This is a genomic window from Pseudomonas sp. RIT-562, from assembly GCF_026241895.1.
Taxonomy (GTDB): domain Bacteria; phylum Pseudomonadota; class Gammaproteobacteria; order Pseudomonadales; family Pseudomonadaceae; genus Aquipseudomonas; species Aquipseudomonas mandelii_F.
Genome location: NZ_JAPJIV010000004.1, coordinates 169,683 through 226,252 on the forward strand (window position 1 = coordinate 169,683; position 56,570 = coordinate 226,252).

Genomic DNA, 56,570 nt, shown 5'->3' on the forward strand with positions numbered 1-56,570 from the left:
AGCACGGCGATCTGACCGCCGTCGCTGAGCGGCAGATAACTCACCAGCAAGGCGTTTTTCGGCTTGAACTGGCGGCTGATGAAATTGGCCGGCGGGAGCGGCAGTTGCAGGCGCTCGGCGTGCTTGATCTGGTAGCGGCTCAGGGTCGCGAGTTGGCGGCCGACGCTGCCGAAGATATGCGCATCGGGCACAAACTCGGCTTTCCAGTCGAAGGCGTGGGCGCTGCAGGGGTACAAATCGGCAAGCCGTTCCTGAAGGAGTTTGAGCTGGTTCTGGTAATCGCTGGCTTTGGCGCCGTCATCCAGCTCTTGCAACAACACGACATCCGGCAGCTCGTCGCGGATCACCCGTGCCACCTCATCGAGGCTGAACGCCATGTCTTCCGGGGTCGGACTCTCGTCTTCACCCTGGGCCAGGTCGTCCCAGAACACATAGCGTTTGCCCGCCAGGTACTGAACGTTCCAGGTCATCACCTTCAGCGCCTGCCCCGGCACCAGCGTGGGGGCCTGGGTGTTGCAGCTGACCGGCAACACTTCCTTGGCATCGGGGCGCCAGGTCAGGTTGTAGATCAGGGCGACCAGGCCGATCAACAGCAGCAGGCCCAGCAGGGTGTAGCGCAGTAGACGGGTCATGGCTCGACTGTTATCGCGTTACAAGAGATGCACCCGAGCATAACCGAGCGCAGGACGTAATCCCAAGGCTGTCCTTCAATTACTGTCGCCCCGCCCAATGTAGGAGGCGGGGTGTCAAGCAGAGGGCCCGTCGATTTTTTCCGGCACATCGGCGATCAACATGAACAACCGGAACAGCACCACGCTGGTGAACAGTTGCAGAAAACTGTGGGCGCTGTCGATCAGCAATGAAATCACCGGGTTTTGCGGCTCGGGATAGACCGCCAGGGTCGCGCCCTTGAGAATCCACAAGGGCCCCATCACACACAGGATGCACACCAGAATGCGCAGGAAATGGCCGCGGGTCAGGCGCAGGCTTTCCTTCATGGCGGCCAGCGGTGCCAGGCCGCGCAGCACCAACAGGTACTCGCCGAACGCCAGGGTCACCATCAGCCAGATACCCGGCAGGAAATACAGCGACAGGCCAAGCAGGATCAACAAGGTGTTTAGTGCAGTCAGCAGCGCAAAACGCGGCCACAAGGTTGCGGCCATTGCCAGCAGGTCGCGGGTGCGCGGTGATTCACCGCGACTGCGTGCGTCGAGAAACAGGATCAGGGCGGCGGTGTACAGCGGGTAGATCAACAGGCCGACGATTACGCTGATGCCAGGGAAACTGTCCGGCTCGGTGGAGTGGTCGACCACTTGCTGCAGCAGCGCCTCGAAAATCACCAACGGCAGGCACAGCTGCACGATCTGGCCCAGATTACGCTTGAAGAAATACAGAGAGTCACGCAGCACATCGAAGGAATTCATCAGTCGGTATCGCAGGTCGAAAGCAGTCGCCCACTTTAACCGATGATGCCCTGGGCGGCGCAAACGTAAACGTTCGGTAAAGGGCATTGAAACATCCTGCATCAGCCTCCATTACGGTCAGGACCCCATCCGCTGCGGATGAGGACGATGAAATCCCCGGCAATCTACGAGGTCGCCATGAACAGCGAAGAACAAACCCTGATCGATGGCCTGTTTTCCCGGCTGCAACAGGCCGAAGCGCAATCGGCCCCGCGTGACGCCCAGGCTGAGGCGCGGATCAAGGAACACCTGGTGCGCCAGCCTGCGGCGGGCTATTACATGACCCAGTCGATTCTGGTCCAGGAGGCAGCGATCAAGAGCCTCGACCAGCAGAACAAGGACCTGGCCCAGCAGGTGCAGCAATTGCAGGCTGAACTGCAGTCGGCCAAGGCACAGACTTCGGCGCCGGCCAGCGGTGGCTTTTTGTCGAGCATCTTTGGCGGCGCTCCCCGTGATCCGCAGCCGACCCAATCGGCACCTGCCACCAGTGGTGGCGGTTGGCGCGAACCGGCCAGGCCGTCCTTCAATGCGCAACCGTCGCGGCAGAACTTTGGTGCGGCACCGCCCCAACAGAATTTTGGCGCACAGCAACCTGCTGGCAACAGTTTCCTCGGTGGAGCCCTGAAAACAGCGGCGGGTGTGGCCGGCGGCGTGATGCTGGCGCAGGGTATCAGCAGCCTGTTCAACCACAACCAGCAGCCTGAAGTGGTGGAAGTGATCAAGGAAGAACCGGCTCAGGTCAACGACCAGGGCGATAGTGGCAATGGCTGGGGTGAAGACCAGCGCGTGGCAGACAATAACGACCAGGGCGGCTTCTCTGACGCCGACTACAGTGACGACAGCTCGTCGTTCTTCGGCGACGACGACTCTTTCGTCTGACCTCGGTGGCAAGGGAGCTGGCTCGCGCGGGATTGCGAGCCTGCTCCCGCCACATGGCCGATTATTCGCGGATTACGCCTGCAGGCTGGCATACTGGGCCACTTTTCGGGCCTGCTGCCCGATCCAGCCCGCGCCTTTGTGCGCGAACGAGGATGCCCGGTGAAAAAAATCGCAGTGTTCGCCGATGTCCAGAACCTCTACTACACCGTGCGTCAGGCCTATGGTTGCCACTTCAACTACGCCGCGTTGTGGGCTGATATCAGCAAGCAGGGCGAGATCGTCGAAGCCTATGCCTACGCCATCGATCGTGGCGACAGCAAGCAGCAGCAGTTTCAGCAGATTCTGCGCAACCTGGGCTTCACGGTGAAGCTCAAGCCTTACATCCAGCGCAGCGACGGCTCGGCCAAGGGTGACTGGGACGTGGGCATCACGCTGGACATCATGGACGCTGCCGATCACGTCGATGAAGTGGTGCTGGCGTCCGGTGACGGTGACTTCGATATGTTGCTGGAGCGCATCATCAGCAAGCATGGCGTGCAAGCGGTGGCTTATGGCGTACCGGGGCTGACCGCCAATTCGCTGATCCGCGCCGCCAGCCGCTACGTGCCGATTGAAGGCGCGTTGCTGCTCAAGAATTGATCTTTACGGAGTTGAACCAGGTTTGGAACGCATAGCAGTCATCGACTTTGAAACCACCGGGATCTCCCCAAGCAGCAGCTGCCGGGCCACGGAAATCGCCGTGGTGATCCTTGAGCAGGGGCGCATCGTCGAGCGTTACCAGAGCCTGATGAACGCCGGTGTGCGAGTGCCGCCCTTCATCGAACAACTGACTGGCATCAGCAACGCCATGTTGCGCACGGCGCCGCCAGCGGAAAAGGTCATGAACGAGGTCAACGAGTTCGTCGGCATCACCCCCTTGCTGGCGCACAACGCCGCGTTCGACCAGAAGTTCTGGGACTTCGAACTGGGACGCATCAAGCGCACCCGTCTGCAGAACTTCGCCTGCTCGCTGTTGCTGGCTCGGCGCCTGATGCCTGCGGCGCCCAATCATAAACTCGGTACGCTCACCACTTTCGCCCAACTTCCGCACACCGGCCAGGCTCACCGCGCCATGGCCGACGCCGAGATGGCCGCCAACCTGACAGCGCACCTGGCCCAGGAACTGCGGCAAAAGCATGGTTTGCGGGAGTTGTCCCATGATTTGCTGGTGAGCTTGCAGAAAGTGCCGGCGGCGAAGATCAACGAGCACCTCAAGCGTCATCGCGGGTTCTAAAAACACTGCGGATTTCCCTGTGCATTTCGAAAGTGTACCGGCGGTAAAATCCGCTTTTGTAACTTATTTTTACCTGTTCGCCTTTCTAGAATGGCTGTTCTTCTGTCCTGCCCGCGAGCTTCCCATGCCTGGCCCACGTCGCTTTCCTCTGCCGTTAATCGCCGCCTTTTTCGCGCTGTACGTGATCTGGGGCTCGACTTACCTGGTGATTCGCATCGGCGTGGAATACTGGCCGCCGCTTCTGCTGGCGGGGATTCGCTTTGTCATTGCCGGCACGCTGATGTACGCGTTCCTGCGCTGGCGCGGGGCGCCGGCCCCGACCTGGGCGCAATGGAAAGCCGCGGGGATCATCGGGATTTTGCTACTGACCTGCGGTAATGGCGCAGTCAGTGTCGCCGAGCACACCGGAGTCGCCTCCGGCGTGGCGGCCCTGGCGGTGGCGACGGTGCCGTTGTTTACCTTGCTGTGTGGGTATTTCTGGGGCGCGCGCAACACTCGTCTCGAGTGGGCCGGGATCGTGCTCGGGCTGATCGGCATCGCCATGTTGAATCTGGGCTCCAACCTGCAATCGAGCCCGCTGGGCGCTGCCTTGCTGATCTTCGCGGCGGCGGCCTGGGCCTTTGGCTCGGTGTGGAGCAAGCATCTGCCATTGCCTCAGGGGGCGATGGCCAGCGCCGTGGAAATGCTCGTCGGCGGAGTGGCGCTATTGATCGGCAGTGCAATCAGCGGTGAACACCTCGACAGCATGCCGCCAATCGAAGGCTGGGCGGCATTGGCCTACCTGACCTTCTTTGGCTCGATCATCGCTTTCAACGCCTACATGTATCTGTTGAAAAATGTCCGTCCGGCCGCCGCCACCAGTTACGCCTACGTCAACCCGGCAGTCGCGGTGCTGCTGGGGATCGTGTTTGTTGGCGAGACCATCGGAATTGAAGAGGCGCTGGCGATGGCTGTCATTATCAGTGCGGTGGTCTTGATTGGCTTGCCGCAGTGGCGGCGCGCGCCGGTTAAAGCCTCTGTAGCGGCGCCGAAAGAATCCCGAGTGAATTAGGGTAAACTGCGCGGCATTGCACACTCGTTTTGCACAACCGCGCTGAATTTTCCTACGGTAATCCCATGACTTTCGCCACCCTTGGCCTGATCGAACCCTTGCTGCGCTCTCTTGAGACGCTCGGCTACCAGACCCCGACGCCGGTTCAGGCGCAAGCCATTCCGGCGGTGCTGGCTGGTCGCGACCTGATGGCTGCAGCCCAGACCGGCACTGGTAAAACTGCCGGTTTCGCCTTGCCGCTCCTGCAACTGCTCGCCATGGAAGGGCCGAAAGTCACCGCCAACTCGGTACGCGCGCTGATCCTGGTGCCGACCCGCGAGCTGGCGGAGCAGGTTCACGAGGCCGTGCGCCAGTACGCCGAAAACCTGCCGTTGAGCACTTATGCCGTGTACGGCGGCGTCAGCATCAACCCGCAGATGATGAAGCTGCGCAAAGGCGTGGACCTGCTGGTCGCGACTCCAGGTCGTTTGCTTGACCTGTTCCGCCAGAACGCGCTCAAGTTCAACCAGCTGCAAACCCTGGTGCTGGACGAGGCGGATCGCATGCTCGACCTCGGATTCTCCGAGGAGCTGGGCAATATCTATAAAGCGTTACCCAAGAAGCGCCAGACTCTGCTGTTCTCCGCGACTTTTTCGGACGCGATCCGCACCCTGGCCGGGCAAATGCTCAACGACCCGCTGAGCATCGAAGTCAGCCCGCGCAACGTGGCCGCCAACACGGTCAAGCAGTGGGTGGTGACGGTCGACAAAAAGCGCAAAGCCGAGCTGTTCATTCATTTGCTGCGCAAGGGCAAGTGGAAACAGGTGCTGGTGTTTGCCAAGACCCGTAATGGCGTGGACGCGCTGGTGGAAAAACTCCAGGGCCTGGGCGTCAATGCCGATGGTATCCACGGCGACAAACCGCAAGCGACTCGCCAGCGTGCGCTGGACCGGTTCAAGGCCAGCGAAGTGCAGATCCTGGTCGCCACCGACGTGGCGGCCCGTGGCCTGGACATCGAAGACCTGCCGCTGGTAGTCAACTTCGACCTGCCAATCGTGGCTGAGGACTACATTCACCGCATCGGGCGTACTGGCCGTGCGGGTGCGACGGGGCAGGCAATTTCCCTGGTGTGCGCCGATGAAGTGAATTTGCTCTCGGCCATCGAGACGTTGACGCGCCAGACGCTGCCTCGGCAGATCGAACATGATTTCGAGCCTGAGCATCGGGTACCGGACACCGACGCCAGCGGCCAGGTGGTGAAGAAGCCGAAAAAACCGAAGAAGCCAAAGACTTCCGGCGGCGGCAAACGCAATCTGGGCAAGTGGGTCGAGAGCGGCGAAGCATCGGCGCCGGAGCCTTCGATCAAGCCTGTGCGCAAGGTGCCGGTGTTTAACACCGGGCCGCGCAAGAAGAAGCCATAACGAGTGCGGCGTTAATCAAGCCGCCATCGCGAGCAGGCTCACTCCTACATTGACCGCGTTTTTTCTGAAAGAACTCGGTCGAATGTGGGAGTGAGCCTGCTCGCGATGGGCGCACCTCGGTATTCAATCCTCGCGCTGCAGCCACTCCACCATCCCCAACCCCGCCGCGCGGCCGCTGGCGAAACACGCGGTCAGCAGATAGCCGCCCGTCGGCGCCTCCCAGTCCAGCATCTCACCCGCGCAAAATACCCCGGGCAGTTGCTTGAGCATCAGCCGCTCATCCATCGCTTCAAACCGCACGCCACCCGCGCTGCTGATGGCCTCGTCCAGCGGGCGGGTTTTAACCAGGGTCAACGGCAATGCCTTGATCGCCTGGGCCAGTCGCGCAGTGTCGGCGAAACCCGCTGCGTCAACCAACTCTCGCAGCAGCGCCGCTTTCACTCCATCGATCCCCAGCTGACAGTGCAGATGCTTGGACATGGAGCGCGAGCCGCGGGGTTTATCCAGTGCCGCGCGGACTTTATCCACAGGTCGCCCCGGCAGCAGGTCGATATGCACAGTGGCCGTTCCGTGCTGATTGATGGCCTGGCGAATGCTCGCTGAGAGGGCATAGATCAGGCTGCCTTCAATTCCGGTCGCGGTGATCACGCATTCGCCCAGGCGCGGCACGTCGTCGTTCAGGCCGATGGCGATGTTTTTCAGCGGTGCACCGGCGAACTTACTCACCATCAGATCGCTCCAGGCCTGCACCTCGAACCCGCAATTGCTCGGTTGCAACGGCGCCAGTTGTACTCCGCACTGCTCAAGGGGCAACATCCAGGCGCCATCTGAGCCGAGCCGCGACCAACTGCCACCGCCCAGGGCCAGCAGTGTGGCGTCAGGCCTGATGGTTGTTTCGCCGTCGGGACTGGCAATGCGCAATGCGCCATCAGCAGTCCAGCCAAGCCAGCGGTGGCGGGTGTGGATAACTACGCCAGCCTCGCGCAGGCGCTTGAGCCAGGCACGCAGCAGCGGGGCGGCTTTCATGTCGGTGGGGAACACGCGGCCGGAACTGCCGACAAAGGTTTCGATGCCCAGGTCATGAATCCACTGGCACAGCGCGTCGGCGCCAAAAGCGCGCAGCAGTGGCGCGATCTGCGGGGCGCGTTCTGCGTAGCGCGCAAGGAAGGCCGGATAGGCTTCGGAATGGGTGATGTTCATGCCCCCAACCCCCGCCAGCAGGAATTTGCGCCCCACTGATGGCATGCCGTCGTACAGGTCGACCTTGATCCCGGCCCGGCCCAACACTTCAGCGGCCATCAGGCCGGCGGGGCCGCCACCGATGACGGTGACTTGTGGGGGGAGGGCGGTGGCGGACTGGGTCATGGATTGCGCTGCGGCTGGCGGATTGAAGCCGGGCATTCTACCAGCCTGCATCCCCTGTAGGAGTGAGCCTGCTCGCGATTGCAATTCTCCAGTCAAATTCAAGGTGACAGTTAGACGGCTATCGCGAGCAGGCTCACTCCTACAGGGGGGGCTGGCTGGGCTTGAAAGCTGATCAAAAAACAACCAGTGCTTTGCAGGCTACAGCCTGTATGGGCTGCAGGGCCTTTCACTCAGGTTATCCACAGGCAGTTCCACAGGCATTGTGGGTAAAGGCTCACAACTCAGTGACACCCTGATGACTGCCAGACCCGCTGGGCGCTGTGATGCAAGATCCCATGGCGCCGCGCCAGGGCCTTGCGGTCTTTGCTGTAGCCACCACCAATCACCCCGACCACAGGAATGTCCCGGCCCAGGCAGTGGCGCATTACGCTCTCGTCTCGGGCGGCGACGCCTTCATCGGTCAGCTTGAGATAGCCGAGGGCGTCGTCCTTGTGCACATCGACCCCGGCGTCATACAGCACCAGGTCCGGCTGGTAGAGCGGCAACAGGTAGTTGAGCGCATCGTCCACGACCTTCAGGTATGCGGAGTCGCCCATGCCCATTGGCAATGGAATGTCCCAGTCACTTTCGGCTTTGCGTGCAGGAAAATTCTTTTCGCAGTGCAGGGAAACAGTCACGGCGTCCGGGGTGTTGTGCAGGATTCGAGCAGTACCGTCGCCTTGGTGCACGTCGCAGTCGAAGATCAGTATTCGATTCACCCGACCGCTTTCCAGCAGATAACGACTGATGACCGCCAGGTCGTTGAAAATGCAGAACCCGGCTGGATAATCGTAATGCGCATGGTGGGTGCCGCCTGCCAGGTGGCAGGCAAGGCCGTGTTCCAGTGCCTGCTCCGCCGCCAGCAACGAACCGCCGACCGCCCGCACGGTGCGTCGAGCCAGGGCTTCGCTCCAGGGCAGGCCGAGGCGGCGCTGGTCTTCGCGGGACAACTCGCCGCCCATGTAGCGCTCGATATACCCAGGGTCATGTGCCAGGGCGAGAATCTCCGCCGGGCACAGTTGCGGGCGCAACAGGTCGGCGTCTCGCGTCAGACCGCTATCCACCAAGTGATCGCGCAGCAGGCGGAACTTGTCCATGGGGAAGCGGTGCTCCGCCGGGAAGTCGGGACTGTAGTCGTCGTGGTAGATCAGCGGCAGCGGCATGGCAGTTTTATCTGGAAGGAACGCAGGAAAGAATCAGGGATCCTACCAGCGATCTAGACTTGCGACATGGAAAGGGGGAGCACGATGGAGCCGATACTGGAACTCGAGAGCGCGCGACTGTTGTTGCGACAATGGAGCGACGCGGATTTGCCTGAGTTTGCCGCCATGTGCGCCGATCCGCAGGTCATGCGGTATTTTCCAGCGCCGTTGAGCCGCCTGGAAAGCGCTTCGCTGATCGGGCGCATTCGCGGCCACTTCGCCGAGCACGGGTTTGGCCTGTGGGCGCTGGAGCGCAAGGATACCGGAGCGTTTATCGGTTTTACCGGGCTGAGCGTGGTGAGTTTCGACGCGCCTTTTACCCCGGCGGTGGAAATCGGCTGGCGCCTGGCCCGTGAACATTGGGGGCTGGGTTATGCCAGTGAAGCGGCCTGGACCGCTCTGCGCTGCGGCTTTGATCGCCTTGGGCTGAACGAAGTAGTGGCGTTTACCGCGCAAGCCAATCTGCCGTCGGAGAAAGTCATGCAGGCCATCGGAATGCACCATGATTCAGCCGATGACTTCGATCACCCCAAGCTCGCCGCCGGGGATCCGCTGCGGCACCAAGTGTTATATCGAATCAGCCGTGAACAATGGCTGCAAACCCTGCATGGCTAAGCCGGCGCGGACGTTTACAATGGCTCCCATGATGGCGCTGGCCAGAAACTGAATTGCTCGTTGCAGCCAAGACTGCGCGGCATTGTGTTGTGTGAGGAGAGTCTGAATGAGCCAAGTGTTGGATGATCTGGTCGACCTGTTGACCCTGGAATCGATTGAAGAAAACCTGTTTCGCGGCCGTAGCCAGGATTTGGGTTTTCGCCAGCTGTTCGGCGGTCAGGTGATCGGCCAGTCCCTTTCGGCGGCGAGTCAGACCGTAGAAGAGGCGCGGCATGTGCACTCGATGCACGGTTATTTCCTGCGCCCGGGCGACTCCGCGTTGCCGGTGGTCTATCAGGTCGATCGAGTACGCGACGGCGGCAGCTTCAGCACTCGTCGGGTCACGGCGATCCAGAAGGGCAACCCGATCTTCACCTGCAGTGCGTCATTCCAGTACGACGAAAAGGGCTTCGAGCACCAGGCACAAATGCCGGTCGTGGTCGGCCCGGAAAACCTGCCATCGGAGCTCGAACTCACTCAGCAGCGCGCTCATCTGATTCCCGAGCACATGCGGGAAAAACTGCTGTGCGCAAAGCCGATCGAATTCCGCCCGGTCACTGAGCTCGATCCCTACAACCCGCAGGCTTCCGATCCAGTCAAATACGTCTGGTTTCGCGCTGATGGTGCCTTGGCCGACACGCCGGCGCTGCATAAATATCTGCTCGCCTACGCGTCGGATTTTGGTTTGTTGACCACTTCGATGCAGCCTCATGGCAAGTCGGTGTGGCATCAGGACATGCAGGTCGCCAGTCTTGATCACGCGCTGTGGTTCCACGCCGACCTGCGTGCCGACGACTGGCTGCTGTACGCGATGGACAGCCCGTGGGCGGGTAACTCCCGGGGGTTCACTCGTGGCAGCGTGTTCAATCGCGCCGGGCAACTGGTGGCTTCGGTTACCCAGGAAGGCTTGATCCGCCATCGCAAGGACTGGGCATGAGCCTGGCGGCGGTGCGGCACTGGGTGTTCGATATGGACGGCACCCTGACAGTGGCCGTGCATGACTTCGCGGCTATTCGCGTGGCGTTGGCGATCCCCGCCGAGGACGACATCCTGACTCATCTCGCGGCACTGCCGGCACCGGAAGCCGCCGCCAAGCATGCGTGGTTGCTGGAGCACGAACGCGACCTGGCGCTGGGCTCAAAGCCGGCACCGGGGGCGGTTGAACTGGTGCGCGAACTCGCCGGGCGCGGTTATCGCCTGGGCATCCTGACGCGCAATGCCCGTGAACTGGCGCATGTGACACTGGAGGCGATCGGCCTGGCGGACTGCTTTGCGGTCGAGGATGTGCTGGGACGCGACGAAGCACCGCCCAAACCTCATCCAGGTGGCTTGCTGAAGCTGGCAGACGCCTGGCAAGTGCCGACGAGCGAGATGGTGATGGTCGGGGATTACCGATTTGACCTGGATTGCGGGAGAGCCGCCGGGACGCAAACAGTGTTGGTAAATTTGCCGGATAACCCGTGGCCGGAGCTGACCGATTGGCATGCGGCGGATTGTGTGGCGTTGCGCCAAATGCTTTCGGCTTGAAGGCCCCATAGCGGGCAAGCCTTGCTCCCACGGATTGGCCTATTGACCAAAGAGCGCCCTGCGTCCCTCAGGTGCGTTAAACATCCCGTCCCCATCATGCCCAACCCCAGGCACCTCGATCAGTTGCTGATTCAGACCCTGGGGATGGTCGCGCTTGAGATACTCGAAATAATTGCGCCCGCGGGCCAACCGATTTGCACCTTGGGCTCTCGCTTCGCAGCTTTTATCCAGGGCGGGATGGTTCGGATCGGTATCCTGCTGGCCCAGCAGGTAAACCACCTCCCGTTTGACGTAGCCGGCCTCCAGCGCCGTAGCTGTCTGACCGTCTGCATACGCCGGTAAATCCGCCAATCCATATTTCCAGCGATTGAAGTCCGCACAGGCTGCGTGGTTGAACGCCACCGGCCGGCGCTCATCGAAATAGGCGTAGGAAGAGGGGTTGGCAATCACAAAGCGCACCCGCACGCCGGCGGCTTCGAGTTCAGGCTGATCGTGACTGAGCAGCGCATAACGCTGCACCACCTGTGCGCCGCCAGAGTGTCCGGCGATCACCACTTCCTTCAGCGCGGGAAACTGCTGACGGTCAGCAAAGCGGCCGATGATCTGGTCCAGTGCGCCATACGAACTCAGGGCAAAAGGCGCAGTGGATAATCCCCCGGCCATCCATTCATTGCCCTGCCAGCGCAGCACCGAGTCGGGCAATGGATGCTGTGCGAGGTCTGTTTCATTCAGAAACTGCGGGGCGATCACCAGCGTGGTCGATGCCTGTCCTGCCAGCTCGGCCGCGCGTTCGGCGGTTTCGCGGTAGGTTTCGGCGTTGCGCAAGCGACCGTGGATGATGATCAGCACCCGTTCGATTGTCGCCGGGGCCGAGCCGATACCGACGGCCATCTCGCCTTCCTTCAACAACAGGCGACCGGGGCTGATTACCTCGACACCATGATCGGCAGCCTGGGTGCTGGCGCAGATCAGCAGCAGGACCAGCCACCACTTGCTCATCTACAGACTTTTCGCGGCGAAGGTGTCGCACTGGCTGATCTGGCCCTGGGCGAACCCGGTCTTGAACCAGCGTACCCGCTGCGCCGATGTGCCATGGGTAAACGAGTCCGGGACCACGCGGCCCTGGCCGCGCTGTTGCAGGCGATCATCGCCAATGGCGTTGGCAGCATTCAGGGCTTCTTCGATATCACCGGGTTCGAGCCAGTTCAGGCGTTGCTGTGCGTTATGGGCCCAGACACCGGCCAGGCAGTCGGCCTGCAGTTCCTGCCGGACCAGCAAGCCGCCATCACCTTCCATCTGCCGACCTTGTTGGCGCGCCGCCTGGATTTTTGCCGATACGCCGAGCAGGGTCTGCACATGATGACCCACTTCGTGAGCGATCACGTAGGCCTGGGCAAAGTCACCGGCTGCGGAAAACCGTTGCGACATTTCCTGGAAGAAGCTGGTGTCCAGGTAGACCTTCTGGTCGGCCGGGCAATAGAACGGCCCGGTGGCCGAGGTGGCCATCCCGCAGGCGGAGTTGACCCTGCCGCTGAACATGACCAGGGTCGGATCCTTATACTGCCGGCCGGCCTGCTGGAAGATCTGGCCCCAGGTGTCTTCGGTATCACCGAGGATCGAGCGCACGAACTCGGCGCCTTCATCATTGGCCGGTGGCGCCTTGCGGCTCTGGTTGGTGGCGGGCGCCGACTGCTCGCTCATCTGACCGGTCAATTGCCCGAGGATCTGCATCGGGTCCTGGCCGGTGATCCAGCCAATGCCGACAATCAGGATGATCGCCGTCAGGCTCAGCCCCTTGCCACCACCGAAGCGCATCCCACCGCCACCGCCGACGTCATCTCCACGGGCATCGACCACGTTGTCGCTGCGCCGGCCTTTTTTCCATAGCATGGGTGAGCCCTCTTTCCTTAACCTGATGAAGATGCGTGGTGATGAGTGTTGCTGGTGTGCAGGAGCCGCGCCAGTCCGGTCGTCTGACAGCCTTATGGCGCGGCGGTTCTGCGGGGGAGGGAAGATCAGTGAATCCGTGGGTAAAAGTGCATCACGGAACGGCGATGCCGAAGGTATCGCAGGTGTCGACCTTGCCCTCAGTGAAGCCACGAGTGAACCAGTGTTTACGCTGCTGCGCCGTGCCGTGGCTGAAGGTCTCGGGGGTGATTGCGCCTTTTTGCGCCTGTTGCAGATAGTCGTCGCCAAATGCGCCGGCAGCGTTCAGCGCCTCGTCTACATCACCGGTTTCCAGCCACTTGAGGCGTTGCTGCGCATGATGTGCCCAGACCCCCGCGAGGCAGTCGGCCTGCAGCTCGCCCCGCACTTCCAGGCCATTATCACCGGTGATTGTTTGCCGAGTGGCCAAGGCGTCTTCCAAAGGCTGCGAGAGCCCCAACTCGATCTGTACGTGATGGCCGATCTCGTGGGCAATGATGTAGGCCTGGGCAAAATCACCCACCACCGAATAGCGTTCGGCCATGGTCTGGAAAAAACCTGGATCAAGATAGATCTGCTTGTTCGCCGGGCAATAGAACGGTCCCCCGCCTGAGCCGACATAACCGCAGCCTGAGCTCACTCCGTTGCCGAACAGGGTCAGCGTGGGTTCGGGATAAAGTTGGCCGGTTTCGGCGAAGAGTTGTTTCCAGGTATCTTCAGTGTCGCCCAGGATGGCCTTTACAAACAGCAGCGGGGTGTCCACTGCGGGTGTCGTCATTTCAACACCGGGTTGCAGTTCCGGGCTGTCGCTCGACGGGCTCAGAACCGAGTACAACCCTGCGCCTGCCAGCGATATCGCCAGGCCGGCACCCAGTATTACCCCTGTGGATTGACGGGCGTCCTTGCCCTGCCTTAGGTCGTTGACGTTCTCGCTGGGTCTTGCCTTGTTCCATAACATGATGAGGCTCCAATGAACTGATGAAGGCGGGTCTCGCCTCTGCCATGAATAACGCTACTGGCAGATTCGTGTGGGGCGAATGTGTGAGCAGAGGTAAGGTGAGCTGTGGTGGGTGGTTCCAGATTTCGCATTCGCGGGATTGTCTTTTAGAATCGCTGAAACCCTTTGCGTGGAACGTCTCATGGCCGGCAGTCAGATCGAACGAGTTTTCAGCGTGCTGGAAAGCCTCACCGGCGAACCGCAGGGTGTCCCGATGCAGGCATTGGCCGAACAGCTGGGGATTCCCAAAAGTGCGACACACCGGCTGCTCGCCGAACTGATTCGCCTGGGTTATGTGCGGCAGAATCCGGACAATCTGCGCTATCACCTGTCGACCAGGCTGGTGGCCATGGGCTTTCGCTATTTGTCTCGCAGCGGCGGCGATATCGTCCAGCCGGTGCTCGATCGTCTGGCCGAGGAGACCGGCGAACTGGTGCGCCTGGGGGTTATCTCGGGAGAGCGACTGACCTGGATCGCCAAATCCCAGGGCGCCCGTTCCGGTTTGCGTTACGACCCTGACATGGGCCGTGATGCGCCACTGTTCTATACCGCCTCGGGGCATGCGTGGCTCGCCAGCCTGTCCGATGCCGAAGCGTTGGCGCTGGTCGAGCGTCAGGCCGGCGACATATTGCCAGCACCAGGACCCAATGCGCCGCGCTCCAACATCGAACTGCTGGAGCGCCTTCGCCAGGGACGTGAACAGGGTTATGCCTGGGTTGAGGAGAGCTCGGCGGTGGGTACCTCGGCCATTGCCGCCGTGGTGCGCCATCCATTGAATGAGCGGGTGATAGGCGTGCTGAGCATTGCCGGCCCCAGTGCTCGACTACCCGGTGCGCGATTGCATGAACTGGCGCCACTGCTGCTGCAGTTTACCGAGGAGTTATCGGCTGCCAGCCAAGCCTCGGAATTCTTCAACGGTTGATTGACTGGCACGGGTGCAATGGCCCAGCCGGAAAAACTGTACGCTGTTCGCACGCTTTCGTGGCCTACTTGTTTGAAAAAATGGAACTAGGTTCTAGAATATTCATCAATTGGCTTGTTATTCCTTTCAGAGAGCATCGCCTTGACGTCTCGCATCAGCACTCCGCTCTCCGGTGTCAATCAACCCTTCAAGGGCATTTTGCTGATCGTTGTCGCGACCTTTCTGTTTTCCAGTCACGACGCCTTGTCAAAATACCTTTCGGGCTTCTATCCGATCGTCATGGTGGTATGGGCTCGTTACGTAGTCCACACCCTGTTGATGGCGGGGATTTTCCTGCCGAAGTCGGGTTTGCGCGTATTGCGCACCAAACGACCGCTGCTCCAGCTGATCAGGGCGTTGTGCCTGCTCGGCACCAGCCTGTTTTTCACCACCGGCCTGCAATACATCCCCCTGGCTGAAGCCACCGCAGTCAACTTCCTGGCCCCGGTGCTGGTCACGGCACTGTCAGTACCGCTGTTGCGCGAGCACGTGACTCGCGGCCAGTGGATCGCGGTGATCTGCGGTTTCATCGGAGTGTTGATCATTGTTCACCCCGGCGGTGAGCTGTTCACGCCTGCGGTGCTGCTGCCGTTGTGTTCGGCCCTGTTCTTCTGTTTTTACCAGTTGCTGACCCGCAAACTCAGCGATATCGACAGCCCGACTACCAGCAACTTCTTCGCCGGGTTGTGCAACACCCTGGTGATGAGCGCGCTGGTACCGTTTTTCTGGCAGGTACCGACCCTGGAGCATGCCTTGCTGATGGTCGCGCTAGGGGCGTGCGGGATGACCGCGCACTTGTTCCTGACCCAGGCGTTCCGCTACGCAGCGCCGGCGCTGCTGGCGCCTTTCGGGTATTGCCAGATCGTCTTCGCCGGTTTGCTGGGCTGGCTGCTGTTTTCCCACACCCCGACCCTGACCACGATTGTCGGTATTGCGGTAATTTGCTGCAGCGGCCTGGCCGCGGTTTGGCAGCAGAGTCGCAAGTAAAGGGGCAAGTAAAGGGGAGAGCGCAGGCCTGGAATCAGGCCTGCTGCGCGAAGGCGTATCAGTCGGTGACAGTGGGGATCTTGCGCGGAGCCATGAAGTACATCCAGATCAGCGCGATGAAGTACATCGCCGGAATCATGGTGAACAGCACGGTGTAGTTGTTGTTGGTGATGGTCAGGATATGGCCGACCAACTGGGTCATGAACATCCCGCCAATTGCGGCGCACATGCCGCCAAAACCGAACACGGTACTCATCATGTTCTTGGGCGTGTAGTCCATCACCAGGCTCCAGATATTCGCGGTCCATGCCTGGTGCGCGCCGATCGCCAGGGAGATGGCCGCTACCGCAATCCACAGACTGCTCGAACCCGCCGCCATGACCACGCCGATAATGCAGCAGGCAAACAGGAACATGGACATCAGTCGCGCCTTGATCGGGTTGACCCCGCGGCCAATCAGGAACGAAGACAGAATCCCGCCACCGACGCTGCCGAAGTCAGCCGTGACATAGATGATGATCAACGGGATGCCCATCTGGGTCACGTTGATTCCCAGGTTGTATTGCTGGTTGAGGAACGGTGGCAGCCAGTACAGGTAGAACCAGAACACGGGTGCGGTCATCGAATAGGCGAGGGCGAATGCCCAGGTGCCGCGCATGCGCAGGATTTTCGCGAACGGCACGCGGGATTGTTCCGGCTCGACTTCCTTCTGGATGTAGTCCAGTTCCGATTGTTTGACGCTTGGATGATCTTCCGGGTTGAAGTACTTCAAGCCCCAGAACAGCAACCAGATGCCGCCCAGTGCCGACATGCACAGGAAAGCGGCCTGCCAGCCCCATACGTGGAGTATCAGTGGCAGCAGCATGGGGGTGAACATCGCGCCAACGTTGGTGCCGGCATTGAAGATGCCGGTGGCTACCGCACGTTCGCCAGCCGGGAACCACAGCCGGGTAGTCTTGACGCAGGCCGGATAGTTGGCGGCTTCGGTCAGCCCGAGAATGAACCGGCAGACCATGAAGCCGACGGCTGAAGTCGCCAGGCCGTGTGCGCCGGTCGCCAGGCTCCACAGCAGGACAGCGCAGAAGAACACGCGCTTCACGCCCACCCGATCAATCAACCGACCCTGCAGGACAAATCCGATGGCGTAGCCGACCTGGAACCAGAAGTTGATGTTGGCGTAATCCATCGCCGTCCAGCTCATTTCCTTGGCCAGGATCGGCTGCATGACGCCGAGTGCGGCGCGGTCGATGTAGTTCAGGGTGGTGGCGAAAAACACCAGAGCCAGCATGCCCCAACGGGTCTTGCCGACGGCCATGGCACCACGGATCTTGTCGCCAACACCGCTGGAGGCAGGAATCATGGAGGAACGCTCCACGGAAGAACTTTGAGAAGGAGTCATGTAAACCACCGATTATTTTTATGTGGTGTTCTGGGTCTTTGGCCACCGAGACCAGGGTCTGTGACCGGACTCAATGTGGAGTCGATGGTGGGCAGTGAACAAAAAATCGTCAATTCGCCAAGTGGCATTGTGTTCGATAATCGCACATAAAACTAACTGGATAGTACACTTTGAATTGCTGTGAGAGAGTGTGAAGCGAATAATTATCTCACGAAAAAAATGTGTTCCCTGTAGGAGCTGTCGAGTGCAACGAGGCTGCGATCTTTTGATCTTGCTTTAAAAATCCAAGTCCAAAGATCGCAGCCTCGTTGCACTCTGCAGCTCCTACGAAAGGAAATGTGCGAAATCGATAACAAGATTGTCTCCACCACCGGGAGTCGAAATATGCAGCGTTCCATTGCCACCGTTTCCTTGAGCGGTACCCTGCCGGAAAAACTCGAAGCCATTGCCGCCGCCGGCTTTGACGGGGTGGAGATCTTCGAGAATGATCTTCTCTACTACGACGGCAGTCCGCGGGAAATCAAACAGATGTGTGCCGATCTCGGCATCGCGATCACCCTGTTCCAGCCGTTTCGCGACTTCGAGGGCTGCCGCCGCGATCGCCTGTCGCGCAACCTGGAGCGGGCCGAGCGCAAGTTTGACCTGATGCAGGAACTGGGTACCGATCTGGTGCTGGTGTGCAGTAACGCCTCGGCCGACTCCCTGGGTGATGAACGGATCCTGGTTGATGACTTGCGCATACTAGCCGAGCGCGCCGGAGCCCGCGGCCTGCGCATCGGTTACGAGGCGCTCGCCTGGGGGCGGCACGTCAACACCTGGCAGCAGGTCTGGAATATTGTTCGCCAGGCCGATCATCCAAGCCTCGGCGTGCTGCTCGACAGCTTCCACACCTTGTCGCTCAAGGGCGATCCTGCGGCTATCGCCGACATTCCCGGGGACAAGATCTTCTTCGTGCAGATGGCCGACGCGCCGATCCTGGCCATGGACGTACTGGAGTGGAGCCGACATTTCCGTTGCTTCCCCGGCCAGGGTGAATTCGACCTTCCCGGCTTTCTCGCACCGATCATCAAGAGTGGCTACACCGGACCGCTGTCGCTGGAAATCTTCAACGACGGCTTCCGCGCCGCACCGCCTCGGGCCAACGCCGCCGACGGCTTGCGCTCGCTGTTGTACCTCGAGGAAAAGACCCGCGAGCGCCTGGCACAGGAAGCCCAGCCGGTGGCCAACCCGGAAATACTGTTCCAGACGCCCAAAGCCAGCGAGTACAACGGCATCGAATTCCTCGAATTTGCCGTGGACGAAAGCCTTGGCGCCAAGCTCTCCCATTGGCTGGAACGGCTGGGCTTCGTCAAGGCCGGGCAGCATCGTTCCAAGAGCGTGAGCCTGCTGCGTCAAGGCGACATCAACCTGATCCTCAACTCCGAGCCGTACTCATTCGCCCACAGTTTTTTTGAAGCTCACGGTCCTTCACTGTGCGCCACCGCGGTACGGGTGAAAGACAGCGCCAGTGCCCTGGCCCGGGCGGTTGCCTACAAGGGCCAGCCCTATCGCGGACTGGTGGGGCCCAACGAACTGGAACTGGCCGCAGTGCGCGCGCCGGATGGCAGCCTGATCTATCTGGTCGACCAGGATGCCGACGTCTATGGCACCGATTTTCACTTGCAACCGGCCGCCGTGGCCAGTGGCGGTCTCAAGCGTATCGACCATATGGCCATGGCGCTGCCCGCCGACAGCCTCGACAGCTGGGTGCTGTTCTACAAGAGCCTGCTGGACTTTGAAGCGGACGACGAAGTGGTGCTGCCCGACCCTTATGGCCTGGTGAAAAGCCGGGCATTGCGCAGCCGCGACAGCTCGATCCGCTTGCCGCTGAATATCTCCGAGAACCGCAACACGGCCATCTCGCACGCCTTGTCGAGTTATCGCGGCTCGGGTGTGCATCACATCGCGTTTGACTGCGATGACATCTTTGCCGAAGTCAGCCGTGCGAAAGAGGCCGGCGTGCCGTTGCTGGATATTCCGCTCAACTATTACGACGACCTGGCCGCGCGCTTCGATTTCGACGACGAATTCCTCAGCGAACTGGCTTACTTCAACGTGCTGTACGACCGTGATGCCCAGGGCGGGGAGCTGTTCCACGTGTACACCGAACCGTTTGAAGGGCGATTTTTCTTCGAAATCATCCAGCGCAAGAACGGCTACGCGGGTTATGGAGCGGCCAACGTCGCCGTGCGTCTGGCTGCCATGGCCAAATCCCGCAGTGGCGCCGTCCGTCAGGCAAAGTTGTAGGAAATTGGTAACCGCGCATTCAAACCTGTGCCGCGCGGCTTCCTTCGTCGTGCGGCGCGGCCCATAATCGCCGCCTGTGCAGTGATGGCCGTGAGCCCGCGATGACAATAACTTCAGAACTTTCCGCAGCGCCCGACAAACCCCTTGCCGAGCCGCGCAAGAGCCGCAAGAACAATCCGGAAAAGACCCGCGAGAACATTCTTCAAGAAGCCATTGTCGAGTTTGTGCAGCAGGGGCTATCGGGGGCGCGGGTCGACGCGATCGCCGAGCGCATCCACACCTCCAAGCGCATGATCTATTACTACTTCGGCAGTAAGGAACAGCTCTACGTTGAGGTGTTGGAGAAGTTGTACGGCGATATCCGCACCACGGAAAACCGCCTGCACCTGACCGAGCTGCCGCCGGTGGAAGCGATCCGGCGGTTGGTGGAATTCACGTTCGACCACCATGACCGCAACGTCGATTTCGTGCGCATCGTGTGTATCGAGAACATTCACAACGCCGAATATGTGAAGCGCTCCGATGCGATCAAGACGATGAACACCACCGTGCTCGATTCACTGGGCGTGATTCTGCGTCGGGGTGCCGACGAGGGCGTGTTCCGCGCCGGTCTCGACCCGCTGGACGTGCACCTGCTGATGAGTTCGTTCTGCTTCTACCGAGTGTCGAACCGCCACACCTTCGGCGAGATTTTCCAGATCGACCTGCCAGATGAAAAAATCAAGCAACGCCATCGGGAAATGATCTGCGAGTCGGTTCTACGCTACCTGAAGGCCTGATACAAAGATCGCAGTACGGCCGACGCAGAAGTTGCCGGAGGCTCGGGTCGCGATCTTTTGATCTGTTGTTTACCGATTCATCCCCTGAAAGTCCGCCAACATCCGCGCCGAATCCGGCACTACTCCACTGAACAGCTCAAACGCCTTCACCGCCTGAAACACCGCCATGTTGCCGCCGTCCAGTGTCCGGCAGCCCAGGGCGCGGGCGTTGCGCAGCAGTTCAGTCTCCAGCGGAAAGTAAACGATCTCCGCTACCCACAGTTCGCTGCGCAGTAATCCGACCGGCACCGGCATGCCCGGCAGCTTTTTCATGCCCATGGGGGTGGTGTTCACCAGGCCGTTCGCCAATGCCAGTACCCCTGGCAGATCCTGCCCTGCGACCGCGCGGCCAGCGCCGAAATGCTGGTTGAGATTATCCGCAAGGACTTGGGCGCGGCTGCTTTCCACGTCAAAAATACTCAGCAGCTGTACGCCTTCGCTCAGCAACGCGTGGGCCACCGCCGCTCCGGCACCGCCAGCACCCATCTGCACCACGCGCTCGACACTGGCGCCCGGCAGGCCACGGCGAAATCCTTCGGCAAAGCCCAGGCAGTCGGTGTTATGCCCGATGCGTTTGCCATCCTTCAGCACTACCGTGTTTACCGCGCCGATTCCCCGGGCTTCCGGCGACAGGTCGTCGAGCAGCGGGATGATGGCCTGTTTACAGGGAAAGGTGATGTTCAGCCCGGTGAAGTTCATACGCTCTGCGGCCACCAGCAAATCGGGCAGGGCGCAGCTGTCGAGTTGCAACTGGTCGAGATCGATCAGGCGATAGAGGTAACGCAAGCCCTGGGCATCCCCCTCATGCTCGTGCAGCGCCGGAGTGCGCGACGCCTGAATGCCCGCGCCGATCAGGCCGGCCAGTACCACTTGTTCCCGGTCCATGCTGCTCACCCTTGTAAATGCTGACTGAAATGTTGCAGTGCCAGGCGATAACCGTTGCTGCCGAAACCGGCCATCACGGCCATGGCGACGGCGGAGACGAACGAGTGGTGACGGAAAGGTTCGCGGGCGTGCACGTTGGAAAGATGAACTTCGATCACCGGTAATTCGCTGGCGACCAGGGCATCACGGATCGCGACCGAGGTATGCGTCCAGGCTGCCGGATTGATCACGATGCCTGCGCAACGGCCGCGGGCGGCGTGAATCCAGTCCAGCAGTTCACCTTCATGATTGGTCTGGCGAAACTCCACCCGCAGGCCGAATTCTTCGCCGGCACGACCGCATAGCGCGGAAATGTCCGCGAGGGTTTCATGGCCGTAGGTGGCCGGTTCACGGGTGCCAAGCAGGTTCAGGTTGGGGCCGTTAAGCACCAGAACGATGGGGGCCATGGGGGTATCTCCACTTATTATTTTTGGCATTGGCTGAAATTCTCAGCCTGTGGAGATAAAATGTACTAGATGGTTAATTTGGTCAATTGGCGAGGCTGTGCTGCGGGCATTTGTGTGCGGTGATCGGACGGTCTCAGCGCGGCAACTGTTCAACCAGAAAGTCGATAAACGCCCTTAAACGCAGTGGAACATGGCGACTCTGAGGGTAGAGCAGGGTGAATGGCCGTGAGCGTCCACCGTATGGCTTGAGTACCTCCACCAGCGTCCCGTCGGCGAGCTCCTTTTCCACGATAAACCTATAGGTCTGAAACAATCCCGCTGCGTGTTTCGCCAGGGTCACCCCGCCCAGCACATCGTCGGAGCAACTGAGGTTGCCCTGCGCCAGGATCTCGACAGGCGAGCCATGATCGTTGAACAGCCAGGCAATGCGCCGGCCGCTGCTGGGCAATTCGTACTGAATGCACTCGTGGCGCGTCAGCTCATCCAGAGTCTGTGGCTCGCCCGCGCGCTTGAGGTAATCGGGGCTCGCGATCATCACCAGATCGGCGTTTTCAAGTTGACGGGCGATCAGGCCGGAGTCCGGGATGGCCCGGACGCGGATGGCCATGTCATAACCTTCGCCAACGAAATCGATGTTGCGGTTACTGATGTGCGCTTCGACCTTTACCTCGGGAAAGCGCGCCCTGAAGGCCGGCAGCAACGGCAGGATGCGGTGATGGGCATAAGTGGTGGGGATGCTGATGCGCAACGTGCCTGACGGTTGCTGCTGCTGGCCCATGACCTCGCGCTGCGCCTCCACCAGTTGCGCCAGCGCCTGGCGACATTCTTCGTAGTAGCGCCGGCCGCTGTCGGTCAGCTTGACGCTGCGGGTAGTGCGCGCAAACAGCCGCACCCCCAGGCGCTCTTCCATGCGCGACACCGAACGACTCACCGCCGCCGGCGTCACCCCCGCCACCAGCGCTGCCGCAGTAAAACTGCCAGCCTCGGCAGCCAGGCAAAACAGCTCGATGCTGCCCAGCTGAAGATCGTCGAAGAGTCGCTGCATGGTTGATTACACCGTGGATAAAGTGAAGGTGATTCTGTACCGATCAGGTTGTGGGGTGAAAGGATTGCTTACTTATTCGTGCGCCTTTGCGCCGGCTTGGGACGGGTTCAGGCGCTAGGCTGAAGCGCGGGATGTCGACTCGGCGAAAAACGCCAGTCGTCGAATACTTAAAGGACAGGATCAGATTTTGGTTCTATAACCTAACGGATGGGTTAGCATGAATGTATGTCGCTACAAGGGACTCTCGTTGGTGATCATGCTGCGCGATGAACACTGCCCCCCGCATGCGCATGTAAATGCAGGGCTGTGGAGCGCTCGATTCAGATTCAGCTTTTGGCACAACAGTGTCGACCTGTGGGACGTTGTTCCTCTTTCGCGACGCCCGCCCGTGCCGGTTTTAGAGGGATTGCGCCAGGCGCTGAGGCAGCCTGCCCACCTGCGACGCGCCCGCAGCATATGGTGGAACAAACTGCAGACGGCCTGTCTCGACCATCAGTTATGGGATTGGCACGCCAGCGAAGTAGTGATGATGAGAGGCATCGCCAGGTCGACCTACCTGATTGGGTCGGCTCGGTATGAGCCCGAAAATGACAAGACCCTACTGTCCCTGATGGGAGCACCGGAGGGCGTGGAGATCGAACTGTGAAGACAATTAAGGCAAAAATACTGGTGGATCAACCAGTGACCGAGGCACTGCTGGATGAAGCGATCGAGCGTGGGCAGTTGCGGCAAAAGAACTGCCTGCAGGCCACTGCGGTGACCCATCAGGCTTCATGTCTTACGGTGAGTTTTGCAGACGGCAGCGGCGTATTGCTGCCGGTGAAGTATTACCCGGAATTCGCTGATTTCAGCGCTGAGGACTTCGCAGATTTGACTGTCGGATTTTCCGGGACAGCCCTGTGCCATGAGGGCAGGGATTTGCAGGTGTCGATTGCCGGTATGATTTCTGCCAGCGAACCACTGATGGCCATGGCCTCTTCCGTGGTCGCTTCGCGCAATGGTCGGCAAAGCAGCGCCGCCAAGTCTGCCGCAGCTCGGGCCAATGGCAAGAAGGGCGGGCGTCCGCGCAAAGTCGACGCGACGCTCTAGGCATACACAAAAAAGCCGTCAAAACGACGGCTTGTTTGTTTCTGGCTGTTGGGCTTAGCGCCGAGTCAGCATGACTCCGGACTCCATGTGATGGGTCCACGGAAACTGGTCGAACATTGCACAGCGGGTGATGCGGTGCGTGTCGTGCAACTGGGCGATGTTGGCTGCCAGGGTTTCCGGGTTACAGGAAATGTAGAGGATGTTGTCGAAGCGGCGGGTCAGCTCGCAGGTGTCCGGGTCCATGCCGGCGCGGGGCGGGTCGACGAATACGCTGCCAAATTCGTAGCTCTTCAGGTCGATGCCCTGCAGACGACGGAAAGGGCGGACTTCGTTCAATGCTTCAGTCAGCTCTTCGGCGGATAAACGCACCAGGGTGACGTTATCCACAGCGTTTTCGCTCAGGTTGCTCAGCGCCGCGTTGACCGAACTCTTGCTGATTTCGGTGGCCAGCGCTTTGCGCGCGCGGGTAGCGAGGGGCAGGGTGAAGTTGCCGTTGCCGCAATACAGCTCGAGCAAATCGTCCGAGCGATCACCCAATGCGTTGTAAGCCCAATTCAGCATTTTCTGATTCACGGTGCCGTTGGGTTGAGTGAACGCGCCTTCCGGCTGGCGGTAGCTGAAAGTGCGCCCGCCGACTTCAAATTGCTCGACCACGTAATCGAGGCCGATGACTTCGCGCTTGCCTTTGGAGCGACCGATGATGCTGACGTTCAAGTCTGCCGCCAGCTTCGAGGCGGCGGCGTGCCAATGTTCGTCCAGCGGGCGGTGATAACACAGGGTGATCATCGCGTCGCCAGCCAGGGTGGTCAGAAATTCCACCTGGAACAGCTTGTGGCTCAGGGCGGCGCTTGCCTGCCAGGCGGCTTTGAGTTGCGGCATCAGTTGATTGATGCGCAAGCTGGCGATCGGAAACTCTTCGATCAGGACCGGCGTGCGTTTGTCTTCCAGGGAAAACATTGCGTAATGCCGGTCGCCCCCTTCGCGCCACAAGCGAAATTCGGCGCGCAGGCGGAAATTCTGCAGCGGCGAGTCGAACACAGCCGGTTCGGGGGCATCAAACGGCGCCAGCAAGTCACGCAGACGCGTGACTTTTTCTTCGAGCTGAGTGGCGTAGGCCTGGGAATCAAAAGTCATGCGTTGAACCAACCCAACTTGATCACGAACAGAATCGACAGAATCACCAGCGCCGGGTTGAGCTCACGGGCGCGCCCGGACAGCAACTTGATCACGGTCCAGGAGATGAAACCGAAGGCGATGCCGTTGGCGATGGAATAAGTGAATGGCATGGCCAGGGCAGTGACCACGACCGGTGCCGCAACGGTGATGTCGTCCCAGTCTATTTCGGCCAGCCCGGAAGTCATCAGCACCGCGACGAACAGCAGCGCAGGGGCCGTGGCGAACGCCGGAACGCTGGCGGCCAGTGGCGAGAAGAACAGCGCCAGCAGGAACAGGATTGCTACCACCACCGCCGTCAGGCCAGTACGGCCACCAGCGCTGACGCCGGCTGCGGACTCGATGTAGCTGGTGGTCGTCGATGTGCCCAGCAACGAACCGGCCATGGCGGCAGTACTGTCGGCGATGAGCGCACGGCCCATCTTCGGCATGTGGCCGTCCTTGCCCATCAGGCCCGCGCGCTTGGCAACGCCGATCAGGGTGCCGGAGTTGTCGAACAGATCGACGAACAGGAAGGCGAAAATCACGCTGACCAGGCCGATGTCCAGCGCGCCTTTGATGTCCAGTTGCAGGAAGGTCGGCGCCAGGGACGGCGGCATCGACATCACGCCACCGAAGGGGGTGAAGCCCAGGGCGATGGAGGCAATGGTGACGACCAGAATGCCGATCAACACTGCACCCCGGATTTTGAGGGCTTCGAGGGCCACGATCAGAGCAAAACCCAGGGTCGCGAGAATCGGTGCCGGTTGCTTCAAGTCACCAAGACCGACCATGGTCGCCGGGTTGCTGACGACGATCCCGGCGTTATGCAGGGCAATCAACGCCAGGAACAGGCCGATGCCAGCGGCAATGGCCGAACGCAGCGGCAGCGGGATGCTGTTGATGATCCATTCGCGGATGCGAAAGATCGACAGCAGGAAGAACAGCACTGCCGAGATGAACACCGCGCCCAGCGCCACTTGCCAGGTATGGCCCATGTGCAGCACGACGGTGTAGGTGAAGAAGGCGTTCAGACCCATGCCCGGTGCCAGCGCGATCGGGTAGTTGGCGATCAGGCCCATCACGGTGGAACCGATGGCCGCGGCCAGGCAGGTCGCGACGAACACCGCGCCCTTGTCCATGCCGGTCTCGCCGAGAATGCTCGGGTTGACGAACAGGATATAGGCCATGGCCAGGAAGGTCGTGATGCCCGCAAGAATCTCGGTCCGCACGTTGGTGTTGTGTGCCTTGAGTTGAAACAGCCTTTCCAGCATGTCTGCTCCCCGTGGCGCGCCCGGCGCCGTGAATGTATCGACCTCAACAGCAAAGCACAGACCGCGAAACGGGCCCGGTAATTTTCTGTGGGTCGGAAAAAGCCGCGCATCATACCAGCAGCGTGGGGCTGTGGCTGCTTATGGCTGCGATCGTCGTCGATGTTTTGCGTTCAAGCCAAGTGCGCCATACTGCGGGCTGGCATTTGGGGCGACATGGGACTTGCATGAACAAGCGTCTGGCTGGGGTATTGGCGGTGATGATTGGCTGTTTGGCGCAGGGGCAGGGCGTGTGGGCTGCGGCGGCGCCGGCGCTGAGTCAAGTCAAGGTGCTGAAGGTTGAGTCCCCGGCCTGCGGTTTCGAGGACATTGCAGCCGGCCAGGAACAGACCCACTGTAATCACAGCGGGCCGAACATCAAGGTGTATGTGCTGGAAGTCGGCTACGGTCGTGCGGCGCGGGTCGGCCTGGACGGATTTGACCTCAACGGTACCCGGACTCCGGTCTGTGCCTTTGATAACGGTAATCTGACCGAGTGCACCGTCGGCAGGAAAACCGTCGGCTACCTCTACGTCTTCGATCTGGCGGGCAAGCAGGAAGGCACGTTCACCTTCAGCAATACTTCAATCAATGCGCCGGGCAATACGCTGTCGACGCAGCTTTACATCAAGTAACGCCCGCTCGGACAGGAGCCGCGAAAGCTGACTACGCTTTAAAGATCATTCAGTGGATGTCGCCCATGACCTTTAGAGCTCTGATTACCCTCGCCGAGGGCATCGATGATCTGCAAGCAGTGACCTTGGTCGACGTGCTGCGCCGCGCCAAGGTGGAAGTGGTGGTAGCCAGTATCGAAGGCCGGCGCATGCTGACCTGCGCCCGTGGTACCCGCGTGACCGCCGATGCCATGCTGGTGGATTTACTGGCGCAACCTTTCGACCTGATCGCGCTGCCCGGCGGGGCCGTGGGCGCGCAGCACCTGGCAGCCCATCAACCTCTGCAGCAACTGATCAAGGATCAGGCGGCTGCCGGTCGACTGTTCGCCGCGATTGCCGAGTCTCCGGCGCTGGCGCTGCAACCCGCTGGCGTGTTGCGCCAGCGACGGATGACCTGCCTGCCCTCGGCCAGCCATCAATTGTCGGGCTGCACTTTTGTCGATCAGCCGGTGGTGGTCGACGGCAACTGCATCACCGCCCAGGGTTCAGGCGCCGCCCTGTCATTTACCCTGGCTCTGGTCGAGCAGCTTTGTGGCAAGGCAGTACGCACGGCGGTGGCGGCAGAAATGCTGGTCTGACGCCGCAGATCAATCCCCTTGAACGCTGTGCACCCTGCGAAGTCGTACCCCTTGTGACGGCGGTTTGCCAAAACGCCGCAAACAGACGACCAATCGTGAGGTGTACATGAGCGCGACCATCGACGACGCCAAGCCAGCGTCATTTGCCCGCCACCCACTGGGCCTGACGCTCAATGGCCAGGCGCGTCAGCTTGAAGTCCTGCCCTGGACCACCTTGCTGGACCTGCTGCGGGAACAACTGGACCTGATCGGCAGCAAAAAAGGCTGTGACCACGGCCAATGTGGAGCCTGCACGGTGCTGCTCAACGGCAAGCGGGTGAATGCCTGCCTGACGTTGGCCGTGATGTGTAACGGTGCCGAGTTGACCACCATCGAAGGCCTGGCCGAGGGTGAGCAGCTGCATCCAATGCAACAGGCCTTCATCAAGCACGATGCCTTCCAGTGCGGGTATTGCACACCCGGGCAGATCTGCTCGGCCGTCGGCCTGGCCAACGAAGGACGGGCCAACACCCCAGCAGACATCAAGGAGCTGATGAGCGGCAACCTGTGCCGCTGTGGCGCCTACAGCAATATTCGCGATGCCATCGAAGAAGCGCTTCCTGCCTGCCGCGCCAATGCTGGGCAAGGGGGTGGCCAATGAATCCGTTTCATTACAGCAAGCCCGAATCGGTACAGGACGCGGTGCATCTCGCGGGCCCCGCATCGCGCTTCATCGCCGGCGGTACCAACCTGCTGGATCTGATGAAAGAAAATGTCACTCGTCCCGAGCACCTGATCGACATCACTGGCCTGCCCCTGCGCGAAGTGCGTGAAACAGCCGGCGGCGGGCTGATGATCGGGGCTTTGGTGAGCAATGCCGACCTGGCCTGGCACCCATTGATCGAACAGCGTTATCCACTGTTGTCACAGGCGATTCTGTCGGGCGCATCCCCGCAGTTGCGCAACATGGCCAGTACTGGTGGCAACCTGCTGCAACGCACGCGGTGTTATTACTTTTACGATTCCAGCGTGCCGTGCAACAAGCGCGAACCAGGCAGCGGCTGTCCGGCGCGGGACGGTTTGAACCGGATTCATGCGATTTTCGGCGCCAGCGCCCAGTGCGTGGCCACCCACCCATCGGACATGTGCGTGGCATTGGCCGCACTGGAAGCCGTGGTGCATGTGCAAGGGCGTGGCGGCCAGCGAACCATCGAGTTTGCTGACTTCCATCGCCTGCCGGGCGATGCGCCGGAGCGCGACAACCAACTGGCCGACGATGAATTGATCACCAGCGTTGAATTGCCTGCCGCCGGTTTCGCCGAATACAGCCATTACCTGAAGATCCGCGATCGCGCCTCCTATGCTTTTGCCCTGGTGTCGGTAGCGGCGGCGCTTGACCTCGACGGCCCCGTCATTCGTGGTGCTCGTCTGGCACTGGGCGGCGTGGCTCACAAACCGTGGCGCGACAAGTCAGTGGAAAATGCGTTGGTGGGCCAGACCGTCAGCCGCGAAACCTTCGCTGCTGCCGCCGATGCGCTGCTGCGCAACGCCGAGCCACTTGAGCACAACGCGTTCAAAGTCAAACTGGCGCGCCGGGCGATTGTCCGGGCGCTGAGCGATGCCGCGCTGGGAGGGCAAGCCTGATGAATACCTTTACCCAACCCATGGGCCAGCCATTGGATCGTGTCGATGGTCATCTCAAGGTCACCGGCCAGGCGCGGTATGCCGGCGAGTTTCCCGAGCAGGGCTTGCTGCATGGCAGTGTGGTCTCCAGCAACATCCCTTGCGGACGCGTCCTGAGCATCGATGCATCGGCAGCCCTGGCATTGCCCGGCGTCGTTGCCGTGATCGATCACACCAGCCGACCGCATATAGCCAGCTACGACAAGGATTACGAGGACGCGGACTCCGCCGAAGGCTCGCCGTTTCGTCCGCTCTACAACGACCGCGTCCTGTACAGCGGCCAGCCACTGGCACTGGTCGTAGCCGATAATCTGGAGCTGGCACGGCATGCCGGATCGCTGGTGCGCATCGAATATGAAAGCGATACCCATCAGACCGACCTTGTGCCCATGCAGGGTGAGGCTCATCCGGCACCCGCCGAGTTACCCAAGCCCAGGGGCAATTTCCAGGCCGAGTTCGCCGGCGCGGCACTGAGTCTCGATTTGCACTACAGCACTCCGATCGAACATCACAACCCGATGGAGCCGCATGCCAGTACCGTGCTTTATCAGCCCGATGGCACGTTGCACATCCATGACAAAACCCAAGGGCCGCAGAACTGCCAGGCCTATGTGCAAAAAGTCTTCGGCCTTGAGAAAGAGCAGGTACGGATATTCGCCGCCTTTGTAGGCGGCGCCTTTGGCTCTGGTTTGCGTCCGCAGTACCAATTGCCACTCGCGGTGATGGCCGCGCTCAAACTCAAGCGCTCGGTGCGGGTGACCCTGACCCGTCAGCAAATGTTTACCTTTGGCTACCGACCGCGCACTTTGCAGCGCCTGCAATTGGGCGCTGCGGCTAACGGCCGGTTGCTGGCGGTTGGGCACACTGCCATCGGCCAGACTTCGCGATTTGAAGACTTCACCGAGCACGTGGTGGAGTGGAGCGGCATGCTTTACCACTGCGACAACGTGCAGCTGACTTACAAGCTGGTGCCGCTGGATGTGTTCACGCCGCTGGACATGCGCGCCCCGGGGGCCGCGCTCGGCCTGATCGGCCTGGAATGCGCCATGGACGAGCTGGCCTGTGCGCTGGCGATCGACCCGGTGCAACTGCGGCTGATCAACTATGCAGAACGCAATCAGAACGAAGACAAACCTTACTCGAGCAAGGAACTGCGTGCCTGCTACGAGCAAGGGGCCGAGCGTTTTGGCTGGAGTCAGCGCAACCCCGAACCTCGCAGCATGCGTCATGATCGGCAGTTGGTCGGCTGGGGCATGGCGGGTGGTGTCTGGGAAGCCATGCAACAGAAAGCCAGTGCCAAAGCCAGCCTCGACCGCGACGGCAAACTGACCGTCAGCAGTGCAACGACTGACATTGGCACCGGCACCTACACCGTGATGACGCAGATCGCCGCCCAGGCCTCGGGCGTTGCGGTCCAGGATGTCACTTTTGTGCTGGGCGACTCCTCGCTACCCACCGCGCCATTGCAGGGCGGCTCATTCACCGTTTCTTCGGTCGGCACCGCAGTCCAGCAGGCGTGCGCCGCGTTACAGGAAAAACTCCTGGCGGTTGCCCGGCAAACCCATCCGGCATTCGCTGCTGTCACCGCCGAACAGGCGGTGTTCGAGGCAGGGCAGTTGAGTTCGGGTGAGTCGCGAGTGTCCCTGGCGGAGCTGGTGCGCAACAGCGGCGAAGTGACCGTTGAGGTTCAAGTGGATGCCGAGCCCGACAAGAAACGCGAAGCGTACGCCACCGCAACGCACTCGGCGGTGTTCGTCGAGGTGCTGGTCGATGAGGACTTGGGCACCGTGAAGGTCAATCGTGTGGTCAGTGCCATCGCCGCCGGCCGCGTGGTGAACCCGAAGATGGCCCGCAGCCAGATTCTCGGCGGCGTGGTTTGGGGAGTGGGCATGGCGCTGCACGAGGAAACCCAGACCGATCATGCGCTCGGCCGACACATGAACCACAGCCTCGCCGAATATCACATCCCGGTGAACGCTGACATTGGCGATATCGAAGTGCTGTTCGTCGAAGAGCACGACGAGATCGTCAATGCGCTGGGCTCCAAGGGCGTGGGTGAGATCGGCATCGTGGGTGTGGCGGCAGCGGTGGCCAACGCGATCTATCACGCCACGGGGAAAAGGGTGCGGGATTTTCCCATCACCCTCGACAAGCTGCTTTAGGCCTTGGCCTCTTGCGCTGGTATATGCATGCGGTCGCGGTTGGCCAGAGTCGGGAACAGCTTGATCCAGACCCCGGTCACCACCAGCGTGCCGATGCCGCCCATCACCACCGCCGGGACGGTCCCGAACCAGTGAGCGGTGAGGCCGGATTCGAACTCGCCCAACTGGTTCGAGGCGCCGATGAACAAACCGTTCACGGCGCTGACCCGTCCGCGCATTTCGTCCGGGGTTTCCAGCTGTACGAAGGAAGCCCTGATGACCATGCTGATCATGTCCGCGGCGCCTAGCACCACCAGTACCGCGAGGGAGAACCAGAATGACGTCGACAGGCCGAACGCAATGGTCGCGACGCCGAATACGCCCACCGCAGTGAACATCACCCGACCCACCTTGCGATCCACGGAAAACCGCGCCAGCCACAGCGACATCAGCAGCGCACCCACCGCTGGCGCCGAACGCAACAGGCCAAGGCCCCAAGGTCCGGTCAGCAAGATGTCCTTGGCAAACACCGGCAGCAGGGCGGTCGCGCCTCCGAGCAAGACGGCAAACAGGTCCAGGGAAATGGCCCCGAGGATGTCCGGTCGACTGCGAATGAAACGGATACCCGCCAACAGCGAGTCCAGGGTGGCCTTGCCTTTGTTCAGTGGTGTCTGCCGGGCCGGCAGGTTGAGCATCAGGCAACAGGCGATGATGTACAAAATGACCGTAGGCCCGTAAACCCAGACGCTGCCAAAAGCGTACAACAAGCCGCCGAGCGCGGGAGCAACGATGGTTGCCGATTGCTGCGCCGACTGGGCTGCGGCTACTGCACGAGGAAACAGCGCACTGGGCACGATGCTCGGCAGCAATGCCTGGGTCGTGGGCATCTCGAACGAGCGCGCGGCGCCCAACAGGAATGCGAGGATGAAGATCATCTCCCGGGTGACATGATCCGTCGCGCTGCCGATGGCCAGCGCCAGGGCAATCAACGCCTGCAACGACTGACAGATCGCCGCCACCTTACGCCGGTCGTAGCGATCGGCAACATGTCCGGTGTGCAACATAAACAGCACCCGCGGGGCGAATTCCACCAGGCCCACCAGGCCCAGGTCCAGCACGTTACCGGTGAGCTGGTAGAGATTCCAGCCGATGGCCACGGTCAGCATCTGGAAGCCACTGGCGGTGAAGATCCGGGCCAGCCAAAACGCAATGAATGGGCGATGGTGACGTAACAGCAAAGGGGCTTGGCTGGGCATCGGCAGGCAGGTCTGGAACAGGGGAGGTCCGAGATTATCACCAACCTGTAACCAGAAGTTGCTGTAACAAAAAAATTAGTTAGCTAGACACCAATCAGCAAAACACTGCAGTTCGTGTAGGAGTGAGCCTGCTCGCGATGGCTATGTGTCAGTCGACAGCCCTGCAGTCTGGCAAACCGCCATCGCGAGCATGCTCACTCCCACAGGGAATGTGTTACGACTGATTGCCATGCCTGTGAGGCAACCTGTCACGCGGCAATCGACCACACCGGCCACCTGCGAAAATGGGACTACTCTTTCAACCATGCTTGATCCAGATCAAAACCCTTCGCGGAAATGATCCGGCGGCCAATTGGCCAGACTCCCTACGTGTGATGCTGGTAAAAAAAGAACGAATTTGAATTCGCCGCACTCCATATCCGTGGGGGCAGTGGGTGCAGGCCGCAGGCCTTCAGCCGGAATTACCTGACAGAGGAAGACTTATGTTCGGTTTGGAGGCGCTTGATCTCGCCCGAATTCAGTTCGCGTTCACCATCTCATTCCACATCCTGTTTCCGGCCATCACCATCGGCCTGGCGAGTTACCTGGCGGTGCTCGAAGGTTTGTGGCTGAAAACCAAAAACGACACTTACCGCGATCTGTACCACTTCTGGTCGAAGATCTTCGCCGTCAACTTCGGCATGGGCGTGGTCTCCGGGCTGGTCATGGCGTATCAGTTCGGCACCAACTGGAGCCGTTTCTCCGACTTCGCCGGTGCCGTGACCGGGCCTTTGCTGACGTACGAGGTGCTCACCGCCTTTTTCCTCGAAGCCGGCTTCCTCGGTGTGATGCTGTTTGGCTGGAACAAGGTCGGACGCAATCTGCACTTCTTCTCGACCGTGATGGTAGCCATCGGCACCTTGATCTCGACTTTCTGGATTCTCGCCTCCAATAGCTGGATGCAGACGCCGCAGGGCTTCGAGATCATCAACGGCCAGGTCATTCCTACCGACTGGTTTGCGGTCATCTTCAACCCGTCATTCCCATACCGCCTGATGCACATGGCGACGGCTGCGTTCGTGGCCACGGCGTTTTTCGTCGGCTCCTCGGCAGCCTGGCACTTGCTGCGCGGCAAGGACAACCCGGCCATCCGGACCATGTTGTCGATGGCCATGTGGATGGCGTTGATCGTTGCGCCAATCCAGGCGGTGATCGGCGACTTTCATGGTCTTAACACTCTCAAGCACCAACCGGCAAAAATCGCCGCAATCGAAGGTCACTGGGAAAACCATGGCGATGAGCCTACCCCACTGATCCTGTTCGGCTGGCCGGACATGAAGGCCGAAAAAACCAAGTATGCGGTGGAGATTCCGTACCTGGGCAGCCTGATCCTCACGCACTCGCTGGACAAACAGGTCCCGGCGCTCAAAGACTTTCCGCCCGAGGACCGGCCTAATTCGACCATCGTCTTCTGGTCGTTCCGGATCATGGTCGGCCTGGGCATGCTGATGATCTTCACCGGTTTGTGGAGCCTGTGGCTACGCAAGCGCGACAAGCTGTACACCTCGCGTCCGTTCCTGTACCTGGCGCTGTGGATGGGCCCGTCTGGCCTGATCGCGATCCTCGCAGGTTGGTTCACTACCGAAATCGGCCGCCAGCCGTGGGTGGTCTACGGCTTGATGCGCACGGCAGATGCCTCCTCCAACCACAGCTTCATGCAGATGAGCATTACCCTGATCATGTTCGTCGTGGTGTATTTCGCCCTGTTCGGCGCGGGCCTTGGCTACATGATGCGCCTGGTGCGCAAAGGACCGAAGATCGACGAAGGCAAGGAAACCAATGACGGTGGTCCTGGCAAGAAACGCACCCCAGCGCGTCCGCTGTCGGCGGCTGATGATAGCGCCGACTCCGACCACAGCCTGACCAAGGAGATTTGAGTCATGGGTATTGATCTTCCGCTGATCTGGGCCGTGATCATCATCTTCGGCATCATGATGTACGTGGTCATGGACGGCTTTGACCTGGGTATCGGCATCCTCTTCCCGTTCATCCCGGGCAAGACCGACCGCGACGTGATGATGAACACTGTCGCGCCGGTTTGGGACGGCAACGAAACCTGGCTGGTACTGGGCGGCGCTGCATTGTTTGGTGCGTTCCCCCTGGCTTACTCGGTAGTGTTGTCGGCGTTGTACCTGCCGCTGATCTTCATGCTGATCGGCTTGATCTTCCGCGGGGTGGCGTTCGAATTCCGTTTCAAGGCCAAGGACGACAAACGTCACCTTTGGGATAAGGCGTTTATCGGCGGCTCGGTAGCGGCCACATTCTTCCAGGGGGTGGCGCTCGGTGCGTTCATCGATGGGTTACCGGTGGTCAATCGGCAGTTCGCGGGTGGTTCGCTGGACTGGCTGACTCCGTTCACCCTGTTCTGCGGCGCGGCACTGGTAGTGGCTTATGCGTTGCTCGGTTGCACCTGGCTGATCATGAAGACCGAAGGCAAGTTGCAGGAGCAGATGCATAACCTGGCGCGTCCCCTGGCATTCGTGTTGCTGGCAGTGATCGGTATCGTCAGCATCTGGACTCCGCTGGCGCATCCCGAGATTGCTTCGCGCTGGTTCACTTTGCCGAACCTGTTCTGGTTCCTGCCGGTGCCGATCCTGGTTCTGGTGACGATGTACGGACTGATTCGTGCCGTGGCGCGCAATGCCAATTACATGCCGTTCCTGCTGACGCTGGTGCTGATTTTCCTTGGCTACAGCGGTCTCGGCATCAGCCTGTGGCCGAACATCGTGCCACCGTCGATCTCGATCTGGGACGCCGCCGCACCGCCGCAGAGCCAGGGCTTCATGCTGGTGGGTACGCTGTTCATCATCCCGTTCATCCTGGGCTACACCTTCTGGAGCTACTACGTGTTCCGCGGCAAGGTCACCCATGAAGATGGCTACCACTAGAACTTGCAGGAGCAAAACTTGCTTTCGATGGCGTCGATACTGGCGCCATCAACCTTGGATAGGAGGGTAGAAAGTCATGGCCGGTAAACACTCATTGCAAGAAATCGAAGCCGCCGAAAAGAAGCCCTTATGGCAACGCCTTGGCTGGCTGGCAATGATCTGGGTCGGTAGCGTTGGCGCTTTGTTCATCGTCGCAAGCCTGATGCGCATGTTCATGAACGCAGCGGGCCTGAGTACGCACTGAAATCTCGGATAAAAAAAACCTCCTGATGTGGAGGTTTTTTTTGCCCGTAGTTATTTGCGCGCTTTGAGAATCACGAACTTGGGTGTCGCCGCCACTTGCTCGACCCCGCGGAACAGCCGCGCCAGTTTGCTGTGATAACCCAGGTGTCGATTGCCCACAATGTACAGCGCGCCACCCACCACCAGCGCTTCGCGGGCCTGCTGGAACATGCGCCAGGCGAGAAAGTCGCCGACGACCTGTTGCTGGTGGAAAGGAGGGTTGCACAGCACCACATCCAGCGACTGTGGAGCCTGTTCGGCCAGGCCGTCCCCGGCGCGTACCAGCACTTCACGATCGCCCAGCGCCGCGCGCCAGTTTTCGCTGGCCGATTGCACTGCCATGAAAGACTCGTCAACCAGGGTGTAATGCGAGTCAGGGTTTTGCAGTGCGCTGGCGATGGCCAGCACGCCGTTGCCGCAGCCCAGATCAGCAACCCGCGCTGTCCCAAGGTTTTTTGGCAGGTGTGGAAGAAAGGCCCGGGTGCCGATGTCGAGGCCTTCTCGGCAGAACACATTGGCGTGGTTGAGCAGCTCGATTGCCGGGGCATCAAGCTGGTAACGGGTCGGGTAGGGCGACACCGCCGGTGCCTTGGGTTCGGCGGTCGCGATCAGCAGCCGAGCCTTCTTGACCGCCAACGACGCCTGGACCGGGCCAATGTAATGTTCGAGCAGGTCACCCGCAGCGCGGGGCAGGTGTTTGATCATGGCGGCGGCTACCACCTGCGCGCCGGGCGCCAACTGCCCCTGCAGGCGGATCAACTGTTCTTCGAGCAGAGCCAGGGTCTTCGGCACCCGGATCAATACCTGATCAAACGGGCCGGCGAAGGGCAGATGCGCAGGTACTTTTGGCACCGAATCAAAGGCATGACCATTGCGCAGGAGGTTTTTTTCCAGGCCCTGGAACGCCAGGAACGAGTCGCCGCTGCTGGTTACCTGAACTTTGCCGACCAGGCTCGCGGCCAGCGCCCCAAAGCTGTCGTTGAGCACCAGAACCCGCGTCTGAGCAGCCGGTTGCCGTTCCGCCAGGTGATTGAGCAGGTATTCGTCTGCGGCATCGAATGCCTGCAGGGGTTCGTTCGACTGTTCGGGCTGGCGGATCAGGTCGAGGCTGGCGAAGGGGGTTTCGAGCAAAGGCATGGGGTGTGGCTCTTGGTGATCAACGGGTGTCCCGCCGCCAAGGGCATTTTTGCGGGCTGATCCGGCCGAGTGCACTGCGTCGCGAAGGTCTACACGTCAGCACTCAGGAAGGACCGCAAATGGTACGTTTTTTTTTATCTGATTACTCGCGACAATTTCATCGCACCGCCGAGCTGGAGAGAAAACCCTCTCGAGTAGCGGCAATCACTGCGGAAATCTTGTTGCAGACCCCCAGCTTCGACATCGCACTTTGTACATGAAAGTTAATGGTTCGAGCGGTCACGTTGAGGATCCGCGCGCTTTCTCCTGCGGTCTTTCCCGCTGCTGCCAGTTTCAGCACATCGATTTCGCGATCTGACAAATGCGGCATTGACGGCTTGGGCGGCTTTGGGAGGTTTTGGGTGACCAGCGTGTGCAAGTGACGCCCGATGAACATCGAGAAGCCAACTTTCTCGTACAGTTCGAAGGCGGTGATGGCGCAATGGCTGCGGGCCAGGCTCAACGTGCTGCACAGGTCGTTTTCTTCATCGATGAACGCTTGTGACCAGCCGTGCTTCAGTCCGTTTTGCTCCAAGGCTTCCCACACCCAGGGGCTCCGCGAAAACAGCTCTTCATTCCAGACAACCGGCATCATTGAATGATTGCATTGTGCTACTACTGGGTCGCTGCTTGTTAATGCCTGCTTTTTGCAACTGAAGTTCCAGGCAGTTGGATAGTTGTTGATGTCAGCCAGTTGTGTTGCCTCCTTATTGATGATGTAACTTGTTGAAAAAGAACAATATTTGAAGCCCATATTTTTATGAATTGCAAGGATGATTGGAAGGCTGAGTTAAGTTCGGTTGTAAGAGACAGCTGGACGAGTTGGGATTCTTTCCACTGTTCCATAGTGAAGCTCCGGTGACAGCTAACTTGGGGGGTGCTAAATGGATCCGAAATCCAGCACGTTCGAGAGTGTAGGATTATTCCTTCAGGCGTGTCGATATTATTTCGACACAATTGGACTCGTGCACGTATCGAATAGTTCTAATACATTTTGGAGTGGGATATTTATTATTAGATGTCGGATCTAATACGATGAATACTAACCAACGAGTTAAAGTCATTACAAATCGTCGGTGTTTAATCGCGCCGCTTTGCGGGACACTGAAAGCCCTCTGTTAAATGGAGCGCCCCATGACCGCCAGTGCCGAAAAATTTACCCGTCAGACATTGCTCGACGTTAAACCCATAACCTCGAGCCTGTTTACTCTGCGCACGACCAGAGACCCCGGGTTCCGATTCCGCGCCGGGCAGTTCGCTCGCCTCGGGGTAACCAGGGCTGACGGCAGTACGGTATGGCGTGCGTACTCAATGGTTTCCTCGCCGTATGACGAGTTTCTCGAGTTTTTTTCCATCGTAGTACCCGATGGCGAATTCACTAGCGAGCTGAGCCGGCTTAAACAAGGTGATTCATTGCTGGTCGAGCGCCAGGCATTCGGCTATCTCACCCTTGATCGCTTTGTCGACGGGCGTGACCTTTGGTTACTGGCCACCGGTACTGGCGTGGCGCCCTTTCTTTCTATCCTGCAGGACTTTGAAGTGTGGGAGAAATTCGAGCGAATCATCCTGGTCTACAGTGTGCGCGAAGCGGCAGAGCTGGCGTATCAGGAGCTGATCGCCGGTCTCGCACAACGGGATTATCTCGTGGACTACGCACACAAGCTTCAGTTCATCCCCATCGTCACGCGCGAGCTGCACCCGGGTGCGCTGAACGGGCGAATTACCACCCTGATCGAGAGCGGTGAGCTGGAGCGTTTTGCGGGGCTGACTTTGACGCCAGAGCATTCGCGGGTAATGCTCTGCGGCAATCCGCAAATGATCGATGAAACTCGCAAATTACTAAAGCACAAGGACATGCACCTGAGCCTCAGCCGGCGTCCGGGGCAAGTGGCAGTGGAAACCTACTGGTAAGAAACCGGCGCCTCAAGGGCGCCGTTCTCGTGTTCAATCCAGGGTCCGGGGCCGTTCGTTCTGCACTTTCAGCAGGTCGCGGATCTCCCCCAGCAATACTTCTTCCTTGGTCGGAACAGGCGGCAGGGAAGGGGCAACGGCTTCTTCGCGCTTCAGGCGGTTGATGGCTTTTACGCCCATGAAGATCGCGAATGCGACAATGATGAAGTCGATCACGCTCTGGATGAACTTGCCGTACGCCAGCATTACTGCGGGAGTGGTCCCCTCTCCAGCCTTCAGGGTGACGGCCAGGTCACTGAAGTCAACGCCCCCGATCAACAGGCCGAGCGGCGGCATGATCACATCTCCGACAAACGAAGAAACGATCTTGCCGAAGGCCGCACCGATGATGATGCCGACCGCCATGTCGACCACATTTCCCTTGACCGCGAAGGCCTTGAACTCACTGATCACGCCCATTGGTTGATTCCTTGTACAGATTGGTTGGTAGCCGCAGTGTAATTCAGCAATACGGATTTTGCTCGAAACGGCTGCTTTAGAGCTTGCCAGTAGTCGACCGGGTCGCTCGCGAAAAGTTTACAAAAATCCACTGATTGCTGGTCGGCAGCCTATGGTAAGTAAGAATCCTTTCCAGTGAGTTACTTGTGCAGCACATACTGAGTTAATAGATGGCAGTGTGCCTTGTTGAAAGTTTTCTGTTGTTTTCAAGGTTGAGTTGTACGCGAACTTTATTCTTAGATAGGATTTGTACAAGTTAATAAGATGACACTTAAGTGACATTAAACGGTTGTTTAATGGGAACTTCGATTGTGAACTGTTGAGTGTTGCTGCGCGCTTATCCGTTCCAGCTGCGCTATCATCCCGGTTTTTGCCGGGAGTCAAGATGGCCAAGGCCAAACGCATGTACGGCTGCACCGAGTGCGGCTCAACTTTCCCCAAGTGGGCCGGACAGTGTGGCGAGTGCGGCGCCTGGAACACCCTGACTGAAACCATGGTCGAGAGCGGTGGCGCCGCACCTCCCAGCGGTCGCACCGGGTGGACAGGGCAGCAGGCGCAAATAAAAACGCTGGCAGAAGTCAGTGTCGAAGAAATTCCGCGTTTCTCTACTGCTTCCAGCGAACTCGATCGAGTCCTGGGCGGTGGCCTGGTCGATGGCTCCGTGGTGCTGATCGGCGGTGACCCAGGTATCGGCAAGTCGACCATTCTCCTGCAGACCCTGTGTAATCTCGCCAAGACCATGCCGGCGCTCTATGTCACCGGCGAGGAATCGCAGCAGCAGGTGGCCATGCGCGCCCGACGCCTGGGCTTGCCTCAGGATCAGCTGCGAGTGATGACCGAGACCTGCATCGAAACCATCATTGCCACGGCGCGGGTGGAAAAGCCCAAGGTGATGGTGATCGACTCGATCCAGACGATTTTCACCGAACAGTTGCAGTCGGCCCCCGGTGGTGTGTCCCAGGTGCGGGAGAGCGCGGCGTTGCTGGTACGTTATGCCAAGCAGAGCGGGACGGCGATTTTCCTGGTTGGTCACGTCACCAAGGAAGGCGCGCTGGCCGGTCCACGCGTGCTGGAGCACATGGTCGACACCGTGCTGTATTTCGAGGGCGAGTCTGACGGGCGCCTGCGTCTGCTGCGAGCGGTGAAGAACCGCTTCGGCGCGGTCAACGAATTGGGCGTCTTCGGCATGACTGACAAGGGCCTCAAGGAAGTTTCCAACCCTTCGGCGATTTTTCTGACGCGCGCCCAGGAAGAAGTGCCGGGCAGTGTGGTCATGGCGACGTGGGAAGGCACCCGACCGATGCTGGTGGAAGTCCAGGCGCTGGTGGATGACAGCCATCTGGCCAACCCGCGTCGGGTGACCCTGGGCCTGGACCAGAACCGGCTCGCGATGTTGCTCGCGGTGCTGCACCGCCATGGCGGTATTCCAACCCACGATCAGGATGTATTCCTTAACGTGGTGGGCGGCGTGAAGGTGCTGGAAACCGCGTCCGACCTGGCACTGATGGCGGCGGTGATGTCCAGTTTGCGCAATCGGCCGTTGCCCCATGACCTGCTGGTATTCGGTGAAGTGGGGCTATCCGGTGAAGTGCGCCCCGTGCCCAGCGGTCAGGAGCGCCTGAAAGAAGCGGCCAAGCACGGCTTCAAGCGCGCGATTGTGCCCAAGGGCAATGCGCCCAAGGAAGCACCGGCGGGGTTGCAGATTATTGCGGTGACGCGGCTGGAGCAGGCGTTGGATGCGTTGTTTGAGTGATTCTCTGGAATCGGAGAATGGCCTGTGGGAGCGCGCCGCCATCGCGAGCAAGCCCGCTCCCACAGAGGATGGGGGATGCGATCAGACTTCGATCAACGCGCCCAGCTCCCGCTCCAACTCCAACGGATCGCCCAGGTTGAACTCGATCAAGCGCCGCAGGCGTTCGATGGATTCCAGGCTGATGTGACGGCAGACAAAACCCAGTTGGCCGTGATCTTCGTGGGTGAGATGCACATCCATCTTGATCTCGACCTCATCGGTCAGGTGTATTGCAACAAAGAAGTCCTGTTGCCGATCACCCAGCCACGGCTCCGGACGCTCGATCAACAGCCCCTTGAGTGACAGATCGATCAGCTTTACCGGCCAGATGGACTGCCCTTGGCCCAGCTCGGTTCTGGCATCGAACGCAATACGTTTGAAGCGGCGGCGTTCGGCGGGTTGCTGGCTCATGGCGCGATCCTCGAAATGTTCGCTGACTATAGACCCGCATAGTGCGCTGCCGCCAGCGAGTACATGCCTCTAGACCAATGTCGGGGTATGGCCTTTGCCGTCAGGACAGCTAAACTCGGGGTGGCTGTCTTTCTTGTCCACCCTGGCTGGAATCATAAAATGAAAAATAATAATAGCCTGCTACGCCACATACCCTGGCTGCTGCTGGCGATCGTAGGAGCGTGCGCCCTGGGCGTAGTGGCATTGCGCCGAGGCGAGGCGATCAACGCCTTGTGGATTGTGGTCGCGGCAGTGGCCATTTATCTGGTTGCGTACCGCTACTACAGCCTGTTCATCGCTAACAATGTGATGCAGCTTGACCCGCGACGGGCCACCCCCGCCGTACTCAACAATGACGGTCTGGACTACGTTCCTACCAACAAACATATCCTGTTCGGTCACCACTTTGCGGCCATCGCTGGCGCGGGGCCGCTGGTCGGTCCGGTACTGGCGGCACAGATGGGCTACCTGCCCGGTACCCTGTGGCTGATCGCCGGTGTGGTGCTGGCCGGTGCGGTACAGGATTTCATGATCCTGTTCCTGTCCACCCGCCGCAATGGCCGCTCCCTGGGCGATATGGTCCGTGAAGAAATGGGCCGTATTCCCGGGACCATCGCGCTGTTTGGCTGCTTCCTGATCATGATCATCATCCTTGCGGTGTTGGCGCTGATCGTGGTGAAAGCCCTGGCCGAGAGCCCGTGGGGCATTTTCACGGTGATGGCGACTATCCCGATTGCGATGTTCATGGGCATCTACATGCGCTACATCCGCCCGGGACGCATCGGTGAGATTTCCATCATCGGCGTGCTGTTGTTGCTGGGTTCGATCTGGCTGGGCGGGCAGATTGCTGCCGATCCGGTCTGGGCCAAGGCCTTCACCTTCACCGGCATCCAGATCACCTGGATGCTGATCGGTTATGGCTTTGTCGCTGCCGTGTTGCCGGTGTGGCTGATCCTCGCGCCCCGTGACTATCTGTCGACCTTCCTGAAAATCGGCACCATCATTGCCCTGGCGATCGGCATCTTGATCACCATGCCAGACCTGAAAATGCCGGCACTGACCCAGTTCATCGATGGCACGGGCCCGGTGTGGAAGGGCGGTCTGTTCCCGTTCCTGTTCATCACCATCGCCTGTGGCGCGGTCTCCGGTTTCCATGCGCTGATTTCTTCCGGCACCACGCCGAAGCTGTTGGCCAATGAAAGCCACGCCCGTTACATCGGTTATGGCGGCATGCTGATGGAGTCCTTTGTCGCAATCATGGCGATGGTGGCCGCTTCGGTGATCGAGCCGGGTGTGTATTTCGCCATGAACAGCCCGGCGGCGATCGTCGGCGGTGATGTGGTGACCGTTGCGCAAACCGTCAGCAGCTGGGGTTTTGCGATCACCCCGGAAGCCTTGCAGGCGGTGGCCAAGGACATCGGTGAAACGACTATCCTGGCACGTGCCGGTGGTGCGCCGACCCTCGCGGTCGGTATCGCGCAAATCCTGCACAGCGTGCTGCCTGGTGAAAACACCATGGCGTTCTGGTATCACTTCGCGATCCTGTTTGAAGCGCTGTTCATCCTGACTGCAGTGGACGCGGGCACTCGCGCCGGGCGCTTCATGCTCCAGGATTTGCTGGGCTCCTTTGTGCCGGCGCTGAAACGCACCGAGTCCTGGACCGCTAACCTGATTGCTACCGCTGGCTGCGTGGCGATGTGGGGTTATCTGCTGTACCAGGGCGTCATCGATCCGCTGGGGGGTATCAACACCCTGTGGCCGCTGTTCGGCATCTCCAACCAGATGCTGGCCGGTATCGCGCTGATGCTGGCGACGGTGGTGCTGATCAAAATGAAACGTCAACGCTACATCTGGGTGACCATGCTGCCAGCGGTTTGGCTGCTGATCTGCACCGTGACCGCAGGTTTCATCAAGCTGTTCGATGCCAACCCGGCCATCGGTTTCCTGTCCCTGGCGAAAAAATACAGCGATGCGTTGGCCAACGGCCAGATTCTCGCGCCGGCCAAGGACATCAACCAGATGCAGCACGTGATCTACAACGCCTATACCAACGCAACGCTGACGGCGCTGTTCCTGTTCGTGGTGTTCAGCATCCTGTTCTATGCCATCAAGGTCGGTATTGCCGCCTGGGGCAAAAAGGAACGTACGGATAAAGAAGCGCCATTCCAGGCCGTGCCGGATGCGTAACCGAGGATTGCAAACATGTTCAATGACCTGAGTCGCCTCGGTAAATACCTCGGTCAGGCCGCGCGCCTGATGGTCGGCATGCCCGACTACGACAACTACGTCGAGCATATGCAAACCAAACACCCGGACAAGCCGGTGATGAGCTACGAGATGTTCTTCAGGGAACGTCAGGAAGCGCGTTACGGCGGCAAGGGCGGGCCGAAGTGCTGCTGATGCAACAGCCGGCTTGATGCAATCCCCGTGGGAGCGGGCTTGCTCGCGAATGCGATCCGTCATTCAACATTTGTGCTGACTGACACGACGCTTTCGCGAGCAAGCCCGCTCCCACAATTGTTTTTGTGTTGAATTCTCATTTTGTTGAACAGGAGACTCCAGTTGTCCTCTCCCATCCCTGTCACAATCCTCAGCGGCTTCCTCGGCGCGGGGAAGACCACGCTATTGCGCCACCTGCTCAAGACCCAGCACGGCTTGAAAATCGCCGTGATCGAGAACGAATTCAGCGACGCCGGCATCGACACCCAGCTGTTGGGTGAGGAGCCGGTGCAAGTGATGACGCTGTCCAACGGCTGCGTCTGCTGCACCATCCACACGGACCTGACCAAGGCCCTGTTCCTGTTGCTCGAACGCCTGGACAGCGGCGAGATCGCCTTCGACCGCCTGGTGATCGAGTGCACCGGCCTCGCCGATCCGGCGCCCGTGGCGCAAACTTTTTTCATCGATGAAGAACTGCGTGAGCGCTACATTCTCGACGGCATCATCACCTTGGTCGATGCCGCCCACGCTGATACTCATTTGGCCCAGACGATCGCCCAGGCACAAATCGGCTTTGCCGACCGCCTGCTGGTGAGCAAGCGCGACCTGGTGGACGAGGCAACCTTCAGCGCGTTGAGCGAGCGCCTGACCCGCATTAATCGTCGCGCGCCGATTCGAGTAGTCGACCACGGCAAGATCGACCTGGCCGAACTGCTCGACGTGCGTGGGTTTAATCTCAACGCCGACCTCGGCAGTGGCTTGAACCTGCGTCCGGTCAGCAAGACTCCATCCGTTGACCGCATTTCCAGCCTGGTGCTGCGTACCGACAAGCCGCTGGATATCGACAAGCTCAGCGAGTTCATGAACGAACTGCTGGAAGATCATGGCAAACAATTGCTGCGCTACAAGGGCGTGTTGAGCATTGCTGGCGAACCGCGGCGGATGGTGTTCCAGGGCGTGCTGAAGTTGTACGGCTTCGACTGGGACACTGAGTGGGCGCCTGATGAACCGCGCGAAAGCGTGATCGTTTTCATCGCGGATGATTTGCCGGAAGAGAAAATTCGTGAGGGGTTTGCGCGGGTGGCGGCGGATTAGGTGCAGGAATCTTTAGCGTTTTTCATGGCCTCTTCGCGAGCAAGCCCGCTCCCACATTGGATCTGTGTATTGCCAGGCTTTTGTGGCTGACACAAATCAAAATGTGGGAGCGGGCTTGCTCGCGAAGGCGTCCTAACCGACAGCACTTTCCCTGACAGTGACAGATGGCGCATTCAACAAAAACCGCTCCATCTCATCCAGGTGCCTGTTTAGCAAAGTCACTGCCATCAATGCGTCCCCGCATTCCACCGAATTCAACATTGCTTGGTGAGCCTGCCAATCGCAACAACTCACCGCATGCGTATCAACTTGTGCAATCGCTAACGATGTAATCGGCACCAATCCCCCCAGAAAATGCGCCAACGGTGCATTCCCCGCCATTTCTGCCAATCGCAAATGAAACTCCCCGGACAAGCGAATTGCCGCACCCTGCGCGGTACATTGATGCTCCTGTTCGATCAGAACGCGCAGCCGTTTAATATCCTCGCTGCCACTGTTCTGGCAGGCGAGCTGCACCAGCGTGTTTTCCGTCAAGCGCCGAGCATGCAAGGTCTGCCGGATCTGCTCGCGGTCGAGCAAAGCGACCCGGGGCCGGTGGTTTGGGCGAAGGACGATGATCTGCTGATGGGACAGTCGCATCAGCACTCCACGAATGTCACTGCGACGGGCACCAAACATCTGCGCCAGGCTGTCTTCGGTGAATCGGCTGTGTGCATTGATTCGCTGCTCGAGGATGGCATCGAACACCCGCGAGTAAAGGTCATGGATCGGCAAGGTGCAGGGCAGGGCAGCACGAGTCTGGGGTGAAGCGAAACTGTTCATGGCCTGTCTCCAGTGCGAAGGATGTTCAACTACGAAGATTGTCGTCCGGGATGTTCAATTCGATGCCCATGCGCTGGCCTTCGCGAAGTATGTGATGGCGCATCTCGGCACTGGCCTGGGCGCTGTTCTTGCTGCGGATCGCGCGCACGACGGCTTCGTTTTCTTCCAGGCGTTCCGCCAGGTGTTCCGGGGAGTTGCGCAGCACTTCGGCACTTTGCTTGAGGGCGTTGCTGGTTTGTTGCACCACACTCTGGAAAATCGGATTGGAAGTCAGGGTAAACAGTTCTTCGTGGAACGCGATGTAGGCGTTCACCCCGGCTTCGCTGTCGTTGGCTTCCAGGGCTTCGCGCATGTCCATCAGCGTGAGGCGCAACTGCCCGACTTCCTTGCTGCTGATGGACTGCGCCACCAGGCCGACAATGAACGGCTCCAGGGTGTAGCGCAGTTGCAGGACATCTTCCAGGCTGGCCCCTGCCACCGCGCTGTCATGGGTCTGGCTATCGCTGAGATTGGCTTCCAGCACCACCACGCCCTTGCCGGGCATGGAGCGCACCAGCCCGAGGGTTTCCAGCACGATGACTGCTTCACGCAGGCTCGGGCGGCTGATACCCAATTGTTCGGCCAGCTCCCGTTGGCCTGGGAGCATTTCGCCGGAGCGCCACTGGCCACGGGCCAGAGCGGCCCGAAGTTTTTCCACGACTGAGTTCACAACGGTCGACGAGCTAATCACTGTTCGCTCCATGAGCATTCGATACGGTTGATGACCGTGCCCGCCCAGGGGCAGGCACGGTGTTGGCTCAAAATTCCTGCTGGTGCGCTGGTGCCACCGGTTTTCTCGGCTGGAAGGTATAACCCACCTGGCCGGAAAGCACCTTGTTTGCGCGCTGGATGTCGATGTCTTTTTCCCAGCGGGCAATGGCCACTGTCGCGACGCAATTGCCAATCAGATTGGTCAGCGCCCGACCGATGCCCATGAACCAGTCCACTGCCAGCACCAGCACCAGGCCGACTACCGGGATCGCCGGGATCGCCGTGAGTGTCGCTGCGAGGATTACCAGTGCCGAGCCGGGAATCCCGTGGGCGCCTTTGGAGGTGATCAACGAGACCAGCAGAATCGTCAGCAGGTCGGTCATGGCCAGTGGTGTGCCGGTGGCATTGGCGATGAAGACGATGGCGAGGGTCAGGTAGATGGAGAAACCGTCGAGGTTGAATGAATAACCCGTAGGAATTACCAGCCCGACCGTCGAACTGCCGATGCCCAGATGCTCAAGCTTGCGCATGATTTGTGGCAGCACGGCGTCGGAAGAAGCGGTGCCCATGACGATCAGCAGTTCTTCGCGCAGGTACTTGAGCAGCGGCCACATCCGCAGGCCGGACACGCGCATCACCAGGCCGAGAATCAATGAGACAAAGGCCACGCAGGTCAGATAAAACAGGCCGACCAGGCTGCCCAGGTGCTGCAGCGAATCCAGGCCATATTTGCTGGTGGTGAATGCGATCGCGCCGAACACGCCGATCGGCGCGAGGCGCACGATCATGCCCATGATGCGGAAGATTACATGGCTCAGCTCATTGATCAGCCGCGAGATGCCCGATGCGGCTTCACCCACCAGGTTGAGTGCGCTGCCGAACAGCACCGAGAACAACAGGACCTGGAGGATGTTGTTGTCAGCAAAGGCACCGATCACCGAGGTGGGAATCAGGTCCATGAGGAACTGGGTGGTGGTGTGCATATGCTGGCCGCGCTGGGCGATATCACCCATGTCTGCAGCGGAAAGCTGATCCAGGTGAATGTTTGCGCCGCTGCCGATGCCGGTGCTGAAGGCGAACACCAGGCCGATGACCAGGGCGATGGTAGTCAGGATCTCAAAGTAGATCACCGATTTCAGGCCGATGCGTCCAACCTTCTTCAGGTCGCCGGCACCGCTGATGCCACTGACCACAACACAGAACACGATCAGACCGATGAGCATCTTGATCAGTTTGATGAAGCCATCGCCCAGCGGCTTGAGCTGTGCAGAGTATTCGGGGAGGGTCAGCCCGCAGACGATGCCGAGCACCAGTCCGAGAACCACTTGGAGGAAGATTGAACGCGAGCACCATCTGAGCATGGGAGGAATCCTGGTCGGTGTCCTGGCTGCCGTGCGCTTGACGCATCAGATTCAGGACTTAATTATTGTGGTCTTACCGGTATGTCCAGTGCAAGCGCAGTCTACGCTGGGTTTTTTTAGGATTACAAGCGGATTTTCGAGAATTGGCATGACCGGTCTGACCGGCGGCCAGAGCCACGGGCGATCTGCAGGCGAAAAAAAACCGGCCATCACTGACCGGTTTTTTTATCGCTGCGATTTAGCGGTGCAATTAAGCGCCGTACACCGGCAGCTTCTTGCAGATGGCCTTGACCTTCTCACGAACGGCGTCAATCACCGCTTCGTTGTTCAGGTCAGCCAGGATGTCGCAGATCCAGCCGGCCAGTTCCTTGCACTCCGCTTCCTTGAAGCCGCGAGTGGTCACAGCCGGAGTGCCGAAGCGCAGGCCGGAGGTGACGAACGGGGAGCGTGGATCGTTTGGTACGGAGTTCTTGTTCACGGTGATGAACGCTTTGCCCAGAGCGGCGTCGGCGTCTTTACCGGAGATTTCCTGCTTGATCAGCGACAGCAGGAACAGGTGGTTTTCAGTACCGCCCGATACCACGTCAAAACCACGCTCGATGAATACGCTGGCCATGGCCTGGGCGTTTTTCACCACTTGTTGCTGGTAGGTCTTGAACTCAGGCTGCAGCGCTTCCTTGAAGCAGATCGCTTTAGCAGCAATCACGTGCTCCAGTGGGCCACCCTGGGCACCCGGGAAAACTGCGGAGTTGAGCTTTTTCTCGATCTCGGCGTTGGCGCGAGCCAGGATCAAGCCACCGCGTGGACCACGCAGGGTCTTGTGGGTGGTGGTGGTCACGACGTCAGCGAATGGAACCGGGTTCGGGTAGACGCCAGCGGCGACCAGACCAGCAACGTGGGCCATGTCGACAAACAGGTAGGCGCCAACTTTGTCAGCGATTTCACGGAAACGCGGGAAGTCGAGGATCTGCGAGTAGGCAGAGAAACCGGCCACGATCATTTTCGGCTTGTGCTCAACGGCCAGGCGCTCGACTTCGTCGTAGTCGATCAGGCCATTGGCGTCGATGCCGTACTGGATGGCGTTGTACAGCTTGCCGGAGGACGAAACGCTGGCACCGTGAGTCAGGTGACCACCGTGGGCCAGGCTCATGCCCAGGATGGTGTCGCCCGCTTGCAGCAGGGCCAGGTAAACGGCGCTGTTGGCTTGGGAGCCGGCGTGTGGCTGAACGTTGGCGTAATCGGCGCCGAACAGTTCCTTGGCGCGATCAATTGCAAGCTGCTCAACCACGTCGACGAACTCGCAACCACCGTAGTAGCGCTTGCCCGGATAGCCTTCGGCGTATTTGTTGGTCAGTACCGAGCCTTGAGCTTCCATCACCGCTGGGCTGGTGTAGTTTTCCGAAGCGATCAGCTCGATGTGTTCTTCCTGGCGCTGAGCTTCTTGCTCCATGGCGGCAAAAAGATCGGCGTCGTACTTGGCAATAGTCAAATCACGGCTGAACATGGCGGTCCTCAAGGATCGGGGCAGAAAAGGGGGGCATTCTAACCCAACCGGTTTTAGATGGCATATGAAAGGACATCATGTCGCAGACAAGTGGGCTTCATGACGGGATCAGCGGTGATCGTGCGGCCCCCATCGCGGGCAAGCCTTGCTCCCACAGGAGGTAGTGTCCTGAATGCGGTTGTCTATCAGAGGGTGAGGACTGTGGGAGCAAGGCTTGCCCGCGATGGCGTCAGCTGTTTCACCACACAGCCTCAGTCGAACTCGAACAACGCCTCATGACTGAACTGCGCCTCAAACCCGCTCGCCGGCATCGGTCGGCCGAACAAATATCCCTGAACCTCGTCGCAACCATGCTCACGCAGGAAATCCAGCTGCTCCTGGGTTTCCACGCCTTCGGCGATTACCGCCAGGTTGAGGCTGTGGGCCATGGCGATGATCGCCCGGGCAATCTGCGCGTCCTGTTCGCCGGATGGCAGGCCGTCGACAAAGGTGCGGTCGATTTTCAGCACGTCGATCGGGAATTGCTTGAGGTAGTTGAGCGATGAGTAACCGGTGCCGAAGTCGTCGACCGCGATACTCAGGCCGAGATTTTTCAAGCCGTCGAGAATCTGCATTGCCTCGCTGACTTCGCGCATCAGGATACTTTCGGTCAGCTCCAGCTCCAGGCATGCGGGAGGCAGGCCGGTGTCCCTGAGGATATTGGCGATACGCGTGCCCAATTGACCATCGGAGAACTGTCGCGCCGAGATGTTCACGGACACTTTTGGCACGCGCACCTTGGCCTGGTGCCAGGTCTTGAGCTGGCGGCAGGCCTCGCTGATGACCCAGTCGCCGACGTCCACCACCAGGCCAAGCTCCTCCAGCACCGGAATGAAATCCCCCGGCGGCACCAGTCCACGGCGAGGGTGACGCCAGCGCAGCAAGGCTTCGGCGCCCGTCAGGCGTTTGCCGTCGCCGCTGAACTGCGGCTGGTAATACAGCACAAATTCGTCTTGCTCCAGGGCGTGGCGCAAGTCGCTTTCCAGTTCCAGGCGCTCCAGGGCGCTGGCGTTCATGTCCGCCTGGTAAAACTGGAAGTTGTTCTTGCCGCGTTCCTTGGCGTGGTACATCGCAGTGTCGGCGTTTTTCATCAGCTGACTGAGCTCGTTGCCGTCTTGCGGGCTCAGGGCGATGCCGATACTGGCAGTGACGAAAAATTCCCGACCTTCCAGCACGAACGGTTTCACCAGGCTGCCCAGAATCTGTTCGGCGACATGAATCGCCCGATTCAACGCCATCTCACGGTTGGCCCGGGGTTGCAGGAGTAAGGTGAATTCATCGCCGCCCATGCGCGCCACGGTGTCGTCATCGTCGACACAGCCAAGCAGGCGCGTGGCCATTTCCTTGAGCATGCGATCGCCGGCAGCGTGGCCCAGGGAGTCGTTGATCGGCTTGAAGCGGTCGAGGTCGAGGAACATCAGCACCACCCAGCCTTTCTGCCGTTCCGCCGATTGCAGCGCAGTGTGCAGGCGATCCTGAAAAAGCGTGCGGTTGGGCAGGTGAGTCAGGGCGTCGTAGTAGGCCAGGCGGTGGATGCGCTGTTCACTGGCCTTGCGCTCGCTGATGTCGCTGAAGAAACACACGTAGCTGGCCAGGTCGCCTTCGTCATCCAGCACCGCGGTGATGCCGACCCAGGCCGGGTAATGCTCGCCATTACGCCGCTTGAGCCACACTTCGCCTTCCCAGGTGCTGTGCTGGTTGAGCTGTTTGAGCACGTAGCGCAAGTGCGCGTCCTGCTGCTCGTCCACGGTCAGCATGTTCGGCAGCTGGTCGAGCACTTGTTCGACGGCGTAGCCACTGACGCGGCTGAAGGCTTCGTTGGCCTGCACGATGTAACCGGCAGGGTCGGTGATCAGGATGGCCGAGGTCGAGTGCTCGAATACCGTCGCCGCCATGCGCAGGTCTTTCTCGGCGCGACGTTGCTGACTGATGTCGCGGCCGACGCCCAGCACGCCTTCAAAGGCTCCCTGTTCATCCCAGACCAGCACCAGGCGCAGTTCAATGGGAACCTTGCGGCCGTCGGCGCGCAGGCAGTCGAACAGGAACAGTTGGGTCTGCACCTGTTCGCGCAGCAGGGCCAGCATGTCGGGCTTGTTCAGCGCCTTGCTGACCCGATCCATCAGGCTGTAGATGCCGGTCAGCTGTTGTGGGTTGGCAATCGTTGACTGCCAGCCGTTCTGGAAGATCCATTCCACGTCAAAGCCCAGCACGGCGTGCACCGAGGGGCTGACGTAATTGAGCGACATCTTGCTGTCAGTGGAGAAAATCACGTCGCTGATACTTTCGGCGAGCATGCGGTAGCGCTGCTCACTGTCGCGCAGGGATTCGCTGGCTTCGATCTGCTCGGTGATGTCCTTGGCCACGCCGATGATGCGCGTCACCTGGTCCTGTTTGTCCCGCGCCAATGCCTGTTCGCGCACTTCGAACCGACGCCATTTGCCGTCCCGGTGACGAAAGCGCAACTGGCATTGCAGCAGCTGGCTATAGCCGCCCTGGCGCTGGGTCTGGCGCGATCGGTGATAAAAGTCGGCATCATCGGGATGCAGCAGGATTTCCCAGAAGTAGTCGCCCATCTGGTGCAGCTCGGTGCGGTTGTAGCCGAGGGTCTGGCCCAGATGGTGGTTGCTGAAGATCATCCGCTGGCTAATGACGTCTTGCACGTAGAGGTGATCCGGAACCGTACGCACCACGTCTGACCAGAAGCCTTCACGCTCCAGCAATGACAGCTCGATGAGCTTGCGGCTGGTGATATCGGTAATGCTCAGGATCACCGCTTTGTAATCACCTTGGTCCTCAGGCAGGCGCAGCACCAGCCACAAGTGCTGATCTCGGCCATTGGCGTCCTGCAGGCGGATCTCCAGTTCGAGCTGTTTGTGCTGTTGCAATACGGCTTCGAGGATCGGCTCGCCGATGGCCGAACCGTTCAGTGGGCTGCCATCGATCAGGCGCTTCCAGGCCTGCTCCGGCGCATTGACCTCGAGCAGCTGCAGGGCGACCTGGTTGACTTCGGTGATGCGTAATTCGCGCAGCAGCTGTTCACGCTGCGTCGGCACTGCCAGCCAGCTTTGCAGCTGTTCGGTGTTGTCGATACGCGCCTTGTCGAGGGCGCTCTTGAGCCCGGAAAGATCCAGGACACACAGGGCGACACCCGTGCCTTCGAAGATGTCGTGATAGCGCCGACGGCCCTCTTGCAGTTGGCGCTGGCGGCGGCGCATGTTCAGCAGCGCGATGAAGGGCAGCAGGGAAAAGGCCAGGCCAAGCAGGCATTTGCCGATAAATGCCGGCAACAGGTGCTCAATCACGCGCTGGCGGTCGAACAGCCCGCGCAGCTGCCAATCGCTGCTGCTCAGGGGCACCGTCAATACGCTGTTGGCCAGGTCTTGCGCCGTCAGTTCACCAGGCTCCGCCAGCGGCACGGCGTTATCGCGGCTGACGATTTGCCGATTGATGCGATTTTCCACCAGCCACAGCGGGCGGATGCCGGCTTCATTCTGCTTGGTCAGCGACGCGAAAAATGTCGGCGAAAGGCGCAGAGCCCAGTAACCGCGAGTGCTGCCGCTGGCCTGGTGCAGGAGTAGATGCACCACCGAGCCATCATCGGCATTGCTGAAATAGTGCGCCTGGGCGCGGCTGCGCTGAACCAGCTGGCTCAGGTAATCGGCATCCTTGCTGTCCACGGCGCTGTCGCTGAGCACTTTTCCAGACGGGCTGAGCAGCGCCAGGCTGCGTACCTCCGGCAACGACTGCTGGACTTTACGCAGCAGGGCCTGCTGTTCTTCGCTGGTTTGTGGTTGCTCGACGATTGGCAGCAGGTTCAGGGCGATCTGCGCGTTCAGCGCCATGTTCAGGCTGACTTGCGACGCCAGGTCGGCGGTGAAGTCGATGGTGTACTGGCGCTGGTTTTTCTGGGTTTCGCGCAATTGGTCGAGCAGCTGCCAGAACAGTAGGCCCAGCAGCAGTAAAACGAGGGTGGCCAGGGCACCTTTCAACGTCCCGCGCAGGGGGGAACCGGCCACAGCACGGGCAGCGCTCGCAGAAGACGGTGGAGGCACTTTGGACAAGCTTTTTATCCTGCGGATGGGCGGGACTGGCGCGACGCGCACTATAAGCCGGACGCCCGAAGGGCGGCTAGCATGCCTTGAGTTGTGGCAAAGTGCCAGTCCCGCTCGGCTGGACTGCCATCCATCATTAAGGTAGCTTTACCGGTTACGTGGGAGCGTTCCAGCTCCTAGAATCAGACTTTCTTCAGCGCGCACGCATTGGTCTCTATCAAGCGGTCAGCGCGCACGGTCTGGCCGGGCCTCGCCCGCGCTCCAATCATTCATCTGTCACTGACCCAAGGTTCTCCATGGCTCAATACGTCTTCACCATGCATCGGCTGGGAAAAGTTGTTCCGCCGAAGCGGGAAATCCTGAAAAACATTTCGCTGTCTTTCTTCCCGGGCGCCAAGATCGGCGTGCTCGGCCTCAACGGTTCGGGTAAGTCCACGCTGCTGAAAATCATGGCCGGCGTCGACACCGAATTCGAGGGCGAAGCCCGTCCGATGCCGGAACTGAACATCGGCTATCTGCCGCAGGAACCCATCCTGGATCCGACCAAGACCGTACGTGAAGTGGTCGAGGAAGCGGTCAGCGTGATCAAGAACGCCCAGGCGCGCCTGGACGAGGTCTACGCCGCTTACGCCGAGGAAGATGCCGACTTCGACAAGCTGGCTGCCGAGCAAGCCAAGCTTGAGGCAATCCTGCAGGCCAGCGATGGTCACAACCTGGATCGCCAACTGGAAGTCGCCGCCGACGCGCTGCGTCTGCCGGCATGGGATGCCAAGGTCGAATTCCTCTCCGGTGGTGAAAAGCGTCGTGTGGCCCTGTGCCGCCTGCTGCTGTCCGCCCCGGACATGCTGCTGCTCGACGAACCAACCAACCACCTGGACGCCGATTCCGTGGCCTGGCTGGAGCACTTCCTGCACGATTTCCCGGGCACCGTGGTAGCGATCACGCACGACCGCTACTTCCTGGACAACGTTGCCGGCTGGATTCTCGAGCTCGACCGCGGCGCCGGTATCCCGTACGAGGGCAACTATTCGGGTTGGCTCGAAGCCAAGTCCAATCGTCTGGCTGCCGAATCCAAGCAGCAGTCGGCTCACGAAAAAGCCATGAAAGAAGAACTGGAGTGGGTGCGCAAAGGCGCCAAGGCCCGCCAGTCGAAATCCAAGGCACGTCTGCAACGCTTCGAAGAAATGCAGTCGCAGGAATTCCAGAAGCGCAGCGAAACCAACGAGATCTACATCCCGGCCGGTCCGCGCCTGGGCGACAAGGTCATCGAATTCAAGAACGTCAGCAAGGGCTACGGCGATCGCGTGTTGATCGACAACTTGTCGTTCTCCATGCCTAAAGGCGCCATCGTCGGCGTGATCGGCGGTAACGGTGCGGGTAAATCCACGCTGTTCCGCATGTTGATGGGCAAGGAAACTCCGGATTCGGGCACCATCGAAGTCGGCGAAACCGTGCAGCTTGCTTGTGTGGATCAAAGCCGCGAAGACCTGGATGGCAGCAAGACCGTATTCCAGCAGATCTCCGATGGCTCCGACCAGATTCGCATCGGCAACTACGAGATCCCGTCGCGTACCTACGTTGGTCGCTTCAACTTCAAGGGCGGCGACCAGCAGAAGTTCGTCAAGGACCTGTCCGGTGGTGAGCGCGGTCGCTTGCACCTGGCTTTGACCCTGAAAGAGGGCGGCAACGTCCTGCTGCTCGATGAACCGTCCAACGACCTCGACGTTGAAACCCTGCGTTCCCTGGAAGAAGCCTTGCTGGACTTCCCGGGCGCCGCGATTGTGATCTCTCACGATCGGTGGTTCCTTGACCGCGTCGCGACGCACATCCTGGCGTACGAAGACGACTCGCAAGCGATCTTCTTTGAAGGTAACTACACCGAATACGAAGCCGATCGCAAAAAGCGTCTCGGCGAAGCGGCTGCCCAGCCGCATCGTGTACGGCACAAAAAACTGGCCTGATATCGGGTTGGTTGGATGAAAAAACGGAGCCTTCTCGGCTCCGTTTTTTTATGGGCTTTTCAGTGACACCGAGGCGCGGCGTTCGCGAGCAAGCCCGCTCCCACAGGGGGCGGTGCCAGCAGGTGAAACCCGGTCCAATGTGGGAGCGGGCTTGCTCGCGAAGACGGCGTCACTGATGGTGCATATCGCATAGGTTGGCTCCCTGTTCAGGTGCGCTTTCACCCCGAAAAGCCGATTAATTTATATCCTGTGCACCATTTAATTTCATAAAGGCGACATGTTGCGCTGTTCCTGTGCGCGATTCGTTTGTTAAAGTCCGGCTCAATCTCTCCAACGACAATAAATTTGCCGAGACTTTTCCATGATCGAATCCGTTGAATCTTTCCTTGCCCGCCTCAAAAAACGCGACCCTGACCAGCCTGAATTCCATCAGGCCGTGGAAGAAGTCTTGCGCAGCCTCTGGCCGTTTCTGGAGGCCAATCCGCATTACCTGACCTCCGGTATCCTGGAGCGCATCTGTGAGCCGGAGCGGGCGGTGGTGTTTCGCGTGTCCTGGGTCGATGATCATGGAAAAGTGCAGGTCAATCGCGGCTTCCGCATCCAGATGAACAGCGCCATCGGTCCTTACAAGGGCGGTCTGCGCTTCCATGCTTCGGTAAATCTGGGCGTACTGAAGTTTCTCGCGTTCGAACAGACCTTCAAGAATTCCCTGACCTCGTTACCCATGGGCGGCGGCAAAGGTGGGTCGGACTTCGATCCCAAAGGTAAAAGCGATGCTGAAGTCATGCGCTTTTGCCAGGCGTTCATGAGCGAGCTGTACCGGCACATCGGTGCAGACGTGGACGTGCCTGCCGGTGATATCGGCGTCGGAGCCCGGGAGATCGGTTTCCTGTTCGGCCAGTACAAACGCTTGAGCAACCAGTTCACCAGCGTGTTGACCGGCAAGGGCCCGAGCTACGGCGGCAGCCTGATTCGTCCGGAGGCCACCGGTTTCGGTTGCGTGTATTTCGCCGAGGAAATGCTCAAGCGCAAAGGCGCAACCGTCG

Annotated in this window: 52 protein-coding genes (2 of these 52 cut by a window edge); 29 read left to right on the forward strand and 23 right to left on the reverse strand. The window is 59.9% G+C overall.

Going from position 1 to position 56,570, the window contains the following annotated elements:
• A protein-coding gene (locus ORL50_RS07760) for an endonuclease/exonuclease/phosphatase family protein (RefSeq protein ID WP_266011825.1) crosses the window boundary here: on the reverse strand, window positions 1–632 show its 5' portion. The gene continues 445 nt to the left of window position 1, outside the view; only the first 632 of its 1,077 coding nucleotides appear in the window; its start codon is at window positions 630–632; the stop codon falls past the left edge of the window.
• A 114-nt stretch (window positions 633–746) separates the two neighbouring features.
• On the reverse strand, window positions 747–1,424 hold the full coding sequence (locus tag ORL50_RS07765; RefSeq protein WP_266011827.1) for a YciC family protein: 678 nt from the start codon (window positions 1,422–1,424) through the stop codon (window positions 747–749).
• A 177-nt stretch (window positions 1,425–1,601) separates the two neighbouring features.
• On the opposite strand from ORL50_RS07765, the gene ORL50_RS07770 reads away from it, so the two are divergent.
• The 5 genes from ORL50_RS07770 (at window position 1,602) to rhlE1 (ending at window position 6,066) form a co-directional block, all read left to right on the forward strand.
• Entirely contained in the window at window positions 1,602–2,342 is a 741-nt protein-coding gene (locus ORL50_RS07770) for a DUF2076 domain-containing protein (RefSeq protein WP_266012551.1), read from the forward strand.
• A gap of 159 nt (window positions 2,343–2,501) precedes the next feature.
• Window positions 2,502–2,981 (forward strand): LabA-like NYN domain-containing protein, encoded by a 480-nt coding sequence (locus tag ORL50_RS07775; RefSeq protein WP_007946629.1) that lies wholly within the window; start codon window positions 2,502–2,504, stop codon window positions 2,979–2,981.
• A 22-nt stretch (window positions 2,982–3,003) separates the two neighbouring features.
• Window positions 3,004–3,615: a 3'-5' exonuclease gene (locus ORL50_RS07780; RefSeq protein WP_266011835.1), complete on the forward strand. Its 612-nt coding sequence runs from the start codon at window positions 3,004–3,006 to the stop codon at window positions 3,613–3,615.
• Between the two features lie 124 nt (window positions 3,616–3,739).
• Window positions 3,740–4,666, forward strand: a complete 927-nt coding sequence (gene yedA, locus ORL50_RS07785; RefSeq protein WP_266011837.1) for a drug/metabolite exporter YedA — start codon at window positions 3,740–3,742, stop codon at window positions 4,664–4,666.
• Window positions 4,667–4,731: 65 nt separating this feature from the next.
• Window positions 4,732–6,066, forward strand: a complete 1,335-nt coding sequence (gene rhlE1, locus ORL50_RS07790) for an RNA helicase RhlE1 (RefSeq protein ID WP_266011839.1) — start codon at window positions 4,732–4,734, stop codon at window positions 6,064–6,066.
• 123 nt (window positions 6,067–6,189) lie between these two features.
• Here the strand turns inward: rhlE1 and ORL50_RS07795 are convergent, their stop codons facing one another.
• Both ORL50_RS07795 and ORL50_RS07800 read right to left on the reverse strand, forming a co-directional pair.
• On the reverse strand, window positions 6,190–7,431 hold the full coding sequence (locus tag ORL50_RS07795) for a TIGR03862 family flavoprotein (protein ID WP_266012554.1): 1,242 nt from the start codon (window positions 7,429–7,431) through the stop codon (window positions 6,190–6,192).
• 281 nt (window positions 7,432–7,712) lie between these two features.
• Complete coding sequence (locus tag ORL50_RS07800) at window positions 7,713–8,633, reverse strand: histone deacetylase family protein (protein ID WP_266011841.1); 921 nt, start codon at window positions 8,631–8,633, stop codon at window positions 7,713–7,715.
• Window positions 8,634–8,717: 84 nt separating this feature from the next.
• Here ORL50_RS07800 and ORL50_RS07805 point away from each other — a divergent pair, with 84 nt between their 5' ends.
• The 3 genes from ORL50_RS07805 to ORL50_RS07815 all read left to right on the forward strand — a co-directional run bounded on the left by ORL50_RS07805 (window position 8,718) and on the right by ORL50_RS07815 (window position 10,853).
• On the forward strand, window positions 8,718–9,287 hold the full coding sequence (locus tag ORL50_RS07805; protein ID WP_266011843.1) for a GNAT family N-acetyltransferase: 570 nt from the start codon (window positions 8,718–8,720) through the stop codon (window positions 9,285–9,287).
• Between the two features lie 106 nt (window positions 9,288–9,393).
• Window positions 9,394–10,263, forward strand: coding sequence for an acyl-CoA thioesterase II (tesB, locus tag ORL50_RS07810; RefSeq protein ID WP_266011845.1), 870 nt, complete (start codon window positions 9,394–9,396; stop codon window positions 10,261–10,263).
• Window positions 10,260–10,853: an HAD family hydrolase gene (locus ORL50_RS07815; RefSeq protein WP_266011847.1), complete on the forward strand. Its 594-nt coding sequence runs from the start codon at window positions 10,260–10,262 to the stop codon at window positions 10,851–10,853. The genes tesB and ORL50_RS07815 overlap by 4 nt, the downstream gene beginning before the upstream one ends.
• A gap of 39 nt (window positions 10,854–10,892) precedes the next feature.
• On the opposite strand, the gene ORL50_RS07820 is transcribed toward ORL50_RS07815, so the two are convergent.
• The 3 genes from ORL50_RS07820 to ypfJ (ORL50_RS07830) form a co-directional block, all read right to left on the reverse strand.
• The gene (locus ORL50_RS07820; protein WP_266011849.1) at window positions 10,893–11,852 is read right to left on the reverse strand and encodes an alpha/beta hydrolase; all 960 of its coding nucleotides are present in this window, start codon (window positions 11,850–11,852) and stop codon (window positions 10,893–10,895) included.
• A complete protein-coding gene (gene ypfJ / locus ORL50_RS07825; RefSeq protein ID WP_266011851.1) occupies window positions 11,853–12,743 on the reverse strand; it encodes a KPN_02809 family neutral zinc metallopeptidase in 891 nt (296 codons plus the stop codon).
• Window positions 12,744–12,894: 151 nt separating this feature from the next.
• On the reverse strand, window positions 12,895–13,737 hold the full coding sequence (gene ypfJ, locus ORL50_RS07830) for a KPN_02809 family neutral zinc metallopeptidase (protein ID WP_266011854.1): 843 nt from the start codon (window positions 13,735–13,737) through the stop codon (window positions 12,895–12,897).
• A 181-nt stretch (window positions 13,738–13,918) separates the two neighbouring features.
• Here ypfJ (ORL50_RS07830) and ORL50_RS07835 point away from each other — a divergent pair, with 181 nt between their 5' ends.
• Both ORL50_RS07835 and ORL50_RS07840 read left to right on the forward strand, forming a co-directional pair.
• Complete coding sequence (locus ORL50_RS07835; protein ID WP_266011856.1) at window positions 13,919–14,698, forward strand: IclR family transcriptional regulator; 780 nt, start codon at window positions 13,919–13,921, stop codon at window positions 14,696–14,698.
• A gap of 141 nt (window positions 14,699–14,839) precedes the next feature.
• A complete protein-coding gene (locus tag ORL50_RS07840) occupies window positions 14,840–15,724 on the forward strand; it encodes a DMT family transporter (protein WP_266011858.1) in 885 nt (294 codons plus the stop codon).
• A gap of 58 nt (window positions 15,725–15,782) precedes the next feature.
• On the opposite strand, the gene ORL50_RS07845 is transcribed toward ORL50_RS07840, so the two are convergent.
• A complete protein-coding gene (locus ORL50_RS07845; RefSeq protein WP_266011860.1) occupies window positions 15,783–17,084 on the reverse strand; it encodes an MFS transporter in 1,302 nt (433 codons plus the stop codon).
• A gap of 423 nt (window positions 17,085–17,507) precedes the next feature.
• Here ORL50_RS07845 and quiC point away from each other — a divergent pair, with 423 nt between their 5' ends.
• The gene (quiC, locus tag ORL50_RS07850) at window positions 17,508–19,409 is read left to right on the forward strand and encodes a 3-dehydroshikimate dehydratase QuiC (protein WP_266011862.1); all 1,902 of its coding nucleotides are present in this window, start codon (window positions 17,508–17,510) and stop codon (window positions 19,407–19,409) included.
• A gap of 101 nt (window positions 19,410–19,510) precedes the next feature.
• Window positions 19,511–20,188 (forward strand): TetR/AcrR family transcriptional regulator, encoded by a 678-nt coding sequence (locus ORL50_RS07855; protein ID WP_266011864.1) that lies wholly within the window; start codon window positions 19,511–19,513, stop codon window positions 20,186–20,188.
• A 69-nt stretch (window positions 20,189–20,257) separates the two neighbouring features.
• Here ORL50_RS07855 and ORL50_RS07860 read toward each other — a convergent pair whose 3' ends face one another.
• The 3 genes from ORL50_RS07860 to ORL50_RS07870 all read right to left on the reverse strand — a co-directional run bounded on the left by ORL50_RS07860 (window position 20,258) and on the right by ORL50_RS07870 (window position 22,603).
• Window positions 20,258–21,112, reverse strand: a complete 855-nt coding sequence (locus ORL50_RS07860) for a shikimate dehydrogenase (RefSeq protein ID WP_266011866.1) — start codon at window positions 21,110–21,112, stop codon at window positions 20,258–20,260.
• A 5-nt stretch (window positions 21,113–21,117) separates the two neighbouring features.
• Window positions 21,118–21,558, reverse strand: a complete 441-nt coding sequence (gene aroQ / locus ORL50_RS07865; RefSeq protein WP_266011868.1) for a type II 3-dehydroquinate dehydratase — start codon at window positions 21,556–21,558, stop codon at window positions 21,118–21,120.
• A 133-nt stretch (window positions 21,559–21,691) separates the two neighbouring features.
• Window positions 21,692–22,603, reverse strand: a complete 912-nt coding sequence (locus tag ORL50_RS07870; protein WP_266011870.1) for a LysR family transcriptional regulator — start codon at window positions 22,601–22,603, stop codon at window positions 21,692–21,694.
• A 217-nt stretch (window positions 22,604–22,820) separates the two neighbouring features.
• Here ORL50_RS07870 and ORL50_RS07875 point away from each other — a divergent pair, with 217 nt between their 5' ends.
• Entirely contained in the window at window positions 22,821–23,249 is a 429-nt protein-coding gene (locus tag ORL50_RS07875) for a DUF4160 domain-containing protein (protein ID WP_266011873.1), read from the forward strand.
• Complete coding sequence (locus ORL50_RS07880) at window positions 23,246–23,692, forward strand: DUF2442 domain-containing protein (protein WP_266011875.1); 447 nt, start codon at window positions 23,246–23,248, stop codon at window positions 23,690–23,692. Before ORL50_RS07875 ends, ORL50_RS07880 begins: the two co-directional genes overlap by 4 nt.
• A gap of 54 nt (window positions 23,693–23,746) precedes the next feature.
• Here ORL50_RS07880 and trmA read toward each other — a convergent pair whose 3' ends face one another.
• Entirely contained in the window at window positions 23,747–24,826 is a 1,080-nt protein-coding gene (gene trmA, locus ORL50_RS07885; protein WP_266011877.1) for a tRNA (uridine(54)-C5)-methyltransferase TrmA, read from the reverse strand.
• On the reverse strand, window positions 24,823–26,118 hold the full coding sequence (locus tag ORL50_RS07890; protein ID WP_266011879.1) for an NCS2 family permease: 1,296 nt from the start codon (window positions 26,116–26,118) through the stop codon (window positions 24,823–24,825). Before ORL50_RS07890 ends, trmA begins: the two co-directional genes overlap by 4 nt.
• A 257-nt stretch (window positions 26,119–26,375) precedes the next feature.
• Between ORL50_RS07890 and ORL50_RS07895 the strand changes: the two genes are divergently transcribed.
• The 5 genes from ORL50_RS07895 (at window position 26,376) to ORL50_RS07915 (ending at window position 31,230) form a co-directional block, all read left to right on the forward strand.
• Entirely contained in the window at window positions 26,376–26,789 is a 414-nt protein-coding gene (locus ORL50_RS07895; protein ID WP_266012557.1) for a DUF4879 domain-containing protein, read from the forward strand.
• Between the two features lie 65 nt (window positions 26,790–26,854).
• Window positions 26,855–27,406: a DJ-1 family glyoxalase III gene (locus tag ORL50_RS07900; RefSeq protein WP_266011881.1), complete on the forward strand. Its 552-nt coding sequence runs from the start codon at window positions 26,855–26,857 to the stop codon at window positions 27,404–27,406.
• 106 nt (window positions 27,407–27,512) lie between these two features.
• The gene (locus ORL50_RS07905) at window positions 27,513–28,046 is read left to right on the forward strand and encodes a (2Fe-2S)-binding protein (protein ID WP_266011883.1); all 534 of its coding nucleotides are present in this window, start codon (window positions 27,513–27,515) and stop codon (window positions 28,044–28,046) included.
• Window positions 28,043–29,029, forward strand: a complete 987-nt coding sequence (locus tag ORL50_RS07910) for an FAD binding domain-containing protein (protein WP_266011885.1) — start codon at window positions 28,043–28,045, stop codon at window positions 29,027–29,029. Before ORL50_RS07905 ends, ORL50_RS07910 begins: the two co-directional genes overlap by 4 nt.
• Window positions 29,029–31,230, forward strand: coding sequence for a xanthine dehydrogenase family protein molybdopterin-binding subunit (locus ORL50_RS07915; protein WP_266011887.1), 2,202 nt, complete (start codon window positions 29,029–29,031; stop codon window positions 31,228–31,230). Before ORL50_RS07910 ends, ORL50_RS07915 begins: the two co-directional genes overlap by 1 nt.
• Here the strand turns inward: ORL50_RS07915 and ORL50_RS07920 are convergent.
• The gene (locus ORL50_RS07920; RefSeq protein ID WP_266011889.1) at window positions 31,227–32,465 is read right to left on the reverse strand and encodes an MFS transporter; all 1,239 of its coding nucleotides are present in this window, start codon (window positions 32,463–32,465) and stop codon (window positions 31,227–31,229) included. The genes ORL50_RS07915 and ORL50_RS07920 overlap by 4 nt on opposite strands.
• 482 nt (window positions 32,466–32,947) lie before the next feature.
• Between ORL50_RS07920 and ORL50_RS07925 the strand changes: the two genes are divergently transcribed.
• The 3 genes from ORL50_RS07925 (at window position 32,948) to ORL50_RS07935 (ending at window position 35,636) form a co-directional block, all read left to right on the forward strand.
• Window positions 32,948–34,381: a cytochrome ubiquinol oxidase subunit I gene (locus ORL50_RS07925; protein ID WP_266011891.1), complete on the forward strand. Its 1,434-nt coding sequence runs from the start codon at window positions 32,948–32,950 to the stop codon at window positions 34,379–34,381.
• A 3-nt stretch (window positions 34,382–34,384) separates the two neighbouring features.
• Window positions 34,385–35,392 carry a cytochrome d ubiquinol oxidase subunit II gene (cydB, locus tag ORL50_RS07930; RefSeq protein ID WP_266011892.1) on the forward strand — a complete coding sequence of 336 codons (1,008 nt, stop codon included), beginning with the start codon at window positions 34,385–34,387 and terminating at the stop codon, window positions 35,390–35,392.
• A gap of 76 nt (window positions 35,393–35,468) precedes the next feature.
• The gene (locus ORL50_RS07935; RefSeq protein WP_266011894.1) at window positions 35,469–35,636 is read left to right on the forward strand and encodes a DUF2474 domain-containing protein; all 168 of its coding nucleotides are present in this window, start codon (window positions 35,469–35,471) and stop codon (window positions 35,634–35,636) included.
• 50 nt (window positions 35,637–35,686) lie between these two features.
• On the opposite strand, the gene ORL50_RS07940 is transcribed toward ORL50_RS07935, so the two are convergent.
• Window positions 35,687–36,811, reverse strand: coding sequence for a methyltransferase (locus ORL50_RS07940; protein WP_266011896.1), 1,125 nt, complete (start codon window positions 36,809–36,811; stop codon window positions 35,687–35,689).
• Window positions 36,812–36,968: 157 nt separating this feature from the next.
• A complete protein-coding gene (locus ORL50_RS07945) occupies window positions 36,969–37,604 on the reverse strand; it encodes a helix-turn-helix transcriptional regulator (RefSeq protein ID WP_323055221.1) in 636 nt (211 codons plus the stop codon).
• A 380-nt stretch (window positions 37,605–37,984) separates the two neighbouring features.
• On the opposite strand from ORL50_RS07945, the gene ORL50_RS07950 reads away from it, so the two are divergent.
• Window positions 37,985–38,761, forward strand: a complete 777-nt coding sequence (locus ORL50_RS07950) for a ferredoxin--NADP reductase (RefSeq protein ID WP_266011898.1) — start codon at window positions 37,985–37,987, stop codon at window positions 38,759–38,761.
• A 33-nt stretch (window positions 38,762–38,794) separates the two neighbouring features.
• Here the strand turns inward: ORL50_RS07950 and mscL are convergent, their stop codons facing one another.
• Window positions 38,795–39,220 (reverse strand): large-conductance mechanosensitive channel protein MscL, encoded by a 426-nt coding sequence (gene mscL / locus ORL50_RS07955; RefSeq protein WP_266011900.1) that lies wholly within the window; start codon window positions 39,218–39,220, stop codon window positions 38,795–38,797.
• 424 nt (window positions 39,221–39,644) lie between these two features.
• On the opposite strand from mscL, the gene radA reads away from it, so the two are divergent.
• Complete coding sequence (radA, locus tag ORL50_RS07960; protein ID WP_266011902.1) at window positions 39,645–41,012, forward strand: DNA repair protein RadA; 1,368 nt, start codon at window positions 39,645–39,647, stop codon at window positions 41,010–41,012.
• Between the two features lie 81 nt (window positions 41,013–41,093).
• Here the strand turns inward: radA and ORL50_RS07965 are convergent, their stop codons facing one another.
• Window positions 41,094–41,462 (reverse strand): PilZ domain-containing protein, encoded by a 369-nt coding sequence (locus ORL50_RS07965; protein ID WP_266011904.1) that lies wholly within the window; start codon window positions 41,460–41,462, stop codon window positions 41,094–41,096.
• Window positions 41,463–41,621: 159 nt separating this feature from the next.
• On the opposite strand from ORL50_RS07965, the gene ORL50_RS07970 reads away from it, so the two are divergent.
• The 3 genes from ORL50_RS07970 to yjiA all read left to right on the forward strand — a co-directional run bounded on the left by ORL50_RS07970 (window position 41,622) and on the right by yjiA (window position 45,035).
• Complete coding sequence (locus tag ORL50_RS07970; protein WP_266011907.1) at window positions 41,622–43,688, forward strand: carbon starvation CstA family protein; 2,067 nt, start codon at window positions 41,622–41,624, stop codon at window positions 43,686–43,688.
• A 15-nt stretch (window positions 43,689–43,703) separates the two neighbouring features.
• The gene (locus ORL50_RS07975; RefSeq protein ID WP_007895266.1) at window positions 43,704–43,901 is read left to right on the forward strand and encodes a YbdD/YjiX family protein; all 198 of its coding nucleotides are present in this window, start codon (window positions 43,704–43,706) and stop codon (window positions 43,899–43,901) included.
• A 162-nt stretch (window positions 43,902–44,063) separates the two neighbouring features.
• Window positions 44,064–45,035 carry a GTPase gene (yjiA, locus tag ORL50_RS07980; RefSeq protein WP_266011925.1) on the forward strand — a complete coding sequence of 324 codons (972 nt, stop codon included), beginning with the start codon at window positions 44,064–44,066 and terminating at the stop codon, window positions 45,033–45,035.
• 132 nt (window positions 45,036–45,167) lie between these two features.
• Here yjiA and ORL50_RS07985 read toward each other — a convergent pair whose 3' ends face one another.
• The 5 genes from ORL50_RS07985 to ORL50_RS08005 all read right to left on the reverse strand — a co-directional run bounded on the left by ORL50_RS07985 (window position 45,168) and on the right by ORL50_RS08005 (window position 53,572).
• On the reverse strand, window positions 45,168–45,857 hold the full coding sequence (locus ORL50_RS07985) for a GntR family transcriptional regulator (protein ID WP_266011927.1): 690 nt from the start codon (window positions 45,855–45,857) through the stop codon (window positions 45,168–45,170).
• Window positions 45,858–45,882: 25 nt separating this feature from the next.
• Window positions 45,883–46,587 (reverse strand): FadR/GntR family transcriptional regulator, encoded by a 705-nt coding sequence (locus ORL50_RS07990; RefSeq protein WP_266011929.1) that lies wholly within the window; start codon window positions 46,585–46,587, stop codon window positions 45,883–45,885.
• Window positions 46,588–46,654: 67 nt separating this feature from the next.
• On the reverse strand, window positions 46,655–47,968 hold the full coding sequence (locus tag ORL50_RS07995; RefSeq protein ID WP_266011931.1) for a C4-dicarboxylate transporter DctA: 1,314 nt from the start codon (window positions 47,966–47,968) through the stop codon (window positions 46,655–46,657).
• Window positions 47,969–48,218: 250 nt separating this feature from the next.
• Window positions 48,219–49,472 (reverse strand): serine hydroxymethyltransferase, encoded by a 1,254-nt coding sequence (gene glyA / locus ORL50_RS08000; RefSeq protein WP_266011933.1) that lies wholly within the window; start codon window positions 49,470–49,472, stop codon window positions 48,219–48,221.
• A 251-nt stretch (window positions 49,473–49,723) separates the two neighbouring features.
• Window positions 49,724–53,572, reverse strand: a complete 3,849-nt coding sequence (locus ORL50_RS08005) for a sensor domain-containing protein (protein WP_266011935.1) — start codon at window positions 53,570–53,572, stop codon at window positions 49,724–49,726.
• Between the two features lie 287 nt (window positions 53,573–53,859).
• Here ORL50_RS08005 and ettA point away from each other — a divergent pair, with 287 nt between their 5' ends.
• Window positions 53,860–55,524, forward strand: coding sequence for an energy-dependent translational throttle protein EttA (gene ettA / locus ORL50_RS08010; RefSeq protein WP_266011937.1), 1,665 nt, complete (start codon window positions 53,860–53,862; stop codon window positions 55,522–55,524).
• Window positions 55,525–55,885: 361 nt separating this feature from the next.
• Window positions 55,886–56,570, forward strand: partial view of an NADP-specific glutamate dehydrogenase gene (gene gdhA, locus ORL50_RS08015; protein WP_266011939.1) — the 5' portion only. It continues 653 nt past the right edge of the window; only the first 685 of its 1,338 coding nucleotides appear in the window; its start codon is at window positions 55,886–55,888; its stop codon lies off the right edge, out of view.

What these genes read in the sequence shown, in the direction of transcription:
- ORL50_RS07765 (WP_266011827.1), bottom strand. Translation starts at nt 1,424, where the DNA reads ATGAATTCCTTCGATGTGCTGCGTGACTCTCTGTATTTCTTCAAGCGT.
- ORL50_RS07770 (WP_266012551.1), top strand. Translation starts at nt 1,602, where the DNA reads ATGAACAGCGAAGAACAAACCCTGATCGATGGCCTGTTTTCCCGGCTG.
- yedA (WP_266011837.1), top strand. Translation starts at nt 3,740, where the DNA reads ATGCCTGGCCCACGTCGCTTTCCTCTGCCGTTAATCGCCGCCTTTTTC.
- rhlE1 (WP_266011839.1), top strand. Translation starts at nt 4,732, where the DNA reads ATGACTTTCGCCACCCTTGGCCTGATCGAACCCTTGCTGCGCTCTCTT.
- ORL50_RS07795 (WP_266012554.1), bottom strand. Translation starts at nt 7,431, where the DNA reads ATGACCCAGTCCGCCACCGCCCTCCCCCCACAAGTCACCGTCATCGGT.
- ORL50_RS07800 (WP_266011841.1), bottom strand. Translation starts at nt 8,633, where the DNA reads ATGCCGCTGCCGCTGATCTACCACGACGACTACAGTCCCGACTTCCCG.
- ORL50_RS07805 (WP_266011843.1), top strand. Translation starts at nt 8,718, where the DNA reads ATGGAGCCGATACTGGAACTCGAGAGCGCGCGACTGTTGTTGCGACAA.
- tesB (WP_266011845.1), top strand. Translation starts at nt 9,394, where the DNA reads ATGAGCCAAGTGTTGGATGATCTGGTCGACCTGTTGACCCTGGAATCG.
- ORL50_RS07815 (WP_266011847.1), top strand. Translation starts at nt 10,260, where the DNA reads ATGAGCCTGGCGGCGGTGCGGCACTGGGTGTTCGATATGGACGGCACC.
- ORL50_RS07820 (WP_266011849.1), bottom strand. Translation starts at nt 11,852, where the DNA reads ATGAGCAAGTGGTGGCTGGTCCTGCTGCTGATCTGCGCCAGCACCCAG.
- ypfJ (WP_266011851.1), bottom strand. Translation starts at nt 12,743, where the DNA reads ATGCTATGGAAAAAAGGCCGGCGCAGCGACAACGTGGTCGATGCCCGT.
- ypfJ (WP_266011854.1), bottom strand. Translation starts at nt 13,737, where the DNA reads ATGTTATGGAACAAGGCAAGACCCAGCGAGAACGTCAACGACCTAAGG.
- ORL50_RS07835 (WP_266011856.1), top strand. Translation starts at nt 13,919, where the DNA reads ATGGCCGGCAGTCAGATCGAACGAGTTTTCAGCGTGCTGGAAAGCCTC.
- ORL50_RS07845 (WP_266011860.1), bottom strand. Translation starts at nt 17,084, where the DNA reads ATGATTCCTGCCTCCAGCGGTGTTGGCGACAAGATCCGTGGTGCCATG.
- quiC (WP_266011862.1), top strand. Translation starts at nt 17,508, where the DNA reads ATGCAGCGTTCCATTGCCACCGTTTCCTTGAGCGGTACCCTGCCGGAA.
- ORL50_RS07855 (WP_266011864.1), top strand. Translation starts at nt 19,511, where the DNA reads ATGACAATAACTTCAGAACTTTCCGCAGCGCCCGACAAACCCCTTGCC.
- ORL50_RS07860 (WP_266011866.1), bottom strand. Translation starts at nt 21,112, where the DNA reads ATGGACCGGGAACAAGTGGTACTGGCCGGCCTGATCGGCGCGGGCATT.
- aroQ (WP_266011868.1), bottom strand. Translation starts at nt 21,558, where the DNA reads ATGGCCCCCATCGTTCTGGTGCTTAACGGCCCCAACCTGAACCTGCTT.
- ORL50_RS07870 (WP_266011870.1), bottom strand. Translation starts at nt 22,603, where the DNA reads ATGCAGCGACTCTTCGACGATCTTCAGCTGGGCAGCATCGAGCTGTTT.
- ORL50_RS07875 (WP_266011873.1), top strand. Translation starts at nt 22,821, where the DNA reads ATGAATGTATGTCGCTACAAGGGACTCTCGTTGGTGATCATGCTGCGC.
- trmA (WP_266011877.1), bottom strand. Translation starts at nt 24,826, where the DNA reads ATGACTTTTGATTCCCAGGCCTACGCCACTCAGCTCGAAGAAAAAGTC.
- ORL50_RS07890 (WP_266011879.1), bottom strand. Translation starts at nt 26,118, where the DNA reads ATGCTGGAAAGGCTGTTTCAACTCAAGGCACACAACACCAACGTGCGG.
- ORL50_RS07895 (WP_266012557.1), top strand. Translation starts at nt 26,376, where the DNA reads ATGATTGGCTGTTTGGCGCAGGGGCAGGGCGTGTGGGCTGCGGCGGCG.
- ORL50_RS07900 (WP_266011881.1), top strand. Translation starts at nt 26,855, where the DNA reads ATGACCTTTAGAGCTCTGATTACCCTCGCCGAGGGCATCGATGATCTG.
- ORL50_RS07905 (WP_266011883.1), top strand. Translation starts at nt 27,513, where the DNA reads ATGAGCGCGACCATCGACGACGCCAAGCCAGCGTCATTTGCCCGCCAC.
- ORL50_RS07910 (WP_266011885.1), top strand. Translation starts at nt 28,043, where the DNA reads ATGAATCCGTTTCATTACAGCAAGCCCGAATCGGTACAGGACGCGGTG.
- ORL50_RS07915 (WP_266011887.1), top strand. Translation starts at nt 29,029, where the DNA reads ATGAATACCTTTACCCAACCCATGGGCCAGCCATTGGATCGTGTCGAT.
- ORL50_RS07920 (WP_266011889.1), bottom strand. Translation starts at nt 32,465, where the DNA reads ATGCCCAGCCAAGCCCCTTTGCTGTTACGTCACCATCGCCCATTCATT.
- ORL50_RS07925 (WP_266011891.1), top strand. Translation starts at nt 32,948, where the DNA reads ATGTTCGGTTTGGAGGCGCTTGATCTCGCCCGAATTCAGTTCGCGTTC.
- cydB (WP_266011892.1), top strand. Translation starts at nt 34,385, where the DNA reads ATGGGTATTGATCTTCCGCTGATCTGGGCCGTGATCATCATCTTCGGC.
- ORL50_RS07935 (WP_266011894.1), top strand. Translation starts at nt 35,469, where the DNA reads ATGGCCGGTAAACACTCATTGCAAGAAATCGAAGCCGCCGAAAAGAAG.
- ORL50_RS07940 (WP_266011896.1), bottom strand. Translation starts at nt 36,811, where the DNA reads ATGCCTTTGCTCGAAACCCCCTTCGCCAGCCTCGACCTGATCCGCCAG.
- ORL50_RS07945 (WP_323055221.1), bottom strand. Translation starts at nt 37,604, where the DNA reads ATGGGCTTCAAATATTGTTCTTTTTCAACAAGTTACATCATCAATAAG.
- ORL50_RS07950 (WP_266011898.1), top strand. Translation starts at nt 37,985, where the DNA reads ATGACCGCCAGTGCCGAAAAATTTACCCGTCAGACATTGCTCGACGTT.
- mscL (WP_266011900.1), bottom strand. Translation starts at nt 39,220, where the DNA reads ATGGGCGTGATCAGTGAGTTCAAGGCCTTCGCGGTCAAGGGAAATGTG.
- radA (WP_266011902.1), top strand. Translation starts at nt 39,645, where the DNA reads ATGGCCAAGGCCAAACGCATGTACGGCTGCACCGAGTGCGGCTCAACT.
- ORL50_RS07965 (WP_266011904.1), bottom strand. Translation starts at nt 41,462, where the DNA reads ATGAGCCAGCAACCCGCCGAACGCCGCCGCTTCAAACGTATTGCGTTC.
- ORL50_RS07970 (WP_266011907.1), top strand. Translation starts at nt 41,622, where the DNA reads ATGAAAAATAATAATAGCCTGCTACGCCACATACCCTGGCTGCTGCTG.
- ORL50_RS07975 (WP_007895266.1), top strand. Translation starts at nt 43,704, where the DNA reads ATGTTCAATGACCTGAGTCGCCTCGGTAAATACCTCGGTCAGGCCGCG.
- ORL50_RS07985 (WP_266011927.1), bottom strand. Translation starts at nt 45,857, where the DNA reads ATGAACAGTTTCGCTTCACCCCAGACTCGTGCTGCCCTGCCCTGCACC.
- ORL50_RS07995 (WP_266011931.1), bottom strand. Translation starts at nt 47,968, where the DNA reads ATGCTCAGATGGTGCTCGCGTTCAATCTTCCTCCAAGTGGTTCTCGGA.
- glyA (WP_266011933.1), bottom strand. Translation starts at nt 49,472, where the DNA reads ATGTTCAGCCGTGATTTGACTATTGCCAAGTACGACGCCGATCTTTTT.
- ettA (WP_266011937.1), top strand. Translation starts at nt 53,860, where the DNA reads ATGGCTCAATACGTCTTCACCATGCATCGGCTGGGAAAAGTTGTTCCG.